This window comes from Aneurinibacillus sp. XH2 (genome assembly GCF_001439585.2).
Taxonomy (GTDB): domain Bacteria; phylum Bacillota; class Bacilli; order Aneurinibacillales; family Aneurinibacillaceae; genus Aneurinibacillus; species Aneurinibacillus thermoaerophilus.
In genome coordinates this window covers 3240515-3298185 of the sequence record NZ_CP014140.1, presented here as the reverse complement: position 1 = coordinate 3298185, position 57671 = coordinate 3240515, and the positions used below count along the sequence as shown (strand labels likewise).

The window sequence follows — 57671 nt, the reverse complement described above, 5'->3', positions numbered from 1 at the left end:
GCATCTGTCCATTGTTCCGGCGCGTATTACGGAAAATGTGACGGCACGCGCGGAGGAATTGGCTAAAACAATTGCAGAGAAGCTAGGAGTGGTCGGGCTAATCGCGGTGGAGATGTTCGTCACGGCGAACGATAAAGTGCTGGTTAATGAACTGGCGCCGCGCCCGCATAATTCAGGGCATTATACGATGGATGCTTGCGTGACTTCGCAGTTTGAGCAGCATATCCGCGCGATTTGTGATCTGCCGCTTGGAGATCCGAAGCTTTTAACCCCGGTTGTCATGGTCAATATTCTCGGCGAGCATCTTGAACATGTTCTTGATAAAATAGAGACGCTTCCTCGCTCCGCAAAACTGCACCTATATGGCAAAAAAGACAGCAAGCCGAAGCGGAAGATGGGACATATGAATGTCTTGGCGGAGTCGGTTGAGGTTGCGTTACAGCAAATAGAAGAATTACAAATCTGGGAGTAAATCAAGGGAGGATACGTAACATGATTCCACGCTATACCCGCCCGGAGATGGCGGCGATTTGGACGGAAGAAAACAAATTCAACGCATGGCTGAAAGTCGAAATTTTGGCCTGCGAAGCCTGGGCTGAACTGGGCGTTATTCCGAAAGAAGATGTTGAGAAGCTGTGGAAAAACGCCCGCTTTGATATCCACCGCATTTATGAGATTGAACAGGAAACGCGCCATGATGTGGTGGCATTCACCCGGGCGGTATCGGAAACGATCGAAGGCGATGAGAAAAAATGGATTCATTACGGCTTGACGTCTACCGATGTAGTGGACACCGCGCTTTCATACTTGCTTTTGCAGGCGAATGAAATTATCGAACGAGATCTTGTCCGCTTTATTGAAATTTTGAAGGAAAAAGCGCAAGAACACAAATATACCGTAATGATGGGACGTACGCACGGCGTACACGCAGAGCCGACTACGTTCGGTTTGAAAATGGCGCTCTGGTATGAGGAAATGAAGCGCAATCTTGAGCGGTTCCGCCGCGCGAAAGAAAACATTGCGGTTGGCAAAATTTCCGGCGCGGTCGGCACGTATGCCAACATCGACCCTTTTGTGGAAGCGTACGTGTGCAAAAAGCTCGGCTTGAAACCGGCACCGATTTCTACGCAAACGCTGCAGCGCGACCGTCACGCCGAATACATGGCAGCGCTGGCGCTTATTGCGACATCGCTTGACAAGTTCGCAGTAGAAATTCGCGGTTTGCAGAAGAGCGAGACGCGGGAAGTGGAAGAAGCGTTCGCCAAGGGACAAAAAGGCTCTTCCGCGATGCCGCACAAGCGCAACCCGATTGGCAGCGAAAACATTTCCGGTCTGGCGCGTGTGATTCGCGGACATATGCTGTCAGCTTACGAAAACGTTCCGCTCTGGCATGAGCGCGACATTTCCCATTCTTCTGTAGAACGCGTGATTTTACCGGACGCGACGCAGTTGATCAACTACATGCTGAATCGCTTCGGCAACATCGTGAAAAACCTGACAGTATTCCCGGAAAATATGAAACGCAACATGGATCGTACCTTTGGCCTCATTTATTCGCAACGTGTTTTGCTCAAGTTGATTGATAAGGGCTTAAGCCGTGAGGAAGCGTACGATACGGTACAACCGCGCGCAATGCAAGCGTGGGAAGAACAACGTCCGTTTCGCGAGCTGATTGAAGCTGATGAGAAAGTAAAATCGTTGTTATCGAAAGAAGAAATCGACGATTGTTTTGATTATAGCTGGCATCTGAAGCATGTAGACACGATTTTTGAGCGTCTCGGGTTATAAAGTAAGGCTGACTGACATCTCTTCCTTTTCTTGGCCGGGTTTTTTTAGCGTGCCTAAGCGAATGTATGCGCTCCGTTCTTCTTCAAGCGATCCCGCAAAATATGCAGGTATCTCGAATAGGAGAACAATTGTAATATCGTTTCATTTTGTGAAACACAGGGCTGAAGCTCGTCAGAAAAAAGTCTGTGAAAAGGAAGAATGTCAGTCCTTTCAAATTTATAAAAGTTAATAAATGAATTATATTTTCAATATTGGCAATAGATTGTAAAAACAAAGGGAATGATCGGGCCAGAAGCCTAGAAGGAGAAAAACGATGGAAAAACTCGAAATGCTGTATGAAGGAAAAGCGAAACGGATTTATCGCACAGATAAGCCAGGAGTTTTCTGGGTGCAATACAAGGACGATGCCACCGCTTTTAACGGAGAAAAGCGGGCTCAGATTATGGGAAAAGGCGAACTGAACAACCGTATAACTTCAATTTTTTTCCGTATGTTAAAAAAGAAAGGCATTGATAATCACTTCATTGAAGAGCTATCGTCGACCGAACAACTGGTAAAGCAAGTAGACATTATCCCGTTGGAAGTTGTCGTACGAAATATTGCAGCGGGTTCTCTCGCCAAGCGTCTTGGTATGGAGGAAGGGACAGAACTTTCTCAACCGGTCGTTGAATTTTATTACAAGGATGACGAGCTTGGCGATCCGCTCGTTAATGATTCACATATTGATGTGCTCGGCATTGCAACGGAGGAAGAACGCCGATATTTGCGCGAGATGGGGCTCAGAATCAATGAAATACTCACCGCATATATGAGGGAGCGCAACATTATTTTGGTTGATTTCAAGTTGGAATTCGGTCGTACTGAAGATGGAAACATTCTGTTAGCGGATGAAATTTCGCCGGATACGTGCCGTTTCTGGGATGTAGATACGAAAGAAAAGCTGGACAAGGATCGTTTTCGCCGCGATCTGGGCAACGTGGAAGACGCTTATAAGGAAATTTTAAAACGTATTGGAGGAGAAGCACATGTTTAAAGCCGTTGTATATGTAACATTGAAAGAGTCCGTACTTGATCCGCAGGGAAATGCCGTAAAAGGCTCCTTGCATTCCTTGGGATTCGATGAAGTAAACGATGTTCGTATCGGTAAATACATGGAAGTTGAACTGAATGTAAACGATCGCGTAGCAGCGGAAGAACGCCTGAAAGAAATGTGCGAAAAACTGCTCGCGAACACGGTAATTGAAGACTATCGTTTCGAATTGGTGGAGGCGTAAGCGATGAAGAGTGCAGTCCTCGTATTTCCCGGTTCGAACTGTGATATTGACATGTACAAGGCTGTGGAAGATTGTCTTGGGGAGCCGGTTGAATATGTATGGTATACCCGGAACAATCTCGATGAATTCGATTGCATTCTCCTCCCAGGCGGATTTTCTTATGGGGATTACTTACGCCCCGGAGCGATGGCCGGCATGGCACCTGTGTTGAACGCGGTGCGCGAAGCGGCGGAGAAAGGCAAACTGATCATGGGCGTATGCAATGGGTTCCAGATACTGACGGAAGCACGCCTGCTACCAGGTGCGTTACGTCGCAATAAAAGTCTGAAATTCCGCTGCGAGATTGTGAACTTGCGCGTAGAGAACAACAAAACACCATTTACTTCACAGTATGAAGAGGGTGAGATTATCCGTATTCCGATCGCGCATGGTGACGGTAATTATTACTGCGATGAAGAGACATTGCGAGAAATGAAAGCGAATCATCAAGTCGTATTCCGTTATAACGGCGACAATCCGAACGGTTCCATTGAGAACATTGCCGGGGTTATCAATAAAGCGGGCAATGTGCTGGGCATGATGCCGCATCCGGAGCGGGCTGTGCACGAATGGCTCGGTTCAGCGGACGGAAAGCGCATGTTTACTTCGATTTTACAGAGCTGGAGGGAGAAGAACGGTGTCACATATAGAGCCTAATCCGCAACAGATCGCCGATAGAAAAATTTACCGTGAAATGGGTTTGACTGACGAAGAGTATGCTAAAGTCGTTGAAATTCTTGGCCGAAAACCGAATTACACGGAGACAGGCTTGTTCAGCGTCATGTGGTCCGAGCATTGCAGCTACAAGAATTCCAAACCGGTGCTCCGCCGCTTTCCGACATCCGGTTCGCGCGTATTGCAGGGACCGGGCGAAGGTGCAGGCATTGTTGACATCGGCGACGGTCAGGCGGTTGTATTTAAAGTGGAAAGTCATAACCATCCGTCTGCGATTGAACCGTATCAAGGAGCTGCGACCGGCGTGGGCGGTATTATTCGCGATGTGTTCTCAATGGGAGCACGTCCGGTTGCCCTGTTGAATTCCCTTCGATTCGGTGAACTGAATAAGCCGCGCACGAAATATCTGTTTGAAAACGTGGTGGCAGGAATCGCGGGTTACGGCAATTGCATGGGCATTCCGACAGTAGGTGGCGAAGTTGCTTTTGACCCGTGCTATGAAGGAAATCCGCTCGTAAATGCGATGTGCGTAGGTCTCATTGACCACGATAAAATCCAAAAAGGCGTGGCGGAAGGAATTGGCAACCCAGTTATGTATGTAGGTGCTGCAACCGGACGCGACGGCATTCACGGCGCGACATTCGCTTCGGAGGAATTAAATGAAGAATCAGAAGCGAAACGGCCGGCGGTGCAGGTTGGTGACCCGTTCATGGAAAAGTTGTTGCTTGAGGCCTGCCTCGAACTGCTGGAGACGGATGCGGTTGTCGGCATTCAGGATATGGGAGCCGCAGGTCTGACATGCTCAAGCGCAGAGATGGCTAGCAAAGCCGGAAACGGCATGGAACTAAACCTTGATCTGGTACCGCAGCGCGAAAAAGGCATGACACCGTACGAAATGATGCTATCCGAATCACAGGAGCGCATGCTTCTTGTCGTGAAAAAAGGCCGTGAATCCGAAGTGGAGAAAATCTTCAAGAAATGGGGATTAAACTCTGCGGTTGTGGGCCGGGTGACGGACGATGGCATGCTGCGGCTTACGCACAAAGGGGAAGTCGTTGCTGAAGTTCCGGTGAAAAGTCTTGCTGATGACGCTCCGGTATACTGCAAGCCTTCACAGGAGCCGGTTTACTATAACGAATATCGGAACGTGGACACATTAAACTTGCCGGAGCCTGCCGATTATACGGAAGCGTTGAAAAAAGTGCTGTCCGCGCCAACGGTGGCAAGCAAAGAATGGGTGTATAATCAGTACGATTATATGGTGCGCACCAGCACTGCTGTTGTACCAGGATCTGATGCGGCCGTCATTACCATCCGCGGCACGCGCAAAGCGCTGGCGATGAGCATTGATTGTAACGGGCGTTACGTATACCTTGATCCGGAAACAGGCGGCGCGATTGCGGTCGCAGAAGCGGCGCGCAATGTTGTCTGCTCCGGTGCAGAGCCGATTGGCCTGACCGATTGTCTGAACTTCGGCAATCCAGAAAAGCCGGAGATTTTCTGGCAATTTGAAAAAGCGGTCGACGGTATGAGTGAAGCGTGTCGCGTACTTGAAACTCCGGTTATCGGGGGTAACGTGAGCTTGTACAATGAAACGAACGGTGAAGCCGTCTATCCAACACCGGTTGTTGGTATGGTTGGTTTGATTCACGACGTGGATCATATCACGACACAGGCGTTTAAAAATGAAGGGGACGTCCTGCTTTTGCTCGGCGAGACAAAAGCGGAAATCGGTGGTACAGAATATCAGAAACAGATGAATGGTTCGATTATTGGACGGCCGCCGTCCATTGATCTGGAAACGGAGAAAAGATTGCAAAAAACCGTTCTTATGGCGATTCAGCAGGGACTGATCGCTTCCGCCCATGATCTAGCAGAAGGCGGGCTTGCTATTGCTTTGGTGGAATCGGCGCAGCCTGGTCTCGGGGCGAGCGTTGATTGGAATATTGACCTTCGCCCGGATTTTGCGTTGTTTAGCGAATCACAATCCCGCGTACTGCTGAGCGTGAAACCGGAACACGTGGAAAAAGTGCGGGAATTGGCGGCGGCAAACGGCATACTGTGTACGCGGATCGGTACGGTAGGCACGGATGCAATTAAAGTAACGGTAAACGGACGCGAATTGATCAACACGCCGCTGGAAGAACTGAAAGCGGCTTGGAAGGGTGCGATTGCATGTCTGATGCATTCATGATGGAACATGATGAATTGTGGGATAAATTGAACGAAGAATGTGGCGTATTCGGGGTGTTTAACCACCCCGATGCGCCGCAATTGACATATTACGGACTTCATGCACTGCAGCACCGGGGTCAGGAAAGCGCCGGGATTTGCGCGTCCGATGGGGAGAAATTTACTTCTCACCGCGGCATGGGCCTGGTAACAGAGGCGTTCAGCGGCGGGGAGTTAGGCAGAATCCGCGGACGGATGGCAATTGGGCACGTGCGTTATACAACGGCGGGCGAAAGTAAGCTTGAAAACGCCCAGCCGCTTGTCTTCAAATACACAGGGGGCAATCTGGCGCTCGCGCACAACGGCAATCTGGTAAACGCCACGCAGGTGCGCCATCAGTTGGAACGTCAGGGCTCCATCTTCCAGACAACAAGCGACACGGAAGTGATTGCCCATCTGATCGCGCGTTCCGGTTATGAGATTGAACAGGCGGTAAAAGAATCGCTGCGCATGATTAAAGGCGCGTACGCCCTGCTTGTTATGACGGAAAACAAAATGATTGTTGCGCTTGATCCGAACGGTCTGCGCCCGCTTGCGCTCGGAAAAATTGATGACGCATACGTTGTCGCTTCTGAGACCTGTGCGTTTGAAACGGTAGGAGCCGAGTATATTCGCGACGTAGAGCCGGGAGAGATGATCATTATGGACGAAGAGGGCCTTCGTTCCGAACGGTTTGCCGGCCAGTCCCAACGCGCGATTTGTTCATTCGAGTACATTTATTTTGCACGCCCGGACAGCGATATCGGCGGTATTAACGTACATCTGGCCCGTAAAGAGCTGGGACGCCAGCTGTACAAAGAAGCCCCGGTGGAAGCTGACGTTGTCACCGGGGTACCGGATTCCAGCATTTCCGCGGCGATCGGATACGCGGAAGCGGCAGGCATTTCGTACGAGCTTGGCCTGATTAAAAACCGTTATGTTGGGCGGACGTTTATCCAGCCGACACAGGAAATGCGAGCTCGCGGCGTGCGGATGAAGCTGAGCGCGGTGCGTAAAGTCGTGGAAGGCAAGCGCGTCGTCATGATTGACGATTCCATTGTGCGCGGCACGACAAGCAGCCGAATTGTAAGAATGCTGCGCGAAGCGGGAGCAAAAGAAGTGCATGTACGTATCAGCTCCCCGCCGGTTACCAATCCGTGTTTTTATGGAATTGATACCTCCAGCCGGGAAGAGCTCATTGCAGCGAAGAAATCAATTGAAGAAATCCGGGAGTTTATCGGAGCTGACTCGCTGTATTTTTTGTCTGAAGAGGGTATGGTAAAAGCGATTGGGCGCAACGATACGGCTCCGAACCGCGGGCATTGTCTGGCCTGCTTCACAGGTTATTACCCGACAGAAATTTACGAAGAAACGAAAAATTGCGTGGAAAAATAGGGGGAGAAAGCATGAGTGAAGCTTACAAGCAGGCGGGAGTGGACATTGACGCCGGCAACGAAGCGGTTGAACGGATGAAAAAACATGTCAAGCGCACATTCCGCCCGGAGGTTTTGACTGACTTGGGTGGTTTTGGCGCGCTTTTCGGCCTTGATACAAGCAAATATAAAAAGCCGGTGCTCGTATCGGGCACGGATGGGGTAGGAACGAAATTGAAAATCGCATTTGCGATGGATAAGCATGATACGATTGGAATTGACGCGGTCGCCATGTGTGTCAACGACATTGTGGTACAGGGCGCTGAGCCGCTGTTTTTCCTTGATTACCTTGCCTGCGGCAAAGTTGTCCCGGAACGCATCGAAGCGATTGTCAAAGGAATTGCCGACGGATGCGAGCAATCCCGGTGCGCGCTTATCGGCGGCGAAACCGCGGAAATGCCAGGGATGTATGACGAATCGGAGTATGATATTGCGGGCTTTAGCGTAGGTGTAGTGGATGCTGATGAGATCATCGACGGCAAAAACATCAAGCCTGGCGATGTGATCATCGGTATGGCTTCCAGCGGGGTTCATAGCAACGGATTTTCGCTTGTGCGCAAGGTTCTGCTGGACAACGTTGGAATGTCACTGACGGATAACGTGGCGGAACTTGGCGGTACGCTGGGGGAGACGCTCTTGACGCCGACGCGCATTTACGTGAAATCGTGCCTTGCTTTGCTGGAAAAAGTGCGGGTGAACGGCTTTGTGCACATTACCGGCGGTGGATTTTACGACAATATTCCGCGCATCTTGCCGGAAGGAACAGCGGCTCAAATCGAGTACGGCTCCTGGGATATTCCGCCGGTGTTTACGCTTGTGGAAGAGAAAGGGCGTATATCGAAAAAAGACATGTTTCGTACGTTTAATATGGGGATTGGCATGATTGCCATCGTTCGGGAAAATGAGGCGGCCGAAGCGCTCCGCGTATTGCAGGAAGCGGGAGAGAAGGCGCAGATAATTGGCCGGATTGTACAGGGAGAGCAAGATGTACGCTTTGGCGGGGGGAATTGGTAATGAAAATCGCCGTCTTTGCTTCTGGAAGCGGCTCAAATTTCGCTGCTATTATGGAAGCTATTAGGAACAGGACGCTAACCGATGTGGAAGTAGCACTGCTTGTCTGTGACAGGCCTGGCGCATATGTGCTTACGAGGGCGGATTCTTACCAAGTGCCGACGTTTGTGTTCTCCGCCAGAGATTATCCGGACAAGCCAAGCTTTGAAAGGGAAATTCTCAAACAGCTTGAAGAGTTTGGTATAGAGCTTATCGTACTTGCGGGTTACATGCGCTTGATCGGTGACACGCTTTTAAAAGTGTACGGTGGGCACATTATCAATTTGCATCCGTCTCTCCTGCCTTCTTTTCCTGGAAAAGATGCTATTGGTCAGGCTTTACGCTATGGTGTGAAAGTTACAGGAATTACTGTCCATTTTGTGGATGAAGGCATGGATACGGGGCCGATTATCGCGCAGCGTTCTATTCCAGTGTACGGCAGCGATACGGAAGAAACGCTGGCGGCGCGCATTCATCGGGAAGAGCACCATTTGCTTCCTCAGGTGATTCAGCTTCTGGTAGACGGCAAGGTTCATCTTGATGGACGACATGTACGTGTTGATGCGGAAGATTTTGAATACGGTAGAGGAGTGGAAAAACTGTGAGTGCAGTACAGGTAAAACGCGCATTGATTAGCGTATCGGATAAAACAGGCATCATAGAGTTCGCCAAAGAACTGGAGAAACTGGGTGTAGAAATTATCTCCACTGGCGGTACAGCTGCTCTGCTACAAAAAGAAGGAGTAAAGGTGATCGGCATTTCTGACGTAACCGGCTTTCCTGAAATTCTTGATGGGCGCTTAAAAACGTTGGATCCACATATTCATGGCGGATTGCTTGCTGTACGTGACAATGAAAAACATGTTCAGCAAATCGCCGAGCATAACATTACGCCGATTGATCTTGTGGTTGTTAACCTGTATCCGTTCAAACAAACGATCAGCAAGCCAAACGTAGCATTCGCCGAAGCGATTGAAAACATTGATATCGGTGGGCCGACGATGCTCCGTTCCGCGGCGAAAAACCATAAATATGTAACGGTGATTGTAGATGCGGACGATTATAGCAAAGTGCTTGAAGAAATCCAGACGAACGGAAGCGTATCGGATGAAACGAAGCGTAAATTAGCGGCCAAAGTATTCCGCCATACAGCCGCTTATGACGCACTTATTTCTCAATACTTAACTGAACAGGTTGGGGAGCAACTGCCGGAAAGCTATACGGTAACATATGAGAAAGTGCAGGATCTTCGTTACGGTGAGAATCCGCATCAGACCGCAGCCTTTTATCGTGAACCGCTCGCAGGACAAGGCAATATTGCTACCGCCAAGCAATTGCACGGCAAAGAACTGTCTTACAATAATATCAATGACGGCAACGCCGCACTTGCGATCGTCAAGGAATTTAGCGAACCGGCTATTGTCGCAGTGAAACATACGAATCCCTGCGGTGTGGGCATAGGAGCAACGATTCTGGAAGCGTACCAGAAGGCGTACGAATCTGATCCGGTTTCAATTTTTGGAGGGATCATCGCAGCGAACCGTCCGATCGATAAAGAAACGGCCTTGCAAATGAAGGAAATCTTTCTTGAAATCATCATGGCACCTTCCTTTACCGAAGAAGCGCTCGAAATTTTGCAGGAGAAGAAAAATCTACGCTTGCTGGAACTCGGAGATCTGACGGCAAAAGACAAAGCTGCGTGGAAGTTGACCAGCGTCGAAGGTGGCGCGCTGGTGCAGAGCGAAGATGCGAAACAAATTACAGAAGCTGACCTTGAAGTCGTGACGGATCGCAAGCCGACGAAGAAGGAAATCGAACAATTGCTGTTTGCGTGGAAAGTCGTAAAACACGTGAAATCGAATGCCATCGTTCTCGCCAAAGATAATATGACAATCGGCGTGGGCGCGGGACAAATGAACCGTGTGGGTGCAGCGCGTATCGCGATCGAGCAGGCGGGCGATAAAGCGTTTCGCAGCGTACTGGCGTCTGATGCGTTCTTCCCGATGCCGGATACGGTAGAAGAAGCCGCGAAAGCGGGTATTACCGCAGTGATTCAGCCGGGTGGTTCCATTCGCGATGAAGACTCCATCAAAGTGGCGAATGAGCACGGCATTGCGATGGTATTTACGAAGATCCGCCATTTCAAACACTAAAGTAAAGAGAGGGAGTAAATTCAATGAAAGTACTCGTTGTCGGCGGTGGCGGTCGCGAACACGCCCTTGTATGGAAGCTGGCGCAAAGCCCGAAGGTATCTCGCGTTTACTGCGCGCCGGGGAACGCTGGTATCGCGCAGGTGGCCGAGTGCGTGCCGATTGGTGTCAATGACTTTGCGGCTCTTGCGGAGTTTGCGAAAAAAGAAAGCATCGAGCTGACGGTAGTCGGTCCGGAAGACCCGCTGCTCGGCGGCATTGTGGATTATTTTGAGGAACAGGGGCTAAAAATTTTTGGACCCAAAAAAGAGGCGGCGCTGATTGAAGGCAGTAAAGCGTTCGCTAAAGAGCTAATGAAGAAGTATAACATTCCGACCGGCGCGTACTGTGCTTTTACTGATTATGAAGCGGCCCTTGCTTACGTACGTGAGCAGGGCGCGCCGATCGTTATTAAAGCGGATGGTTTGGCAGCAGGTAAAGGCGTAACCGTGGCGTTTACGCTTGAGGAGGCGGAAGAAGCGTTGCGGGCGATGATGGTGGATGATGTGTTCTCAGGCGCTGGCGCCCGCGTTGTCATTGAAGAATATCTGGCCGGTGAGGAAATGACGCTGCTGTCGTTTGTAGATGGCGAAACGGTTATTCCGATGGTGCCGTCGCAGGATCACAAGCCGGTGTTTAACGATGACAGAGGCCCGAACACAGGTGGTATGGGAACGTATTCTCCGGTACCGCATATGGACGAGTTGGTTGTTCGTCGGGCCATTGATGAAATCGTCATTCCGACGGCTAAAGCGATGGTGGCTGAAGGGCGTCCGTTCCGTGGCATTTTGTATGCAGGATTGATGATTACGGACAAAGGACCAAAAGTCATTGAATTTAATGCGCGTTTTGGTGATCCGGAAACACAGGTTGTACTCCCGCGTCTCGCGAGCGATTTGGCCGATATTTTTCTCGCGACAGTGAATGGAAGGTTAGATGAGTGCCGTGTAGAATGGAAAAAAGACGCAACAGTTTGCGTCATTATGGCGTCTGAAGGTTATCCTGGTTCTTATTTGAAAGGCCGCGAAATTACCGGACTGCCGGAAAATACGGATGACGTGATCGTGTTTCACGCCGGAACGGCTGAGAAGGACGGTCGCATTGTGACAAGCGGCGGTCGCGTGCTTGGCGTGACCGCGATCGGAGAAGATTTGTCTGAAGCCCAGCGTAAAGCGTATGAAACAGTAAAGCGAATTTCGTTTGTAGGTGCGCATTACCGCACCGATATCGGGGCGAAAGCGTTGCGCCGAGCGGAAGAAAAAACAAAATAATCGGCAAAGGCGAAGCCACGCGGTTGCTATGATTTATAGCGACCGCGCGACTTCCCATTTTTAGCCCACATTATAGCTACGACAATAACAGAAGCGACAATGGTTAGAATGACGTATAAATTGTCGCTTACAACCTCCCACATAAGTCGATCCATATGTGCTTCCTCCTTTGTGCGTGTTTATTCGCTTATCGCCGGCAGCGTGGATAACTGCGGATGCGATATGGACGTTTATTTTCGCCGTTTATTGTGCTGATGTCAAGCAGCGCGAGCAGCGGGCAGAAGCGGGTAATACCTTCAGCTACTTTCAGGGCGCTGAGCATAATCAACACACATGTAGAAGTCCGGTAAGGATAGCGGGCAAGACGGGCTATGCCGTAAGAAAGGCCCATGAGTCCGAATGTAATCCGGATGAGTGCGTCACATATACCTACATTTTGTTTCATTTTGCAGTCCCCCTATATCTGAAAACTGTACATTCTTTTCTTAGCATGTGGAAAGAAAAAGGGAATATGCATAGGCTGTATGGCTTTTCCTTGGAAAAAGCGTAAGATTTTAATAGTACTATTAGAAGTATAGTAACAATAAAAAAATACTTATGCGAAAAGTTATACTTTTTTTAGATACAAAATACTATATTACTAGACGAAGACACAATAATGATGTACAATATTTTCAGAATAATAGGTTTTTTATTAATAAAAATAAATTTTATTTTCTGATTCAAAAATACAATATAGAGGGAGGGGATTTGTTTAGAAATAAGATATTTTTGCTTTTTTGAAAAAGGAGATTTTATTTGAAAAATAGGGGGCACATGATGAAGAAAAGAAAAGTCACAGGTATTCTTTTATCTCTCATGCTATCTGCCGGAATAGCAGTTGGTTGCAGCGGCGGGACGAAAGATGCGAATACATCCGCTTCAGGCGGACAGGGCGCAGCTGGGGATACGATTAAAATCGGAGCGAACCTTGAGCTTTCTGGGGGAACTGCATCGTATGGCCAATCTTCTGGTCAGGGGATCGAACTGGCTGTGGAGGAAATTAACAAGAATGGCGGGATCAACGGCAAAAAGCTGGAAGTGGTAAAAGTTGACAATAAGTCCGACCCGGCTGAGTCGACCAATGCCGCAATTAAGCTGATCAGTCAGGAGAAAGTAGCGGCGATTATCGGGCCGGCTACAAGCGGGGCTGTTTTGGCTGAGGTTGAGGTGGCTACCAAGAATAAAACGCCAGTGATTACAACTGCCGGTACAAGCACAAAAATTACGGTAAATGATGACGGGTCAGTGAATGATTTTATGTTCCGCACCTGCTTTATTGATCCGTTTCAGGGAAAAGTGGCAGCAAATTTTGCAACGAAAGAGTTGAAAGTGAAGACAGCCGCTATTTTTTCCGATAGCTCCAGTGATTATGCGAAAGGTTTAGCGGACGCATTTGAGAAAAAGTTTACAGAAAATGGCGGGAAAGTGGTAGCGAAAGAAGCGTATGTGGCAAAGGATACTGACTTTCGTGCTACGCTCACGCGCATTAAATCCGCAAACCCTGAGTTCATCTTTATTCCTGGATACTACGAAGAAGTAGGTCTAATTGTGAAACAGGCGCGTGAACTGGGAATTAAAGCAGTATTGATGGGTGGAGATGGTTGGGATTCTCCGACGTTGGTTGAACTGGCTGGAAAAGATGCGCTGAACAATGCGTACACGATCGTCCACTACTCATCCGATGATCCGGATCCGAAAATTCAAAACTTCGTCAAAGCTTTTAAGGAAAAGTACAACGGAAAATCTCCTAATGGATTTAACGCTTTAGGGTATGATTCCGTTTATTTTCTAGCTGACGCGCTTAAGCGGGCTGGTGATTTAGACCCGATTAAGATTAAAGACGCTCTGGCGCAAACAAAAGATTTGCAGCTTGTATCAGGAAAATTCAGCGTGGATGAGCAGCATAACCCGATTAAGTCAGCTACAATCTTAGAGTACAAAGATGGGAAGCAAGTATTTAAAACAAAAATTAATCCGTAAGTATACGAATGGGGGGCTTGCCCCCCATTCGAAATGTAAGGGGCACATTGTCGCGTTGTCGCGCGAAAGCATTGCCTGGAAGGAGTGGGAACATGGAACTGGTACAGCAGCTTATAAACGGTATTTCACTAGGAAGTATTTATGCTTTAATTGCACTTGGTTATACGATGGTTTATGGAATTATTAAGCTCATTAATTTTGCACATGGCGATGTTTTCATGGTGGGTGCTTTTGTTGGATTTTATGCGGTTACCGTCATGGGGCTGAGTTTTTTTCCTGCACTGTTGTTCGCGATGGTCGTCTGCGCGATTTTCGGCGTGTTGATTGAGCGGATCGCATATAAGCCGCTGCGCAATGCGACAAGAATCGCCGCTCTGATTACAGCTATTGGCGTCTCGTTGTTCATTGAATATAGCACGGTTTATATAAGGGGAGCACAACCGGAAGCGTATCCGGCTGATGTGATTCCGAATAAAAGCTTTGAAATTTTTGGAGTGACCGTTAATAGTCAGTCGTTATTCATTCTCGGCGTTTCGCTTGCGTTGATGGTTATTCTGCAATTTATTGTGCACAAAACAAAAATAGGAAAAGCAATGAGAGCGGTTTCATACGATGCAGAAGCTGCTCGTTTGATGGGAATTAATGTCGACAATACCATCTCGGCAACGTTTGCGATCGGATCGGCGTTGGCCGGCGCGGCTGGCGTTATTTTCGGAATTTATTATGTCAAAATTGACCCGCTAATGGGGATTATTCCAGGCCTTAAAGCGTTTGTTGCAGCGGTGCTGGGCGGTATCGGAATTATTCCAGGCGCGATGGTGGGCGGCTTGGTCCTTGGCGTGGTGGAATCTTTGGTCAGCGCTGTCGGATATTCGCTGTGGAGAGATGGGGTTGCTTTTGTCGTTTTGATTCTAATTCTGATTTTTAAGCCGTACGGATTGTTTGGCAAAAACGTCAGGGAGAAAGTGTAGAGGGGGGGAGAAAAATGCAACGGAAGAGAGCGAAAGGTTTCTGGTTATCCATTCTCCTTGCCATTGCTTTTTATGCAGTTATTCAATATCTTATATCTTTTTCTATGCTTAATACGTTTTATGAGAATACGCTGTACTTTATATGTATCAATATTATCCTCGCTGTTAGTCTTCACTTGGTTATCGGTATCACGGGCCAGTTCTCCATCGGGCATGCTGGCTTTTTGGCTGTTGGTGCTTATATTTCGGCCATTTGTACAATGAAATTAGAGCTGCCATTTAGCGTAGCGTTAATTGCCGGGGGGATTGTAGCGGCTATAGCCGGATTGGTTGTCGGCATCCCCAGCTTACGGCTTAAAGGGGATTATTTGGCAATTGCAACATTAGGCTTTGGTGAAATTATTCGAATTACTTTTTTGAACATTGATTATGTAGGCGGAGCCAGTGGGATGCAAGTATCCCATATGACAGATTGGACCACGCTATTCGTTTGCCTGTTGATTACGATTATCGTAATTATCAACTTTACGAATTCTACGCATGGGAGGGCGTGCATTTCGGTTAGAGAGGATGAAATTGCGGCCGATGCTATGGGAGTGAATACGACATACTACAAGGTCATTGCCTTCGTCCTGGGTTCTTTCTTTGCGGGAATTGCCGGTGGATTGTATGCACATAACTTCTATATCATTCAGCCCACAAACTTTGGCTTTTTAAAATCGTTTGATATTTTGATTTTTGTTGTGTTAGGTGGCTTGGGAAGCATGTCGGGCGCGGTGATTTCCGCTATTTTATTAACGATTGTGTCTACCTTCTTGCAGGATTACCCAGAAACGCGGATGATTATTTACAGTTTGGTTTTAATTATTGTGATGATTTATCGCCCGCAGGGATTGATGGGTACGAAGGAAATTACGGAACTCTTTAAGAAGAAACGCACAGGCATCGAAGGAGGAGAACCAGGTGGCAAACACACCGCTGCTTAAAGTAGACAGCGTCGGCATTCAATTTGGCGGGCTAAAGGCCGTCTCTGGTGTAAATGTGGAACTGTATCACGGGGAGCTTGTTGGACTTATCGGTCCGAATGGAGCTGGAAAAACAACATTTTTTAACCTTTTAACAGGCGTATATGTACCGACGGAAGGGCACATTTTTCTAAATGACGAAAAGTTGAACGGACTTGTACCATATCAAATCACCCGTAAGGGAATTAGCCGGACATTTCAGAATATTCGTCTGTTTGGTGATCTGTCGGTGCTTGACAACGTCAAGGTCGCTTACCACTCGCTTGCGAAACATTCGATTGTCAGTTCGATTCTCCGTTTGCCTTCCCATTTTTCCGGGGAGCGGGAGATGGAGAAGAAAGCGATTGAGTTTCTCAAAATTTTTAAGCTTGATAAACTGAAAGACGAGATGGCGAAAAATTTGCCGTACGGACAGCAACGTCGTCTGGAAATTGCCCGCGCGCTTGCGGCTCATCCGAAACTGCTTTTGCTTGATGAACCGGCGGCGGGGATGAATCCACAAGAAACGAAAGAGCTGATGGAGCTGATTGCGTTTATTCGCAAAGAGTTTAATCTTACCATCTTGTTGATTGAACACGACATGCCGCTTGTGATGGGCGTGTGCGAACGGATTTATGTTCTCGATCATGGACAATTAATTGCGCATGGCTCGCCGGAGGAGATCCGAAATAACCCGAAGGTGATTGAAGCGTATCTCGGCGAGGAGGTTTTGTAATGTTAAAGGTAGACAATATTGACGTATATTATGGAAATATTCAAGCATTGAAAAGTGTGTCATTGGAAGTGAATCAGGGGGAAATTGTGACGCTTATCGGGGCGAACGGAGCGGGAAAAAGTACGTTGCTTAAAACGATTTCCGGACTTCTAAAGCCAAGGCAGGGCAATATTGTATATCTTGACCAATTCATTGCGGGCAAACAGGCGCAGGCGATTGTAAAGCAAGGAATATCCCACGTACCGGAAGGGCGCCGTGTGTTTGCCAATATGACAGTGGAAGAAAACTTGGAACTGGGCGCGTTTTTGCGCCGCGACAAAGATGGTATGCGCAAGGATTTTGAGAAAGTATACGATTTGTTTCCGCGTCTGCTGGAACGCCGCAAACAATTGGCGGGCACGCTTTCCGGCGGAGAACAGCAAATGTTGGCGATGGGCAGGGCGCTGATGGCGCGTCCGAAGCTGCTCTTGCTTGATGAGCCATCTATGGGACTTGCGCCTCTGCTTGTAAAAACCATTTTTCGTATTATTCAGGAAATTAATGAAGCAGGCACAACCATTCTTCTGGTAGAGCAGAATGCGCATATGGCCCTTTCCGTAGCCAATCGGGCATACGTTCTCGAAACGGGCCGTGTTGTTCTTTCAGGCACAGCAGCCGAACTGAATGCCAGCGATGAGGTGAAGATGGCGTATTTAGGCGGACATTAATACAACATGCGGATTCTTCCTTTATGATGAAAGTTGCACGAATTTTTAAATAGAGGAAGAAATCCGCATATTTTCTTTCTATATATTTTTGTAATTCTACGTACTTGGGCATAAATTTTAGAGGAAAGCTATACTAAAGAAGTATGGTAAGATATAGGAAAATGATAAAAAGAAGAGGGATTATTATGAGAAAAAAAGTATGGGCGGCATCGTTGCTTGCTTTGAGCCTGTCTTTTACCAGCGCTTGCGGACTGCTTGATAAGCTGGAAAACAAGAGGCAGCAAAATATGCCGAACATCGAAACGGCTACCGGAGCGGTTCCTGAATTGGTGTCCAAGTACGTAGCTCCCTTAACCGGTCTTCCCGTCGAGAGTGAAAACAAGGATCGCGTTGTGATGGTCATGGTGAATAACCATTCCAAGGCGCGGCCGCAGTCCGGATTAGATCAGGCTGATATGGTGTATGAGATGTTGGAAGAAGGGCTTATCACCCGGTTTATGGCGTTTTACCAAAGCAAGTCACCGAAAGTAGTTGGGCCTGTGCGCAGTATCCGTCCGTATAATATTGAAATCGGACAAGGGTTTGACGCCATTATGTCGCATGCCGGAGGCAGCGTCGCCGCACTCAGCGTGCTTCGCAGTGGCGATTATGCTGATATGGATGAAATTTACACATATCCAAAAGCTTACTGGCGTGATAAATCACGCAAAGCGCCGCACAATTTATATACAAACATTGAAAAGCTGCGTAAAGGAGCAGAAGAAAAAGGCTACAACCTCGGGGGAGATATTCCAGTTTTCTTATTTAAAAAGGAAGATGAATCGGTAGAGGGAGAGCCAGGAACGAAAATCAGCATTCGCTATTCCAAAAGGAATACAGCGGGGTACGAATACGATCCGGCCACAAAACAGTACAAGCGGTTTACCGCAGGCAAACCTCATCTGGATAAAGAGACAGGCAAGCAATTGCTTGCGACCAATGTGCTGGTCATTGCGGCGCACCATCGTGTATTGGACGGCGAAGGTCGCCTGGAAATTGATACGGAAGGGCCAGGAGAAGGTTATCTGTTTCAGCGCGGCAAGGCGATAAAAATTACCTGGGAGCGGAAAGATGGGGCGATTCGCGCCTATCAAAATGGTGTAGAAGTACCGCTGTATCCCGGTACGACCTGGGTCAATGTTGTACCAACAACCCCGTCCTTCTCTGAACATATGACGTTTGAATAAGAAAGTGAATAGATCCACCCGTTTGGTTAACGTGGTGGATCTATTCATGACCAGAGGATTTCTATTGTTTACTTTTTCGTTATGATAAATTTGCTCATCTCTTTCTCCAGTGTTTCAGACATATGAGCTAACGAAGAAGAATTTGCCGCCACTTCTTCAACGGTCGCCGACTGCTCTTCCGCTGAAGAAGCTACTTCTTGAGCGGCTGCTGCTGACGCTTGAGCAATGGTGGCGATTTCTTGCAACGATTGCAAAATCTCTTGTGTATTGCTTTCTAATCTGTGAAAGATCTGCTCGATTTTTTTAATATTGTTTTCTGTCGCTCCAACTTTGGAGACAATGATGTCCAATGATTTTCCACCATATTTGATGATATCAACTTGCTTTTCTATAGCACTGAAATTACTTTCCATTGTACGAATGGTAATGGCTGTTTCCGCCTGAATATCGCGAATCATTTCGGTTATTTTTTTGGCAGCTATATTTGATTCCTCGGCAAGTTTATGTACTTCATCCGCTACTACCGCGAATCCTTTGCCATGTTCACCTGCCCGTGCTGCTTCAACCGCCGCATTTAACGCCAAAAGATTGGTTTGGCTGGAGATGTCGGTAATCGTTGTAATAATTCCTCCGATTTCTTCCGAACGACGTTCTAACTTTTGAATGGATTCAGTCGCTGAAGAAATCGTATCGCATACAACGTTAAGATGATGAATCGCTTCATGAATAGAACGGTTTCCTTCGTGGGCGGCGTTTGTTGCTTCTAAGGCATGTTCCATCGTCTTTTTCACTTGCTCATGTCCTTCTTTTGTTTCCTCCATTGCCTGTTCCATTTTCTCAAGAATGATGGAAGTCGCGTCGGCTTGACGGTTTGTTCCATCCGCCACTTCGTTAATGATAGTGGCAATCCGTTGGGAAGCTTCACCGCTTTGATTTGCGGAAGCTGATAATTCATGGCTGCTTGCGTTTAAATCAGATGATAGGGTTTGCATATCCTTGACGAGTGCCAACAGCTTTAGCCTCATTTGTTCAAAAGCGGCTCCAAGTTGCCCGATTTCATCTTTAGTATGCACAATGACTTTATCGGTCAGGTTTCCGTGTGCAATTTGCTGTGTTCCCGTCAAAAGCTGGGATAGAGGCAAAGTAATGGCACGGCTTATTTTCAAAGCGATTACGATGGAAAGAAGGAGCACGATTGATGAAGAGATAAGCAAGACCGTTTTCAAAAATGAAATCTCATCATCCAGTTGTTTAACGACAGCGCGAATGTTTTGCAGGGCTTCCGCACGAAACTTGTCTACCTTTTCGTTAATGCTTTCGGCATATGCGTCAAACTCGCCCATTGTTTCGTTTCCTTTTGCTGTGCCACCTTGAATGTAGTCATGCGCCATTTTTTTTCCCATATTGTAATATTCGTTGAACGACATCTGAATTTCTTGTAATCTTTGCTCCTGTTCCGGATAAAAGGAGCGCATTTCTCCGAGCGTTTTTTCAAATTGTTTAGCATATTCTTCGGCTTTATCGAAACCGTCATCCAAACCTTTTGCGGCTTTCGTAACGCTAATATCGGTGAGCCATTGCTGAACTTGCACAACGGATAATTTCATGTCATCGGCTTTTAAAGCTATCGGCAATGTTTTGGTTTCCATGTGCTGAATATTTTTCGTATTTTGGCTGATTTGCAGCAGAACAAAGGCTAAAACGGTTGCAAATAACAAAAAAATCATCGTAAAAGAAAGTAGCAATTTTCCTTTAATACTTTTCAAACATATCTCTCCTCTTTCAATAATGAACCTCTCCCACTTACCATAGGTTGAAGTGGGGGTTTCTGAACGATCCACCTCGGCAGAACAGGCGATCAACGGGTTGTCGCTGATCTCACAGACACGTGCCGTCTGCGAGGGGAATCATTCAGCAACACACCCTTACGGGCGTGGGTCGGAACAAACCATCTACTACTTCTCGCTTAGGCGATCCGTAGATACGTGGGTTTCTGAATTTCAAACGGCAAGGACTGAATCCGGTTTTCATACAACACTTTGGACAGTAGATTCGCCGCACCGTGAATGTCCCGATGTTGGGTATAGCCGCACGAACAGCGATACATACGCCCACGCACGTTCTTTTTCGCCCCGCAAACCGGACAGGTTTGCGATGTATAGCGTTCCTTGCGCTTATGGAGCATGATGCCTTCCGCCTTCAGTTTGTACGTTGGGTACTTCTTTACTTTCCCAACCTGCCACTGGCTCATTCGCTGATTGTGGCAGCGAGAACGTTTCTTTTTCTTCTTTCGCTGGACGCCTTCGACGTCTCCAAGGTAGACTTCGTTCACTTGCTGGGCGACCACCCATTCGACAAACTGTTTCGTCGTTTTGTGCAAGGCATCCTGTAACTGGCGTTTACTTTTAGAAAGAAGATATTGTTTGGCTCGATTGTATCGCTTCCACTGAAGGCTGTATTTCTGGCACTTGCTCATTTTTCGCTGAAGCTCTGCAAGCTTCTTGTTACGCAGGCGGTGAATGCTTCGGATTTTTCGTCCGGTCACAATGAGACTGTCTCCAGTTGTTGCGACGGCCGCAAGCGTATGAATTTCACCCGGGTCAATGGCGCATGTATGCGAACCCGGCGGGTTCGGTGCTTGACGCTTGCCTTCCCAGATGCCGCGACTCAACGAAATGCGTACGTTGGGATGAATGGTAAAACCGTCCGCCGCCCACTTTGTGTTGAAATACTTCTTTTGCTTATATGGATAGCGGACGTTCGTGTGCCCTTCCTTTCGGGCCTGATGTGCGCTATCTCGCGCCCAAAGATATTTGTGGCACACAGCTTGTATACTCTGGCTGTGCATCGGGAAACGACGCTTCAAGCGTTTTTGTAGTTCGGTTTTACCGATCCACTGCCCGGTTTGCTGGTGGTAGACTTTCGCTTCAGCCAAGCACGTATTCCACACTTCTGCCGAGAAGCGATGTAAGGCAAACAGGGCATCTATGGTAGAGCGGGATGCGGTAAAAGCGACTTTTGCGGTTCGAATCATTCGAATCACCTTCTTTTTCACTACGAACGTACATTCCTAGTACGCAACGAATGGAAGAGAAAAAGAAGCGCGATTCATTCCCCACCTACGCCGGAGGCGTGGAGGAAGGGGACTTCTCGCGTGTTATGTTAAATTGAATGTCGAAATGGTAAAAGTGCTATATATTTAATATATCGTCATATTTTGGTAGGTAAAGATAGGAAGAATTTTTGAAATTTTTAAGGCTGTGCTATATATTTGAATGTGACCGTTTTTTCTTGTCAAAGCGTAGAGAATTACATATTATAAAAATAGCGTTTGCTTTACTTCTTGAAAAAAGTAAAGTGGTACTTATGTAAAGAGTACATGTGCCGGAAACGGAGGGAAAGTCGGTGCAGTTAGATAAAATCAAGGGAAAAGAGCTTGAACAATTATTTGAAGCAATTCTCTCGCTGGAGACGATGGAAGATTGCTTTTTGTTTTTCGATGATTTGTGTACGGTAAACGAAATGAAATCGATGGCGCAGCGCCTTGAAGTGGCACGAATGTTGCGCGAAAAACAAACATACAGCCAGATTGAAGAAGAGACAGGCGCAAGCACGGCGACCATTTCCCGTGTAAAACGTTGCCTGAATTATGGTAATGGCGGATATATGGCCGTGCTGGATCGATTAAGCAAAAAGAAGAACAAAAAAGAGAAATAAGCCTTCTGAATTTTAGTTCAGGAGGCTTTTCTTTTTTCTTTCGTCTTATTTGAATTATAATAACAAGCATGAAAGCATGGAGGAGGATACATATCTTGAATATCCAAACATGGAAACACGTGTTTAAACTTGATCCCGATAAACTTATTGGTGATGAAGAATTAGAGATGGTCTGCGAATCAGGAACAGACGCGATTATTGTTGGTGGAACAACCAATGTGACGTTCGATAATACGATTGACTTGCTTAGCCGTATTCGGCGGTACGCAGTACCCTGCGCGCTTGAAGTATCGAATGTAGAAGCGATTGTCCCGGGGTTTGACGCGTACTTTGTGCCGCTTGTATTAAACGCGCAGAACCCGGAGTGGATTTTTAACGCTTATATTGAGGGACTGAAAGAGCATGGGCCGTTTATTAAATGGGATGAAGTGTTTGTCGAGGGGTATATTGTTTGTAATCCGGATTCAGCGGTCGCACGGCTGACAGAAAGTCGGACGAATATTGCTCAAGAAGAGATGAAAGCGTATGCGCGTCTTGCGGATCAGATGCTAAAGCTCCCGATTTTTTATATTGAATACAGCGGAATATATGGTGACGTGGAGCAAGTGCGAGCGGCGCAGAAGGTGGTACAGAACAGCCGCATTTTTTACGGCGGCGGTATCCGAAGCGCGGAACAAGCAGCGGAAATGGCACAGTGGGCGGATACGATTATTGTCGGCAATATTATTTACGAGAATCTTGAACAGGCGCTTCTGACCGTACAGGCGGTGAAGAAGCAGAAGTAGGCGAGCGCAGCATATTTGAGCACAAAGCCGTTCTTCAAGCAGAATAGACCAAACTCTGAACCGTTCCATGATGGAGAGAGTCCATTGCTTGTTTCCGCTTTTTGAACGGCTTTGCTGAAGGTAAAATGGGCCGGGAAGAAGGTGAGAGTTTTCTTATACAGGTATGATTGTTTTCACCCTGTATGCTACTTAATCCGTCCATACGGCGTGATCAATCTTGTTAAGAACATGTTTTGGATGCTGGGCATGAACAGTAAATGATGTTGCTTAGTTTCAACCGTGCCATGTATAATCTGGATTTAATGATTTCTTCTTTTATGTTTAATAGCGAAGCAATCTCTTGGGCACTTAACTCTTGGTAGTAGAACAGCATGATTATGATTCGCAGCCCCGTGTCCAGGGACATAACCGAATACAGAAACTGTTGCTTTGATTCTCCTTGAGGCAGTGTATCAATTGGCAAAATGCCGTCAGCACTGATTGTAGACGGAGCGACATGCTCACACCTTTTCCATTCCGCTTGTTGTTGCGAAATACCCAGTATACAACGGGCGAGTACATGATGAAACCACCCTTTAAAGTTGTCGATCCTTTCTTCGTTCCTAATGCGTGTATATGTCTCGATCAGCGCATTTCGCACGACTTCTTCTGCCAGCTGTTGTCTGCCTAAAATAACGAGTGATGTTGTATATGCTCGCTGTAAGTAAGGCCCGACCAGTAAGCGAAATCTCTCTTTATCACCGCTACGACATTGTTTTAGTAACATTCTCTCATAGCCCATTTTTAGCACCTTACTTTTTTAGTAGTCAATAAATATAACGTTTTCTCTTCTTCTTTTCAATGAACATAACGAATTCATCATCGTTTACTTAATTTGAACCCTCCGGAAGAAAAATACAGCCAGTGCAAGCATGATGATCGTAATGAGACCGTAATACAAAATAAACCACCAGTAAGGGTCGCTCATTTGCGAGGCTCCGTTGCCAAAGATTGATTTCTCATTCATAAAGACCATCACCACAATATTCGCCGGATTGATGCAGCTTAGTGCATGTAGCCAGCCGTACAACGGATGAGAGTTAAGAGGCGGAAATGAGTCATCAGGAATCATCTTTTCAGCTAAATCTATGTTGATGATGTCATAAAGCATCGCATTGATAAAAAACAGCAAAGCGGTATATGCGAACACGATGGCGTATGTTGTCACAGATGCAGCGCCGGTGCGTTTTACGAGTGTGGATACGCATACGCCCACAGAACCGATAGCCAATATCGTGATCATGTATACACCGAATATTTTCAGCCATTGTTGTGGATCAATTCCCCCGAACAAAAACACAATACTGTATAACGGAAGCGAAGCGAAAATAAGTAAAAGGATAAAGCTAAGCGCCGAAAGCCATTTGCCAATAATGATTTGCAAAGGCGATAAATTAGTTGTCAGTAGAAGCGACAATGTTTGGCGCTCACGTTCTCCACTGATCACACCCGCCGTTAATCCGGGTGTAACGAAAATAATCAGCCCGTATTGTAATATGGATAAGCACATAAAAATTTCGAAGTAATTAGTAGAAGAGTAAGCTTCTTTTTCTTTAAAATACATAATACTGAACACGACAAGCGCAAGCGCCGCCAAATAAAGGCTGATGATCCATGGTGTTTTGCCAGAACGCATACGTATGCGGAACTCTTTACCTAGTACGGGATTAGTGAAGAGTTGTAGAAGGTTCATGAGCCCACCCCTTTCGTAATTTCCAGGAATATGTCTTCTAAATTTCCTTCCATTTCGCTAAATGCAATGATTGGATATTTCTCTATAAGCAAGGTTTGCAACAGGGCTGCTTGCTCGGAATCAGAGCCGTTAAAGCTTATAATAATATGGTCATCTTCCCGCACCGCATTAGAGACTTCAGGGGCGGAGCGCAAACGGGCCAAGAGCGGTTCCCATTTATCCAGCACCCGAATTTTTAATAATCTTTGTGCTCGCATTTTCCGATAAATTTCTTCCACCTTACCTGTAGCAACCAGTTTGCCGGATTCGATAATGCCGATGGTGTCACACATCTCCGCCAGTTCGGGCAGAATATGCGAACTAATTAAAATCGTTTTTCCGGTTTCCCGCAGCACTTTTAAAATTTCCCGCATTTCAATCCGGGAGCGTGGATCAAGCCCGGAAGCAGGCTCGTCAAGAATGATGACTTCCGGATCATGGATCAGGCATCTGGCGAGTCCCAGACGTTGTTTCATCCCGCGAGACAACATATCGACATATTCATCCGTTTTATGTGTTAGTTGCACAAGCTCCAGCATTTGCGGAATTGCCTGTTGTCTTTCTTTGGGCGATAAACCGTAACTCGCCCCGTAAAAGTCCAGATACTCATAAGCCGTTAAATTGTCGTATACACCGAAAAAGTCAGGCATATAGCCGATGAGACGGCGAACTTCCCGCGGATGTTTTACGCAATCGTAGCCGCCGACTTTTGCCGTACCGCTCGTCGGGGTAAGCAGCGTGGCCAGAATGGACATGACCGTTGTTTTTCCGGCTCCGTTCGGCCCTACAAAACCGTAAATTTGTCCTTTTTTAATCTCAAGGGTGATTCCCTGTAAAGCAACGGTACGGCCGAATTTTTTGTATAAATCTTTTACTTCGATCATTTTACGCCTCCCGTTTCTTTTAGCTCTCCTATTTTCGCTTTTACAACCGATAATTGCGAAAGCTGATAAGATTCATTGATGACTTCGTTTTTTAATGGATGCTGGTCGGTCCAGCCGATGAGATAAATCCCTTGTTCTCCAATATCATGATAAATGGATTCGATCAGGCGTGCTTCCGGTGAACGTGTATAATTTCTCTTCTCTACATCGAGAGAAGCAGGTAGCAGCGCTTTGGCAAAATCTGATTTGAGAAAGCTTCTTGGCGTATCAACGCTGCGAATCGGGACATTGACCTGAATGGAATCGCCGGGCGCAAGCGCAGGGATTGTCTGCACGCCATCTTTATAAACGATGCAGACATTGCGTAATGCGTAGTTTGTATGATTGCGAATCGTACCGGTAATCCGGTTATTTTGCGTTGTTAGCGTTGCTGCGAATGTTCCGATCCCTTCTTGATGTTGTTCGGAAAATGCTTGGCGCAGCGACCAAAATGCCGTATTTGTGAATTGTGCTTCCGTATGGTCTGTTTGCAGGAGAATGCGGGTGTTGCTTCTTGGATTTCCTCTTTCCCTATCTTTTAATGGAAACACGGTTATACCTTTTGGGAAGCGCAGGCTGTAGTCCCCGCTATGCGGTGCAAAAAATGCGCTGCCACTCCTAATATCGGCGCTTCCGTCGTTGTTTACTTCAATCAAACTGACATTTTGCAGGTGTACTTTGTTGCCGTATTGCCACTTGCCGTATCCATAGGTTGCCAATGCCGCAATGATTGAAAGCGCCGGAATGAAGAGCCAATTCCATTCCCGGGCGTTTCGTCTTTTCATGATATAAAATAGGACAGGACCAATGATGATGATGTAGGCAGCGAACAGTAAAGCGGCAAGCGAAACGTCCGGCAATTTAAATTCGGGCATGTAGGTTGCGGCATCGCTCAGTTGGGAGGCCATGTATGTGCCATTCCATGAACTTGTATCGTTTTCCGCTTTTTTGCCGATTGTTTCCCAAAGTCCTTTCCCGCTTGTTTGATCAACAGTAAACAATTGTCCACCTTGTGCTGCCCAATCTTTTACGGTTTTCTTTTGCTGTTCATTTAGACGCGCCATTTCTTCTTTGTCGATCAGCAGGGCATTCAGGCCGCTGTTCCGCAGCGTATCTGCTGGAATGTCCTCCAGAGTAAGCGGCTGTACATGAATGGATGGTGCATTTGCTTTTTCCGGTGGTTGGGTACGAAGCAGATGCGTGGTCACCGCTTCATTCGCCAGTATACCGACAAAAATACTATCATTTGGGATGTTGTTCGGGGCCATCGGGTGTTTGACAAGTGTTTTGCCGTTTTGTACCCATTTAACATATGACGGGTTATTTTTAAAATAGCTGAATTGTGCATGTACCCGAAACGTCACATGTTTGCTTTCCCCTTTTTTCAAGGATAAAGGCTTTGAGTATGTACCCACAAATGTATGATTGGTACGCATATCTAATTCAATATTTCCATTGATAGGGGCATCGGTCTGGTTGGTGACGGTAACCCGGACAGGCACGATGGTATCCCATTTGTACGTATTGTTAAAACCAACATTCACTTTTATGCTGACTACCGGTGCGGCAGTCGAGTCGGCGCGTACTGAAACGGGGAACAGACCGCTGCTAAAAAAGCAGATAATAATGACGGTGAAAAGAAGCCACGTGGCCCACCCTCGTTTTCGTTTTTTCATAAGTCTAACACCTTCTCTCCCATAATTACTCTTTGCTTGTTGTGCTTTCTAATTCATAGAATTTTGTTTTCGCTTCGTCTAGATTCATACTGTAATAATGCAGTACATCTGCGCGATCGATAATACGAAGATGTCCGGTTAAGATGTGAGATTGAAGCAAATACGTTTCTCCAACTTTTTCATCTTTCCACCAGACACGTTTCCCCATCGTCTTATAACGGGCTTTTGTCTTGGCACGTTGAATCCACTCTAGCTTGGCATCCGACGGTTCTTGTTCGATGCCTTGAAAAGCAACGAGTTCTATAATCTCGACCACAGATTCACCGAACATTGCCTGAACGATTTCGCTATTGCGAAATAAAATGCCGACGAGCGAAGCGGCGGTGAAGCCTAATGTTTTTCGCTCTTTTTCCACCTGTACAAGCGTTTTTTTGGAAAGGCCGATAATATCGGCCATTTGTTCTTGCGTGAGGCGGGCTTCCGTGCGAATGAGACGCAGCTTCTCGGAAATCATTCTGTCAAACGTTTCGCGAGAAAAATGAGGGGGATGTTGCTCATTCATAGAAAACTCCTTTCAAAATGAGATGAAAAATAATCCTTATAGTGTAAATTTACACTTTTTAAGCAAAAAGTCAACATTTTTGGCTAATCTTTTTGTTTTCTTTTCTATCCTCTCACCATAAAACAAAAGGTAAAATATTAAGGTAGTAAAGAGCATCTGTATAGGTGATTGCATGGAGGACTGTTTGTTATAATGACAGGGAAACGTTTGCTTGGGAAAGGAGTCATTCGCCTTGTTTATAAATCGTGAAGATGTGTTGCAGGGGTTAAACCCGCAGCAGAAAGAAGCGGTGCTGGCGACGGAAGGCCCGCTTTTGCTTTTGGCTGGCGCAGGCAGCGGCAAGACGCGCGTACTGACTCAGCGCATTGCGTATTTGTTAAAGGAAAAAAACGTAGCACCTTGGAGTATCTTGGCGATTACATTTACGAATAAAGCGGCACGTGAAATGAAAGAGCGGATTTCGGCGATTGCCGGATCGGATGCGGAAGATATTTGGATTTCAACATTTCACTCGATGTGTGTACGAATGCTGCGCCGTGATATTGACCGGATCGGTTACAACCGTAATTTTACGATTCTGGATACCAGTGATCAGGTATCGGTTGTTAAGCAGTGTCAGAAAGAGCTTAATATTGATCCGAAAAAGTACGATCCGCGCGCGGTGCTTGGTTTTATCAGCAATGCGAAAAATGAACTGAAAACACCCGAGCAGTATGCCGGGATGGTCATGGGACCTGTTGAACAGGTGGCCCAGCAAGTATATAGCCTGTATCAAAAAAAGTTGAAAAGCAATAATTCGCTTGATTTTGACGATCTGATCATGAAAACCATTCAGCTTTTTGAAGAAGTGCCGGAAGTACTTGCGTTTTACCAGAAAAAATTCAGATATATCCATGTAGATGAGTATCAAGATACGAACCGGGCGCAGTATATTCTGGTGAAAATGCTGGCGGAGGGATACAAGAATATTTGCGTTGTTGGCGATTCCGACCAATCAATTTACCGCTGGCGCGGTGCCGATATTACCAACATCCTGAATTTTGAAAAAGACTACCCGAACGCGCGTACCATCCTGTTGGAGCAAAATTATCGTTCTACCAAGAAAATTCTAGAGGCCGCCAACAAAGTCATCAGTAACAATATAGGACGGAAACCGAAAAACCTGTGGACCGAGAATCCGGAAGGCGCTCCCATCCGCTACTATACGGCAGATAGCGAGCATTCAGAAGCTTATTATATTGTTGAAGAAATCCAAAAAGCAGTCCGCCGCGGCCGTCAGTACCGTAATATCGCAATTTTATATCGAACGAATGCCCAGTCCCGCGTGATTGAGGAAGTGTTCGTAAAGTCAGGCATTCCGTACAATATTGTCGGCGGCACAAAGTTCTATGATCGCAAAGAAATCAAGGATATGCTTGCTTACTTGCGCGTTATTTCCAATCCGGATGATGATTTAAGCCTTACTCGTATTATCAATGTACCTAAACGTGGCATTGGTGCGGGAACGGTTGAGAAAATCGCGGCATATGCGGCGCAACAGGGAATTTCGATGTACAGGGCGATTCAGGAAGTGGAACAAGTCGGATTAAGTGCGCGTTTGGCTGACGCAGTGACGAAATTCTCCCGTCTGATTGCTGAATTGGAAAGCATGCAGGAGTTTTTAAGCGTAACCGAGCTTGTGGAAGAAGTGCTCAAACGTACGGAGTATCGCGAAGAGCTTATCCGGGAAGGTACGCTTGAAGCGCGCAGCCGGCTCGAAAACATTGACGAATTCTTGTCTGTTACCATGGAATTCGAGCGGACAAACGACGATAAATCACTTGTCGCATTTCTTACCGATTTGGCTCTGGTAGCGGATATTGACAGGCTGGACGAAACGGAAGAAGACCGCGGCAATGCCGTTGTCATGATGACATTACATAGCGCGAAAGGATTGGAATTTCCAATTGTGTTCCTCGTTGGCATGGAAGAAGGGATTTTTCCGCATTCGCGTGCGCTGTTGGAAGAAGCAGAAATGGAAGAAGAACGTCGTCTCGCGTACGTAGGTATTACGCGTGCGGAGGAAGAATTGTTTTTGACGCGGGCGCTTATGCGTACATTATATGGTCAAACGAAAATGAATGCGCCCTCCCGTTTTATTGAAGAAATTCCGGAACATTTGTTGCAGATGGAGGGCATGGTGCAGGAACGGATAGCTTCCCGCTATGGCCGGACGGATCATCGGTCGGCACAGCCGCAGCGGCATGGCGTTGTCCCAATGCGTGTGCAGTCACAGAACGGAACAGTGCAAGCGGAGCGCAGCGTCAATGTGACGCTTGACTGGAAAGCTGGAGATAAAGTCCAACACAGCAAATGGGGGATCGGCACAGTGGTATCTACGAAAGGAAGCGGCCAGGATCTGGAATTGACCATCGCGTTTCCAAATCCGATCGGTTTGAAAAAGTTGCTGGCTAAGTTTGCGCCGATTGAGAAGGTGTGAGGAAAATTTATTATTTTTAAGAGAGGGAAAGTGTATGGATCGAAATGAAGCGATTCAACGAGTAAAAGAGCTGCGCAAAATCATCGAACAGCATAATTATTATTATTATGTGAAAGATAACCCGGAAATCTCTGACTATGAGTACGATCAGTTGATGCAGGAGTTAATTCATATTGAAACAGAATTTCCCGAGCTTTTAACACCTGACTCTCCAACACAGCGGGTGGGCGGTGCTCCGCTCGAATCCTTCGAAAAAGTGGAACATAGCATTCCTATGCTTAGTCTCAGCAATGCGTTTGATGAACAGGACTTGCGCGATTTTGATCGCCGTGTCCGCCAAGGGCTGGGCGTAGAGGGGCCGATTGGCTATATATGCGAGTTGAAAATCGACGGGTTGGCCGTGTCGCTCCGCTATGAAAACGGACGTTTCGTGCGCGGCGCAACGCGCGGCGACGGGCGGACAGGCGAAGACATTACACAGAATCTGCGCACCATTCGCTCGCTGCCGCTTGTGTTAAAAAAGCCGCTTACTATCGAAGTTCGCGGTGAGGCGTTCATGCCGCGTCGCGCATTTGAACGTTTGAACAAAGAACGCGCCATGCGTGAAGAGCTATTGTTCGCCAACCCGCGCAACGCGGCAGCAGGTTCTTTGCGCCAGTTGGATCCGAAGATTGCTGCATCCCGTTCGCTCGATATTTTCCTCTACTCGGTGGTAGGAGAAGACACATTGCCGGTAGATACTCACAGCGGCTCGCTTTCCATGCTGGAGGAACTTGGATTTAAAGTGAATCCTGAGCGCCGTGTTTGTGAAGGGATTGAGGAGGTCATTTCTTTTATCGAAGGCTGGACTGAGAAGCGAGGCGAACTTCCATATGACATTGATGGAATGGTTGTTAAAGTGGATCGCCTCGCCTATCAAGAGGAGCTGGGCTATACGGCGAAAAGTCCGCGCTGGGCGATCGCGTACAAGTTTCCGGCAGAAGAAGCGATTACGATTCTGCGTGACATCGAAGTCACTGTCGGGCGTACGGGTGCGATAACGCCGACGGCCATTCTTGATCCGGTGCAGCTTGCTGGAACAACAGTACAGCGAGCTTCCCTTCATAATGAAGATATTATTCGCGAGAAAGGCATTATGATTGGCGATCATGTTGTCGTAAAAAAAGCGGGCGATATTATTCCTGAAATTGTGGAGGTTAAAGTCGATAAGCGGACTGGAGATGAGCAGCCGTACCATATGCCGACGCATTGCCCGGCATGTGATAGCGAACTGGTGCGCCTTGATGAAGAAGTGGCACTTCGCTGTATTAACCCGCAGTGTCCGGCGCAAATCCGCGAGGGGATTATCCATTTTGTATCTCGTAATGCGATGAATATTGACGGTGTCGGTGAGAAAGTCGTGACCCAGCTTTATGAAAAAGGATTGGTGCGAAGCGTGGCCGATCTTTATTATCTGGATCGTGAAGAGTTGCTGAAGCTAGAGCGGATGGGTGAAAAATCGGTCGATAATATGTTAAATGCTATCGAAGCGAGCAAAAATAATTCTTTGGAGCGTTTGTTATTTGGCTTAGGTATTCGTTTCGTCGGTGAAAAAGCCGCCCGCTTGCTGGCACAGCACTTTGGCACAATGGAAGCGTTGCAGAATGCGACCGAAGAAGAGATTGTCACCGTTCATGAAATCGGGACAAAAATGGCGGAAAGCATTGTAAAGTATTTTGCCAAGCCGGAAGTGGTAGAGACAATTGAACGCCTGCGTGAGGCGGGAGTGAATATGGAATATAAGGGCCTGCGTCCGGAAGAAGTGGACGCTGATTCGCCGTTTGCGGGCAAAACGGTCGTGCTGACGGGCACGCTTGCCAGCGTGACGCGTAAAGAGGCACAGCATATGATCGAGGCGCGCGGTGGAAAAGTATCCGGCAGTGTCAGCAAGAGGACGGACCTTGTTGTCGCCGGGGAGGCGGCCGGTTCCAAACTGGGGAAAGCGAATGAGCTAGGGATTCAAGTGATTGATGAAAAGACATTCCTTGAGTGGATAAAATAGAGGAAATGATGAAAGGGCTCTGTTCCTTTAGGAAATAGAGCCCTTTTGTATTTGCTTCATTTACTTTGGCTTGTTTTAATTCATTTTTGAATAAAAATGATTGATAGTAATTCATGATTAAATCAATTCGTCGGAATGTGTAAATATAATATAATAAAGGCACAATGTTTTATGAGTGTTTTGAGGAAGTGATGGATAGATGCGAGAGAACAAAGAGAAGCTGGATGATGTTTTGATGGAACTAAAAGCCATTATCGAGACATCGACAGATAATATTGTCATTGCGGACGGAGAAGGAAATATATTACGAGTTAGCGATAATTGTCGTGAAATATACGGCATTGCACCGGAAGAGTTGTATGGAAAGAGCACGGAACAATTGGAGAAGGTAGGAATTTTCAGTCCTTCTGTTACCCGGCGTGTACTGGAAACAAAACAAAAACAGCAGCTTATTCAGCATACGAAAACAGGTAAAGTTGTTATGGCTACTGGTTATCCGGTGTTTGATAAACAAAAACAGCTTGTGCGTGTTGTCAGCTATTCTCACGATATGACTGAAATTATGGCGCTAAAGGAAAGCTTTGAGAAGTTGACGGAGCAAGTTAAGCGTTATGAAAGCGAACTTGAAGAATTGCGCGAAAAGGAAACACGCATCCCCGGCGTCATTGCTGAAAGTCCACAGATGAAACGCGTCATTACACTTGTGCAACGTGTTGCTAAGGTGGATACGACTGTATTGCTGCTTGGGGAATCTGGAGTTGGCAAAAACGTGATTGCTAAAGCGATTCACAGAAAAAGCGAGCGTAAAGCACAGCCTTTTATCGAAATAAATTGTGGTGCGATTCCAGAAGGGCTTTTGGAATCAGAATTGTTCGGTTATGCTTCCGGCTCATTTACCGGCGCCAGCAAGAGCGGAAAGCCTGGTATTATTGAATTGGCTGACAAAGGCACGTTGTTTCTGGATGAAATAGGAGAGATGCCGCTCGCGTTGCAGGCGAAGTTGCTCAAGGTCATCCAGGAGAAAAAAATTACACCTGTAGGCGACACACGCTCAAAGCAAGTTGACTTTCGTCTGATTGCTGCCACGAATCGGGACTTAGCGGAGATGGTACGCGAAGGGAAATTCCGGCAAGATTTGTACTTTCGGCTGAATGTTATACCGATTGAAATTGCGCCACTGCGTCAACGGCCGGAAGACATTCTCCCGCTTATTCGTATTTTTCTTGCGAAGTTTTCTAAAAAATACGGATTGGAAAAAAGGGTGGATGAATCGGCTGTTCAAGCGTTGCTGAATTATGGCTGGCCCGGCAATGTACGCGAAGTGGAAAACGTGATAGAACGGTTGGTGGTGACAACAGAGGAGCCCGTGATTTCAATTGAGCATCTTCCGGAGGCATTGCGTAAGGAAGCGGAGGCGGCAGAAATCCCAGTATCTTTTCCTGCTCGTAAGCTGAAAGATATTCTCGAAGAAGTGGAAGAGAAGATAATTATGCAGGCGTACAAAGAATGTCGGACTACGCATGAAATGGCGAAGCGGTTGGGAATCAGTCAGCCATCCGTCGTACGTCGGTTGCAGAAGTATAGAAAAATAAGGGATAAGGGCACGTCTATTCAAAAATGAATCAAACGCAAGGAAGATTGGGAGAGGAATTTGACGTATCCCCGGTTTTTACAAGGAAATATATAGTTGGTATGAGATTTGCTTATGAGAATAAAGCGAAGATGTGAACATATGCATAAGAAAGCTGGAGGGGATACGTCATGACAAAAAAATATGAACCGGCAAATTCATTCGAATCTCCACGTTTTTGCGGCGTGCGTACGTTTATGCGTCTGCCTTATGTTCAAACGACAGAAGACGTGGATTTCGTTGTGCTTGGCGCGCCGTTTGACACGGGTGCTTCATTCCGGGCTGGAGCACGTTTTGGCCCTGGGGCTGTGCGTGACTTTTCTATTTTATTACGTCCATATAATCCAGTGAGGAAAATCAATGTATTCGATTATTTATCTGGCGTCGACTATGGAGATCTGCCGGTCGTACCAGGATACATCGAGGAATCTTATAAAAAGATTGAAGAAGGCTTGTTGCCGATTCTTGAAAAAGGCGTCGTGCCGATTACAATTGGCGGGGATCATTCTATTACGCTTGCTGAATTGCGCGCGGTTGCTAAAGCGTATGGACCTGTCGGCCTGGTGCATTTTGATGCGCATAGCGACACATGGGATTCTTATTTCGGAAAGAAATACAATCATGGCACACCATTCCGGCGCGCATATGAGGAAGGTTTGCTTGATATGAATCGCTGTATTCAGGTCGGTATGCGTGGTGGGCTTTATGCGCCGGAAGATTTGGACGATGCGCGCAACATGGGCTTCGATGTTGTAGAAATGCATGAAGTGCAAGAGATGGGCATTCCAGCAGTCATCGAACGCATCCGCAAACGTGCGGGACACGGCCCGCTTTTCTTATCGTTTGACATTGATTTCATTGACCCGGCATACGCGCCGGGAACAGGAACGCCGGAAGTAGCCGGAGCAACAACGACGGAGGCGCTTCAATTGGTACGGGGGTTGGAAGGATTGAATTTTGTCGCGTTTGATCTGGTAGAAGTGCTTCCATCGTTTGATCATGGACAGATTACGGCCAACGCGGCTTCGAATGTCATCTTTGAATTTATTACGCATCTTGCGCTGCAGAAAAAAGTGGAACAAGAGGCGGTTGCACATGGTGAAAGTACGCAAAATCGTTGATTTATCTCGAGGGATTGAAGAAAAGAAAAGGGCAGGGAAAAAATCCCTGCCTGCTTTATTATACCTTGAATTTGCTCATTAAATCATGCAGTTCCTCTGCCATTTTCGTAAGCGTATGGGAGGCTGAAGCGATCTCTTCCATGGAAGCATTTTGCTCTTCCGCGGCCGCCGCCACGCTTTGGGTAAGCTCGGCTGTTTGTTCAGAAATGAGAGCAATTTTGCTTACTGCCTCCGTCATGTTCTCTTTTTCGGTATTGATTTGTTCTACGATCGTATTTACTTCCTTTGCATGTGCAAATACGTCTTCAGCAGCCTTCAGGATATCTTCAAATGACTGCGAAGCGCTGTCCACCATTACCATTCCCTGTTCAACTTCCGCGTTTGCTTCGTTCATCATTTCAATCGCCTGGTGGGTTTCATGCTGGATTTCGGCAATCAAATGTCCGATTTGGCCGGCTGATTGAGCGGATTGTTCAGCAAGCTTGCGCACTTCGTCCGCTACGATAGAGAATCCTCTTCCGTGCTCTCCAGCCCGCGCTGCTTCGATCGCCGCGTTTAAAGCCAGAAGATTCGTTTGCTCGGAAATAGAGGTAATCAAGGATACGATATGAGTAATTTCCTTAGATTTCTCTCCGAGCGCGCGTATGGCCTGTGCCAGTTTTTCTACACGCTGATGAATGTTATTGATTTGTTCCGTAATTTCTTTTGCGTTGTGATTGCCGTTCTCTGCTTTTTCCGCCGCTATCCTTGCACGCTCGTTTACCTGTTGAATTTCGCGCATGATACTGGTCATACTTTCTGAGATTTCAGATACTACTTTTTTTGCATCTTCTACTATCGATACTTGCTGGTCAGTGCCGCTGGCTACTTCCATCATGGACTCCGTAATTTGTTCTGTCGCTTTGCTTGTCTGTTCGGAGCCGGCCGTCAATTGTTCAGAAGTAGAGGCCACTTGATGAGTATGGGAAGCAATTTGTCCCATCATGTCTTTGAGCGTCCGCGTCATAATGTTGAAATTGCGGAACATTTGCCCGAATTCGTCCTCTGTTTTGACCTCGATGTTCTGCGTAAAATCGCCGTCGGACATCGCTGCGGACAATTGATTGACCCGCTCAATATTGTTGGTAATATAGCGACTGTATAAAAGGATAATCGCGATGGTGATAGCGATCGCAATAACAGTTGTCAAGATCAGCGCATTTACAAGAGAATGGACAGGGGCAAGTAGCTCTTCTTCTGGGATAATCAGAGCAAGTACCCAATTGTTCTCCGGAATCCTCTTGTAGTAGATTCGGTTAACACCTTGTTTATCGTTATATGTAACCATTCCGTCGTTCCCGCTTAATAAATGAGATGACGTCTGAGCAAGTGAGGAGTTCGGATCGTTTTTAATGTTGACTTTCATCATTTTATTTTTGTCGGCATCCGCCAGATACGTTCCTTTGCTGTCAAGCAGAAACGCGCGTCCTGTATCCCCGACTTTGGTTGAGTTTATCATTTTCTGCAAGCTGGCTAAGTCGATGTCGCATGTGATAATACCCAAAAACTCACGTTGTTGGCTGTAAAAGGGTACACTGACGGTTACCATGGAAGTATTGGTTACAGTATCAAAATATGGATCGGTATAGACCGCTGGTTGCTTGCTGTTTTTTCCAGTCTGATACCAATCAGTGTTTGGATAATCATATTCTGGATTGTTAAATTCCTCCGTAATCTCGATGTTATCGCCTTTACGGTGAGCATATAAAGAAAAGTATTTAACGTCAGGTTTGTATTTATAAGGTTCAAAGAAGATTCCCATTCCAAGGGTCTCCTTGTTAGTGCCTAGCGCATTTTTTAACATGGCGCTGTATTGTTCCTTCGTATAGGATAAAGCGGAAAATTCAGCGGTACGGGCTACTAATTCAGGCATTTTTTTGTGCGTGATTAAGTCTTTCTCGATTTTGTTTGTAATGCTTTGTAACTGCTGATGCATATTGGTTTCGATTTGCCCATTGATTAATGATTTGCTATAAAAATAGGTAAATAATGTGATGAATAACAATACGATGATAAAAGTGGGAAGAAGTGAAACCAGTATTCGTGTTTTGATGCTCCGAAACCTCATTTTTTGCGCCTACTCCTTTCTTAAGAAGTGTTTTTACAGTATATTTATCGGATTATTTATTACAATCTAACTATATTTTTTCTTGTGAAAGAATGATTTTCATAAATAGGATTGAAACTGGAAATATGAGGGGTTCAACGGTTTTGTAAAGCGCTCATGTGGACGGTTGGTTGCGGCTCTATAGTTTCTCTGGTATGATTTTATCTAGGTTTGCCTACCTTAGATGAGCACATAAGGCGGGAGAGAGCCAGCAGAATTAGGAGGTGGAAACATGAGCGCGATTTCGCGGAACGAAGTGGAATATGTAGCGAAACTGGCCCGCTTAAATCTTACGGAAGAGGAAGCGGTGAAATATACAGAACAATTAAACAGTATTCTTGAATTTGCAGGTAAACTGAACGAACTAGATACGACAAACGTGCCTCCGACAAGCCATGTACTTGATGTCTATAATGTGATGCGCGACGATGAAGTACGCCCGTCCCTTGAGCGCGAGGAAGCTTTGCGCAATGCGCCGGACGAAGAAGATGGACAGTTCAAAGTGCCGGCTGTTATTGAATAAGAAAGGAGGACATCCACGTGTCTTTATTTGATAAAAAGCTAACAGAAATACATAGTGAAATAGATAAAGGGGAGCTTACAGTTTCAGATTTGGTGAATGCATCATTTGAGCGCATTGGCCAGACGGAAGATAAAGTGAGAGCTTTTATCTTACTTGATGAAGAAAATGCGCGTGCCCGCGCCAAGGAGTTGGACGAGCAGCAATCCCGCGGCGAGGAGAAGGGATTGCTTTTTGGTCTGCCTGCGGGGATTAAAGACAATATTGTAACGAAGAACGTAACAACAACATGCGCCAGTAAGCTTTTGGCTAACTATAGCCCGATTTACAATGCCAGTGTGATGGATCGTTTGCATGCGGCGCAGTCTGTGATGATCGGAAAGTTGAACATGGATGAGTTTGCGATGGGTGGTTCTACGGAAAACTCTGGTTTTCACAACACATATAATCCGTGGAATCTGGAATATGTACCGGGTGGCTCCAGCGGTGGTTCAGCAGCTTCTGTTGCGGCTGGACAGGTATACTTCTCGCTGGGGTCCGACACGGGAGGATCGATTCGCCAGCCTGCGGCTTACTGTGGCGTAGTAGGATTGAAGCCGACATATGGTCTCGTATCCCGTTTCGGTCTCGTGGCATTTGCGTCTTCGCTTGATCAAATCGGACCGATCACAAAAAATGTTGAAGACGCTGCGTATGTTTTGCAGGCGATTGCAGCGCACGATCCGTTTGATTCTACGTCCGCTGATGTGGAAATTCCGGACTATATTTCGGCGTTGACAGGTGAAATTCAAGGCTTGCGCGTTGGCGTGCCGAAAGAATTGATGGGGGAAGGAATTGATCCAGAAGTAAAACAAAAAGTTACGGAAGCGTTGAAAGTGCTGGAACGACTCGGCGCCATTGTCGAAGAAGTTATGCTACCGCATACTGAGTATGCTGTACCGACATATTATATTATTGCGCCTTCCGAAGCATCCTCCAACCTTGCTCGTTATGATGGTGTACGTTACGGCGTGCGTGCGGACAATGCGGAGAATCTGATTGAGATGTATCGCGAAACGCGCAGTCGGGGATTAGGGCCGGAAGTAAAGCGTCGTATTATGCTCGGCACCTATGCGCTCAGCTCCGGTTACTATGATGCATATTACAAAAAGGCGCAACAGGTGCGCACGCTTATTAAGCAGGATTTCGACAGTGTATTTGAAAAATATGATGTGATCATCGGGCCAACTGCGCCGACAACCGCGTTCAAAATCGGCGAGAAAGTGGGCGACCCACTCACAATGTACCTGGAGGATATTTGTACCATTCCTGTAAATCTGGCCGGAATCCCGGCAATTAGTGTGCCCTGCGGTTTTGCGAGCAACGGCCTGCCTGTTGGGTTGCAGATTATCGGCAAAGCGTTCGATGAGGCGACGATTTTACGCGTCGCGCATGCCTACGAGCAAAATACGGAACATCATAAGGCTCGTCCTGAGCTGTAAAGGGGGTACATAAGGAATGGCGAAAGAATTTGAAACGGTCATCGGGCTTGAAGTTCATGTTGAGTTATCAACCAAGTCGAAAATTTTCTGCGGCTGTTCCACTGAATTTGGAGCGCCGCCGAACACGCATACATGTCCGATTTGTCTCGGTCATCCGGGTGTTCTCCCGGTTCTGAACAAAAAAGCGGTAGAATTCGCGATGAAAGCGGCGCTTGCGCTGAACTGTGAAATCTCCGAAGAAAGCAAATTCGATCGTAAAAACTACTTCTATCCGGATTTGCCGAAAGCGTATCAAATTTCACAATATGACCAGCCGATCGGCAAGAATGGCTGGATTGATATTGAAGTAAACGGACAAACGAAACGTATTGGTATTACTCGTCTGCATTTGGAAGAGGACGCGGGCAAACTTGTACACGCAGAAAGCGGCTATGCCTCTCTCGTGGATTATAATCGTGTGGGTACGCCGCTTGTCGAGATCGTATCCGAGCCGGACTTGCGTTCACCGGAAGAAGCGCGTGCATACTTGGAGAAATTGAAGGCGATCATGCAGTATTGCGAGGTTTCCGACGTAAAAATGGAAGAAGGCTCGCTGCGCTGTGATGCCAATATCAGCCTTCGTCCGGTTGGACAAAAAGAGTTTGGCACCCGCACTGAACTAAAGAATGTTAACTCATTCCGCAATGTGCAGCGCGGCTTGGAATATGAAGAAATGCGTCAGACCGAAATTTTGCGCGATGGCGGCGAAGTTGTACAAGAGACGCGCCGCTGGGACGAGGCAAAAGGCCGTACCGTTTCCATGCGCGGTAAGGAAGAAGCGCACGACTATCGTTATTTTCCGGATCCGGATTTAATTAAATTAAAAATTAGCCGCGAATGGGTAGAACAAATTCGCGCTACCATTCCGGAATTGCCGGATGCGCGCAAAGCCCGTTATATTTCCGAATATAGCTTGCCGGAATACGATGCTGGCGTTATTACAATGTCTAAAGACATTTCCGATTTCTTTGACGCTGCCGTGAAAACGGGGGTAGACGCCAAAGCTGTATCCAACTGGATAATGGGCGAAGTCATCGGTTATTTGAATGCCAATGAAGCCGAAATGAAAGACATTAAAATGACTCCAGAGCAACTGGGGCAAATGATTAAGCTGATTGACAAAGGCACGATTAGCACGAAAATCGCGAAGAAAGTGTTCAGAGAAATGATGGAAACCGGTAAAGATCCGGAGAAAATCGTCGAAGAACAAGGTCTTGTGCAAATTAGTGACGAAGGCGCGATTAAGCAGATGGTGGATGAAGTGATCGCCAACAACCCACAGGCGGTGGCAGACTTCAAAGCCGGCAAAGAAAAAGCTATCGGTGCGCTGGTTGGTCAGGTAATGAAGGCATCGAAAGGCAAAGCGAACCCTGGACTTGTCAACCAGTTGCTGCGCGATGCGCTGGCAAAAATGTAATCGAGTAGAAAAACACGGCCAAGCTTATTGAGAGCTTGGCCGTGTTTTTTCTTAGAATGTTAGGGAAGTCCATCATTTTTATCATAAGAGAATGTTATAAAATGGAAGGTTTATCTAATAAATATCCCTGGACTATTGGTACATGCAGTACCTTAGCGATGGCCAAGTCCTCCGCTTTTTCGATCCCTTCTAATATTAAGACGATTTCCTCGTTACAGTAATCAATTAAAGATTTAATAAGGTTTTGTTTCTTTTCACAATTCGACAGGTTATGGGAGAAGTATTTGTCTAATTTAATAAAATCCGGTTCTAGTTCTATAAGGTGCCGCAGAGAATAAAATCCTTTTCCTACATCGTCAAGAGCGATTTGAAAGCCCTGTTCTTTTAACGAATAAATCGCTTTTTTTATAAGGCTAAAATCCGTTATTTCTTCTTGTTCATTAATTTCAAATACGATATTTTTTGTTTTAAATGTGAAAATGGACGTTACTTCGTTTAGAAATCTGGTGAATTCAGGATGGATTATGGTTGATGGAAATATATTTATAAATAACTTTGACTCAAATCCTTTGCGTTTTCTCCAATATGTTGCTATTGCATGGAAAATAGATAATATATCTAGTTCATATAATTTTTGATATTTTTTAGCCAAAAGAAAAAAAAGTTCAGGGTTATTTACTTGTTCAGTCCGAAAAAAAGCTTCATAACCGTATATTTTCCAATTGGAAAGATTATAAAGAGGTTGGTATAGATGATAAAACATTTTTTTTGAAAGAATCGTATCTAAATCTTTTTCTGAAAATTTGATATTATCCATAAGTTCCCCGCTTCTTTTTTACTAAAAATAGTATTTGATTCGTAGCAAAATATAAAACAAATTAGTCTTTTTGTTAGATTTTTTGACAAAATTATCTATTACCTTTTATTATAAAATGTTATTTTATAAAATCCATACCTTATTAAAAAAAAATGAAATTAATGGTTACAAAGAGAATTCTTCCAAGGCTTTACTTACCATTTCATCATTAATTCCAATGTATCGCAACGTAATCGAAGGACTGGAATGACCAAAAATATATTGTAACATTGCAACATCTTTCGTTTTTTGGTAAAAGTGGTAGCCAAATGTTTTTCTTAATGTATGAGTTCCGATGGGCCCTTCTACTCCGCAAGCTTTTGCTGCAGTATGTATAATTTGCCACGCTTGAATCCTGCTAATAGGGCGCTCCCCTTTTTGCGAAGGAAAAAGATACTCTGAATCTGCCATTTTTCGCGTATATCTATCAATCTCCCTTCTCAACGTCTCATTTATAATCGTTTTTCTTATGTTTTTTGTTTTCTTCTCTTTGATAATTAAATAGTTGGTATATTTAACATCCATAACCCTAAGAGGTAGGATATCACTAATTCTTAAGCCTGAATTAATCCCAAAAGTGAATAGTAGATAATTCCTGTATGAGCGGTGTAAAAGATACTTTTTTATCTCCTTGATTTTTTCAATATCACGGATCGGTTCTACTGTATTTGCTCCTTTTTTTACTGCCATAAAAATCACTCCAGAATGTAAGATTTAATTTAATTTTTTATTCAATATGTTAAATTGTTCTTTTGGCTTTTATTATCTAAAAAACGAACAAACCCTTTAAAATCAATCATTTAGCTTATCTCATTTTAAAGAATATAAAATCTAACAAAAAGACTATTTTGTTTTAAACTTGATTCATTCATCAACTTAATATTCTTTCAATTAAATAATAAAGTGTGTAAATTAAACAGTTCATTTATGAACAGCTCCAAAAGTCCTGTTGCGCCAACTGTTTTCTAAAGTTGGCGTTTTTTATAGAATGACTCAGTCCTATAAAAATCAGATGACTACCATGCAAACGTCGAAATATCAAGTCAGATGTATATAAAAGCAGAATGATAAAGGAGGAATTTTGATTTGAAGCAATATACTGGAAGATTACTTTTGTCTTTTTTATTTTTGGCTCATTCACTTATATGGATCTATTACCTTTATATAGGTAATCATAGTAAAAAGATGGATATATTTGTGATGTTTGTCACTTATTTTTCACTTGTTATTTTTTGGTATATGGGTAAAAAGTATGATGAGTACAAATTTTTTTCTGAAAAGGATTATCTAACAAACTCGTACAATAGAAGATTTCTTTATAAAATCTTTCCTAAAATGGTAAAGAAGTCAAGGCGGAGTCAGGAGAAGATAAACCTGTTTCTTTTAGACGTTGATAATTTTAAAGATATTAATGATACAAAAGGACATAAATATGGTGATTTAACTTTAAAAAGTATTTGTGCTTCATTAGTTAGCAAAAAAGGGAAAGGAGAAGTCGTAGTTAGGTGGGGAGGCGATGAGTTTGTTCTTCTCATTCCCTGTACAGAAAAAATCGAATCCCACAAGGTGATAAAGCGAATTAGTAATCATATTCATCCGCTTTCTAAAAAATGGGGGATTGATCTTTCTGTTTCTGTCGGTTCCGCAGTTTATCCTGATGACGGGAAAAGTCTTGATGAATTAATTCAAAAGGCGGATCAGAATATGTATCATTATAAATTTCAACTCAAATACGGCAAAAGTCCCCTGCCTCTATAGGCGGGGGAGAAATGCCGCTTCTCTGACTCTGGAGGCTAATCGGCAAGCCTTGAACGATGTCACTCAGGTGGCTTTTGAGAAGAGGAGAGAAGAAATTTGAATAAAGAGAGCACCCTGCGCGTTTCATCTTGAAAATTTTATAATATCGTAGTAATATACCCATTAAACCAATTAATTAAATCGGAGTTTGATGAAAAATGAAGCAGGGTGTACTTGTGATTAGCCATGGTTCCCGTAATAGAACATGGGTGGCAAAAGTAGAAGAATTGCTACAACAGGTTCATGCTGCGTGTCCATTGGAGGTTACGTTCCTCGACATGGTAGAAGGTCGCACCATTGGAGAAGGAATGAAAAGGCTAGAAGCGCAGGGAGTAGAAGAAATTATCGTGGTTCCGTTGTTTGTTTCAAGCGGCAGTACACATTTGCAGGAAATTCGCTATGCACTGGGCTTCACTTCTCATCTGGATATTAAGACATGGCGACATCCCCTGTCAATCGGAGCACGAGTGATTTGGACAGAGCCAATGAATGACCACCCAAAAATCCGGGAGTTGCTCCATGATCGTGTCCGCGAGTTTTCCGTCCGTCCATCCGAGGAAATGCTTATGCTGGTTGCGCACGGTAGCGATGTGCCTGGTTTTAAAGAACGCTGGCAACAGATGCTCGAAGGCCTCGGTTCCACCTTGTGTTGCGAACTTGGTTTGAAGGGAGCTGTATATGCGACCATTCATCCCGATACGATCGCAAGCCGTGCCAGGACAGCATCCGGTGAAGGCCGTCTTATCGTGGTGCCTGTGTTTCTCAGTCCTGGCTATTATACAGAAAAAGCGATTCCAAAAAGGCTGGCCGGAATCCCGCACCGCTACAGCGGCAGAGCATACCTTCCGGATCAACGCGTCGTGCTCTGGCTTGAAGAAACAATTGCCGCCCATCTTAGAAGATAGGCGGCTCTTTTTTGGCTACAGCAAGCCTGCTTCTAGCGCTTTTTCGACGCGGGCCAAATGTTTTTCAGTCATACGGCGCGCTTTTTTGGGGTCTCGGCTGCGTATGGCTTCAAAGATTTCCGAATGCTCCTGGTACAGTCGGGTGGAAGAACCGTCTTTGCTGTAAAGCCAAAGGTTCCGGTAGTCACGGATGGTCTGGTTCATCGCTTCTGAGATGCTTTCCATTATATTTCTGAGAAACGGATTTTTGGTGGCGTGTGCGATCGCCATATGGAATTGGATATCGTAAATGCGGCCCATTTCTTCGTTGTCTCTTGAAATCATCATATTATCCAGAATTTCACGTAACGTTTTTTCATCATGTTCGTCATGGTGTAGTGCCGCGAGTTCGGCGCAGCCGGATTCAATAATTTTACGGACTTGGAGAAGATGTGTAAGCTCTTCCCGGTTACTGATGAGAAGCGCGGGGAGCGCTTTAAGCGCGTCAGTCGCGTCCTGCTTCACGAATGTTCCTTCTCCTTGCCGCGATTCGATCAACCCGCGCGCTTTTAACTGGCTGAGCGCTTCGCGGATGGTTGATTTTCCGACTCCATATTGTTCGGCCAATTTATCAATTGTTTTAAGACGGGCGCCTGGTTGCAGAATTCCTTCTTCGATCATTTTCTGCAAATCGTCCGCCACAACCTGATAGCTTTTTTTGATTAAACTCATGCCTTTTCGTTTCTCCTTAGAAAAAATTCTTGTCACTAAAAGTATGTACCTTCTTTTATACTCTACAAAACTTTTAAAAAGTATGGTAGACTAAACATCAAATTCATCTGATGACCTGCTGATTAGAGAGGGGAAACAATATGGATCAACAGATAAAAAGCGAGTTGCGAAGTATCGTCGGTCAGAATTATTTTTTGGATTCACCAAATGAACTATACGTGTACTCGTATGATGCTACGCCGCTCTACCAGGCGATGCCGGATGTGGTGTTGATTCCAGCCTGTGTGGAAGAAGTATCAGCGATTATGAAAGTGGCGAACAAGCACCGGATTCCGATCGTATCGCGCGGATCGGGCACGAACCTGTGTGGCGGTACGGTTCCTGTTGAAGGTGGCATCGTATTGAATATGAACCGTTTAAACGAATTTAAAGAAATCGATCAAGAAAATCTTACCGCCACATTTGGGCCAGGCGTGATCACGGCCGATGTCCACAAAGCGGTGGAAGCGGTTGGACTTTTCTATCCGCCAGATCCAGGCAGTATGCGCATTTCCACTATGGGCGGGAATGTAGCTGAGTGCGCGGGCGGTATGCGCGGTTTGAAATACGGAGTAACGAAAGACTATGTGATGGGGCTTGAAGCGGTATTGCCGAGCGGAGACGTGTTACGTGTCGGCGGAAAGAACGCAAAAGACGTGGCCGGATACGATGTAACGAAGCTGCTCGTTGGCTCGGAAGGAACGCTGGCTGTCATTACGGAAATCACCGTAAAATTATTGCCACTTCCGGCCGCAAAACAAACGATGGTGGCCTATTACAACGACCTGGCGGCGGCTGCGCGAACCGTGCAGCGCATTATTGCCTCCAAAATTATTCCGGCGACCATGGAATTTCTGGATCAGGCGACCATGACGGTGGTCGAGGATTTTGCGAGAATTGGTCTACCGCTTGACATGAAAGCGATGCTTATCATCGAGCAGGACGGTTCCGAGTGGCAAGTTGAACACGATATGAAGCGAATCGCGGACATTTGCCGGGCTGAAGGCGCCACAGAAGTCCGTACCGCTCAGACGGTGGAGGAAGGAGCGAGTTTAATGGCGGCCCGCCGCTCGGCGTTATCCGCGTTGGCGCGCGTGAAGCCGACCACCATTCTGGAAGACGCGACCGTACCACGCGCGAATCTGGCGGCCATGGTCGAGCAGATAGAAAATATCGCACAGAAATACGGCGTACAGATTTGTACATTTGGTCATGCGGGAGATGGCAATTTGCACCCGACATGTCTTACGGATGAGCGGGATAAAGAGGAGATTCACCGCGTTGAGCAGGCGTTTGAAGAAATTTTTCATACCGCCATTCAGCTGGGCGGAACGATCACGGGTGAGCACGGCGTAGGCATGGCGAAAGCCGGTTACCTTGATTTGAAATTCGGTCCGGTTGGTATGGAAGTGATGAAACGGATTAAAGAAGCGTTTGACCCGAACGGCATTATGAACCCAGGAAAAATCTTTGCAAAAAGCACGAGAAGAAGGGTGGTTGTAAAAGGCGATGGCTGCGGATACAAACAATGCGAGCACACTCATAGCTGATACATTAAGCACAGCGCCAGCTTGTGAAAAACAGGATATGTCCCTGTTAAGCAAGTTTAACATGGATGAGATTATGAACTGTATGCAGTGCGGTTTTTGCCTGCCATCCTGTCCAACATACCGTCAGACAGGCAAAGAAGTGGCGAGCCCGCGCGGTCGCATTGCGCTTATGAAAGGTGTGGCGCAGAAGGCGCTTGCCGTGGATGAAGAGTTTGAGCACAATATGTATCTTTGCCTTGGTTGTCGCGCGTGTGAGACAGCTTGCCCTGCAGGTGTTCCGTACGGCAGTTTGGTGGAAACGGCGCGGGAAGTCGTAGAAACACGTAAGAAAGAAGAAAAGACACTCCCATTTATCCGCAATTTGGTGTTCAATCAATTGTTCCCGTATCCGGAGCGTATAGAAAAGCTGGGAACCGCGCTCTGGGCAGCCCAGGCGGCCGGACTGCATACGCTGGCCCGGAAAACCGGATTGATTAACGTTCTGCCACGCCCGCTGGCAGAAATGCAGCAGTCCGTCCACAAAGTTGCTTCTCCGACCGAGAGAAAAAAGCGTCAGAAAGTGATGAAACCGGAAGGCAAGCCAGCTCAATTAAGGGTCGGTATGTTTAAGGGCTGCATCATGGATGTCATGTTCTACGAAACAAACCAGGCGACTGCCCGCGTGCTGACCAAGGCGGGCTGTGAAGTTGTATTCGTTGATGATCAGGCCTGTTGCGGTGCGCTACACGCTCACGCTGGAGAAAAAGACGGTGCCATTGCGCTTGCGAAACGGAATATCGAAGCATTTGAAAAAGCGGGTGTCGATCTTATTGTGAACAATGCTGGCGGTTGTGGGGCAGCTTTAAAGGAGTATCATCACTGGTTCCATGGCGATCCGGATTGGAAAGAGCGCGCCATGAATTTTGTGTCCAAAATGCGTGATGCGAACGAGTTACTTGCGGAATTGCCAGAACTGGAATTCAAAAAGGAACTTAACCTGCGCGTCACCTATCAGGATTCTTGCCATCTTGCGCACGGTCAGGGGATCCGTAACCAGCCGCGCCATCTTCTCCGTAGCATTCCTGGTGTTGAATACATTGAAATGATCAACGCGGACAGCTGCTGCGGCTCAGCTGGTATTTACAATATCACTAACTTTGACATGTCCATGCGGATTCTGGACGACAAGATGGAGAATGTGAAGATGACAAAAGCGCACGTTATTGTTACATCCAATCCTGGCTGCCTGCTGCAGATGAAACAGGGGATTATCCGCGCGGGCATGCAGGACAAAATGGAAGCGATTCATATTATGGATTTGCTCGATCGTGCACTTTAGCTTTTCGTTTTGATTATATATAAGGGAAAACTCGCGGAGTACCTGCGAGTTTTTTTATTTTTGAGAATTTACGTTTTTCATCCCATAGCTAAAGCCAGCGGGCTTTCAAATGTCATTTTTTATAAAGGAAAGCGGCGGGAGACTTCCGCCTGCTTTGTATTTTATGTCACTGTTTGTTATCCTGTTTTAATTTTTTTAGCATTTTAATTGTATTGCGGACTTGTTCTTTCACGATTTCCTGCTCTTGCGGGGAAAGTTCTTCATATCCTTCATAGGAGGAAATATCGATAGAAGGATCACGGAGAATGTACGGGGGAGAAACAGGATCATCAATACGTCCGAGAAGATAGTCTGTTGAAACGTTGAAAAAATCGGCGAATTTCTGAAGCGTAGCAAAATCGGGCTGGCGTTTGTTTATCTCATAATGCGCGTAAGTGCCGCGGGAAATGTTTAAGTGTTTTGCGATTTCCTCTTGGGTCAAATTTTTTTGTTGGCGAAGTTTTTTTAACCTATCACCAAGCATAACAATCCCACCTTTTTGCTTTCCCGATACATTATACTGTAGCCGTTGGTACCGCTAAAATGATTGTAGCGATAAGTTGCAAAGCGATTGAAAATAACTAATTTTTAAAGTAAAATCAAGGGATGGAGTAGCGTATAGCTACACGGTTAGTTTTTGAAGACAAGGCATAAAAATAACGGGAAATAAATGGAGAAGGATGAATATGCAAGCTTTGATAAGCTGGCTTAAGAACTTTTCATTGCCTCTGAGTGAAACGCAGGTGGTAGGAGTGTTCATACAATAATTATGGTAAGGAGAATGCAGATGGATAAGGCTGTGTGTCCGAACGAGGAGGAAAGGGCGAATTATTCCCTCATCGGCGATATAGCTGTTAAAATGGCTCATGAAGTACGGAATCCTTTGATGACGGTGCGCGGGTATTTGCAATATCTTTCGCGAAGTGTCGGGGAAGAGAATGCGGTGATATTTTTAGATCTTTTAATCCCCGAACTCGATCAAATAAATAAAACGATCGAAGATTTTTTGCTATTATCCCAGCCGGTTGTTCCGAAGAAACGACAGGTTTGTATCAACACGCTCATAAAACAATTCAGCTATTTGGTTTCAAAAGACACGGCGAATCAGGACATCAACTTTCAAATTCATCTTGCCCGGGAACTGGACGCTTATCCGCTTTTTATTGACCCTGATCAAATGCTGCAAGTTTTTTTCTCTCTTTTTTCTAATTCCATCGAAGCAAAAGACAAGCCGACGATGTCTATCTGCATCAAGACAAAGCTGCATAAAAACAAGGCATGTGTATATTTTGCGGACAACGGAAGAGGAATGGATAAGGAAACACGACGACAAATTTTTAATCCATTTTTCTCCACGAAGAAGGTCGGTATGGGCCTGGGGCTACCGATCGTGAAAAAAATCGTTACAGCAAACGGTGGTAGGATTAAGGTAAAGAGTTGTGGCAAAACAGGAACAATTGTCACACTGTTTTTTGCCATGCCTATGAATGTTTAACAGATTTTCAGCGGAGCACAGGAGCGAATACCGCTCTATCTTTTAAAACGAAAGAAAAGAAGGTATGATAAACTATAGAAAATTTATGGATGGGATGGATACGGATTGAAACGAGCTCGGCTTATTTATAATCCGTCTGCTGGCCGGGAAGAGGTGCGCAAACGGATTCCTGATATATTAAATACGCTGGAAGAAGCAGGCTACGAGACATCGTGCCATGCGACTAAAGGGGAAGGGGACGCGACGCTGGCGGCCCGCAGAGCGGTGGAGAATCGGTTTGATTTGGTTATCGCTGCGGGAGGAGACGGAACCGTCTATGAGGTGATTAATGGAATCGCGGAACAGCGCTACCGTCCTGCGCTTGGCATTATTCCCGCGGGCACGACAAACGATTTTGCCCGCGCTATCGGACTTCCTCGTTCGATTCCTAAAGCGGTTGGTGTTATCGCTAAAGGAAAGCCTTCTCCCATTGACATCGGTAAAATTAATGACAAATACTTCATTAACATCGCCGGTGGCGGTTCGCTCACCACGCTTACATACGAAGTGCCAAGCAAAGTTAAGACGATGCTTGGTCAGCTCGCTTATTATATTAAAGGGATCGAGAAGCTTCCGTTTCTTTCGCCGATGCGTGTACGAATTGAGGCAGACAATAATATCGTAATCGATGAAGAAATCATGCTTTTCCTTATCGCCAATAGTAACTCCGTGGGTGGATTTGAAAAGCTTATGCCAAAGGCAAAATTGGATGATGGCTTGTTTGATTGTATTGTGTTGAAGAAAACATCGCTGCCGGAGTTTATTCGCATCGCTACGATGGCGTTAAAAGGCGAACATTTCAAACATCCAAACGTGATTCATTTTCAGACGAAACAATTAAAAGCGACTGCAAACAAACGAGTTGACCTGAACCTGGACGGTGAGCTGGGAAGCTCTCTGCCATGTAAGTTTACGGCGCTGCCGCGCCATATTCAGTTGATTCGTTGAAATTTATAGAAATGCCGTCTGAACGTCCATGGTTTCAATCGTGGGATGAAAGATGGCATTGTTTGGTATCCTCTTTAAGAGAATGCCTAAAACAACAATTTTTTATTAATTATTCTTTGGTTTTTTGTCCTAGATATGGTCGAAAGGTATTAGTAAACAAAGTGGAAGAACGATTTAAAGAAACGGTGTTTTGGCATGATTCGTAAATATACAAGCCAAACCTATAGGCGTGTGGAATGTCAAATTTTACGAAAAATCAGGTGAAGCAGATTGGGAAATACATCACGCAAGAAAAAACAGGCTGCCACGGCTATTGCTGGACTTCCGCTGAAAAAAAACCAGACGGTAGAGCTTGTCATTGAAGATCTTTCGCATGAAGGCAATGGTGTGGGGCGTTATCAGGGATATACACTGTTTGTGCCGGGCGCATTGCCTGGTGAAACAATTATAGCAAAGGCAACTAAGTTGAAGAAGCAATTCGGCTACGCGCGCCTGATGGAAATCCGCGAGCCAGCTGCAAGCCGCGCGGAACCGCCATGCCCGATATACAAGCGTTGCGGCGGTTGTATGTTGCAGCATATGGATTATGATGCACAGCTCGCATTTAAGCGCAAGCTGGTGGAAGAGAATCTGCGCCGCATTGGCAAGATTGAAGGTGCTCTTATTCATCCGACGATCGGCATGGAAGATCCGTGGCGCTATCGGAACAAGGCCCAGGTGCCAATCGGAGAAGAAGAAGGCGGCTTGATTGGGGGCTTTTATGCCCAGCGTTCGCATGAGATTATCGATATGAAGGAGTGCCTGATTCAGCACGAGAAAAGCGATGAAGTCGTCGCCCGTGTGAAAGAAATTGCCGGAAAATACGGCATTCGTGCGTATGATGAGGAGGCGCACAGCGGTTTGTTGCGGCACGTGGTGACGAAAGTAGGCTTTGCGACAGGCGAAGTGATGATTGTGCTCGTAACGAACGGCGAGAGGATTCCGCATGCGGAAGCGCTTGTGCAGGAGCTTGTGGAAGCGATACCGGGTGTGAAAAGTATCGTGCAGAATATCAATACGAAGCGGACAAACGTCATTTTCGGCGATGTGACGCGGGTGCTGTGGGGCGAAGAGTATATTTATGATACGATTGGCGACGTGAAGTTTGCGATTTCGGCCCGTTCGTTCTATCAGGTGAATCCGGTTCAGACGGAGCGGTTGTATAAGAAAGCGCTGGAGTACGCGGCGTTGACGGGCGAGGAGAATGTGATCGACGCATACTGCGGGATCGGAACGATTTCACTGTTTTTGGCACAGAAGGCGAAGCACGTGTTTGGCGTAGAGATTGTGCCGGAGGCCATTGAGGACGCGAAGCGCAATGCTCGCCTGAACGAAATGGATAATGTGACGTTCGCGGTGGGGGAAGCGGAGACGGTGATTCCGCGCTGGTATGAGGAAGGGAATGTTGCCGATGTGATTGTGGTGGACCCGCCGCGCAAAGGTTGCGATGAAAAGCTGCTCCAGACGATTATCGCCATGAAGCCGAAGCGCGTTGTGTATGTGTCATGCAATCCGGCCACGCTGGCCCGCGATCTCCGCATCCTCGAAGACGGCGGCTATAAGACGGCGGAAGTACAGCCGGTGGATATGTTTCCACATACGGCGCATGTGGAGTGTTGCGCGTTGCTCATAAAAAAATAACTATTTGGAAAAGCGCGTTTCTGAATATCAATGAAACGGGCTTTTCCAATATCCTTTATTCATATGAACCTCCCCCACTTACCATAGGTTGAAGTGAGGGTTTCTGAACTGTCCACCTCGATAGAACAGGCGATCAGCGGGTTGTCGCTGATATCACAGACACGTGCCGTCTGCGATGAAGGAAGGGGACTTCTCGCGTGTTATGTTAAAATTTCCCGCAATTGATATGCCAACGGTACGTTACGAGCAAGCCGGGATAATTCTTTTGCTAAAATTAGATTAAATTTACCTTAATTTTGTTTTTAAATCATTGGATGAAGAACAAAATAGTTTTCAGGAAATTAAGTGTCTGATAAAACCATTTGATCAGACACTTTTTATTTTGTCTTGAAAAAAATTTATGTTTTTAAAGTATATATAAAAAATAATGTAAAGGCATGGACACGTACTAAATAATGCATACCCAATACAATACGTTTTTAAATCCCGTCAATTCTCTAATGAAAAATCGTGATTATTATAAAAACTTTATATTGAAAAGTTAGTATGAAATTGTGGATGAATGATGAATCAAAAAATGCATTAATTTCTTCAATGTATTTGTTATATCCAACGGAGATTAAGGATAATCGCTTAACTGTATAAAGTCCCGGTACTGCGCCGTTTATGTAGCCACTTGCGGATACGATGGAATGTAAAGGAACAAAACATAAAATCTTTAAAGCTTTTTAACTTTGAAAGGAGAATAGAAATGGAAGAGTATTTTTTGGAAACCAATAATTTAAGCAAATCTTTTGGTAAACAGCTTGCGGTTGACAATGTTTCTTTAAGAGTGAAGGAAAACACGATTTATGGATTGCTTGGACCGAATGGTGCCGGAAAATCAACCATCTTAAAATTGTTAACAGGGCTTTTGCGTCCTACAAACGGAGAAATTATCTTTAATGGTCATTCATGGAGCAGAAAAGACCTTAAAGATATCGGCGCGCTTATCGAATCACCGGCTCTTTATGGAAATTTAACGGCGTATGAGAATTTACTCGTTCATGCAAAATTATTAAATTTGCCGAATTCAAGAATAAAAGAGGTACTGGAAATTGTCGGTTTGGAGAATACAGGCAAAAAGAAAGTATCGCAGTTTTCCTTTGGTATGAAGCAAAGATTGGGTATTGCTAAAGCACTTTTAAATGATCCAAAACTTCTTATTCTCGATGAACCGACAAACGGACTTGATCCGCTGGGTATACAAGAGTTGCGGAAACTTATAAGATCTTTCCCGAAGCAAGGAATGACTGTCATCTTATCAAGCCACATTTTACCAGAGGTAAAACAATTGGCGGATTATATTGGCATTATTCAAAACGGAAAACTCAAATATCAAGGTGAAATAGAGCAAAACAAAGATTTAGAAAAATTCTTTATAGATGTAGTCAGCGGATAATGAAGGAGGATGTGAATAATGCTGAATATGATACAATCAGAACGTTTAAAATATAAGCGGACATTTGCAAAAAAACTTGTATATATTGCCCCTTTTTTCTTTGTACTATATGCCATGATTACCATGCCTACTATTAATTCAAAATATAATTATTTCGAATACACGGTATTTAATTGGTGGCCATTAATATTTATTCCGTTAGGGACAGCATTGATCGCGTCACTTTCCGCAATGAGAGAAAAAAAGTCGGGAAACTACAGAGCTTTACGATGCCATGATATCAGCATTACACGTATGTGGTTCAGTAAAATCATTGTAATTGCCTATTATACGTTGTTCTCATCAATTGAACTTATCATTTTGCTGTTAATATTAAAATTATTACTGCCCAACAGCATTACATCAGCTGTTGTAGTCATACTGGCCAGTCTTACAATTTGGATCACATCTTTGGCATACATCCCTATAGGTTTGTTTTTGGCAGAGCGATTTGGAACGGTGATTTCTGTTATTGTCAGCGTGATAGGGATCATAATAGGAGTAGTAATGGCTCCGGAATCTTACTGGATGTATATTCCTTGGAGCTGGGGAATGAGACTGATGTCTCCTATTGTAGGAGTTCATCCAAAAGGAGTTCCATTGGAGAAAGGAAGTCCTTTGTTGGATCCTTCCGTTATTCCAATAGGAATTGCTGTCTCCATTGTATTTTTTGTTTTATTGTCATTTGTAACAGCGTTCTGGTTTTCAAAAAAAGAGGTGAACTGAAATGTATCTTCTGAAAATTCTGTCTTCGGAATGGATAAAGACAAAACGTACAACAATCAGGCTTATCGTGTTTGTAACACCGATCATTTATCCAATCTTTATGTTATGGTATTTTTCCAGGTACAATGATCCTTCATCATGGCAAATTAAGATATATGGGGGTTTTTTTGAGGTACTGACCGTCTCTTTACCTATTATTATCTCTTTATTTACTGGTCTTATTTCATATCAGGAAGAAAAATCAGGAAATTTTATTAACTTGTTGGCCGGTCCCGTTTCAAGAGCAAAATTTTACTTTGGCAAACTTTTTCTGCTGATTTTATCAGCAATTGTGGATATATTCTTAGCAACTTTCCTTATGCTGTTGGGAATGAGATATATATTGCACGTAGATAATATTCATTATGATCTATTTTTGCAAGGAGTACTGTTGTCTGTGATTGGCTCACTTATACTTTTTTCCATGCATATGCTCATCAGCTTTGCATTAGGGATGGGAGCATCTATAGCGATCGGAGGCGGAGGCTTCCTTATTTCAGCTATAATTGGGGCAACTGTCGTAGGAGATAACATATGGCAGTTTATTCCTTGGGCTTGGACTGTTCGCCTTTCACAAGTTCCCATGTTATTAATGCCTGAGGCAAAACATGCCTTTGGAATGCAGTTGTCGAATCTTTATTTCCAAGAACTACTTAAAGGTATTGTACCTGCAATTATATGTTTTATATTAGTAACAATAATCGGCTTAATCTGGTTTAATCGCTGGGAAGGAGATAAGTCATATGAATAATAAAAGTAAAAAGCATGGAAAGGAGGAGAATATAGTGGAAATGAAAAATTCCATACTATTGCTTTTATTAATTGGTGCAATCCTCTTGGGAGGCTGTTCGCTTTTAAGTGACTTAAAACAAACAGCATCCCAAAATATGGCTATTGATAAAAAATTGCCGAAATATAAATTGAACAAAGAAAATTTCAAGGAAATAAGCTATGAGGGCAAAACTTATGTTATCCAAGAATCAGAAGTAGATCCCGACGAGTTAAATGAACCTATCGGAAAAGTTTCGGAAAATATTACGATTAATGAAAAGAATGAGATATTAAGCAAAAAAGAGCTTAGAAAAGTTGAAATTGTTCCAAATGAAGAAGACGAAAAAAGAATTCATTTAAATTTTGGTTGGGTATACAGCATAAAAGATGTAAGTCCGGACAAAGAAGTTGCGGTAGTAATTAATAATAAATATCATCTCGCAAAAATAAAATAATTATGAGTCCATGTCTTCAGGCATAAACTTAACTGAATTTTGGGAGCATGAAAAACAGATTGCGAATCTATATCAGATGCAAGTTATGTAATGGAAGAAGCAATACTTGGAATCTTAAATAGACATTTTGCAAAAGAGTACTTTCCTGTTGGTGAAAGTACTTTTTTTATTCCTTCAAAATTACAATGTAATTGGCGAGAACAACATGGGAAAATAGAATGGTAATGACTTTTCAATTAAAAATAACCAAAAAATAATAATATTCCATTTGATAAAAATTTTATAGTTGCATTCGCGAGCTTCAGGAAAGAATCGGGAGGTTTTTTGGCTGTTATCCCAAGTGAATTCTAGAGATGCCGGGAAAGGGACACCGGTTTGAATTTTTAATAGAAAATCTGAAGATAAATCTTTTAAAAAGAAGTTAATATTTTTTTAAAAAATATACAAAAATATAAAAAAATATAAAAAATGTATACAAAAACATTAGAAAAATATTAGAATTTCTATTTATGTTATATATCGTAAAGAAGTTTTTTAGTTTTGGAATTAACTACGTGGTGAGAAAGGATTGAAGAATTTATTGGATTGGCAATCCTTTCAACATCAGTAGTTAATGATAAATATTAAAAAACGAAAGGAGGAGTAAAGAATGGCTAAGTTTGATGATTTTGATTTGGACATCGTGGTGAAAAAACAGGACAACACTGTACAACCTAATGTTACTAGTAAATCTCTTTGCACTCCGGGTTGTATCACAGGTGTTTTGATGTGCTTAACACAAAACTCTTGTGTATCATGTAATTCTTGCATCAAATGCTAATCTCTTGTATTCATATGCTGATATATCAAGATTTGATCGCCAGCTTTTATGCTGGCGGTGGTTTTAAAAGATAGCAAAAAATTTATAAATTTTTTGCTATCTTTTTTTCAATCAAAATCAAAATAACCGTAGATCATATTTTCCTTTATGTTAAGTGAAAAAGTATTATTTATTATATACATATGTTTAGCCATTAAAATTATGCATTAATTAGTACAAATTTATCCGTTTTTAAGCTTGTGTTTGCCTTGAAAGTCCTGTGGTTTGTTCCTTTGCAATTCATCGTGTTTGTTCTTCATGTCAAGCGGGACAGTTAAGCGAGTACCCTTAAAATCGCCAAAGAATTAAGGATGAATACACGATTTTTCTTGAAACAAGCATTATGCTGTAACCATGTCTCGCAAAGGGATCTGGAAATTAGAAGCAAATCGCAAAAATCGAATAATTTTTCTTGGAGTATGTTGTTTTATTATCAGAAGAAGGTACTCCATATGCAAATGTATACAACTTAAGGGAGATCGTGAAGTATTGATTGGGAGGCTGTGTTTTATGAAAGATCTTATATTCAAAGACATCGATACGTTTATGATTAGAACGCCGGTACTATCAGTGAATAATTACTTGAAATTTTTTGATAAGAAACTTACCGATAAAGAAATTAAAGATCATCTATTGGAGATTTGTAATAATCCTGTATTCAGAGAAAGTATATTAGTCGCAAGTAAAAGTTTATATAATAAATTGATTGATTTTTGTAACGGAAAGGAAATAAAAAAGTATGATTATTTTCTTAAAGCAATTTATAAGTATCTAATAAGAATGAGTACGAGACCTACGCCATTCGGTCTGTTTGCAGGAATAGATTTTGGTGAATATACAGAAGAAAATACCTCTATAAAATATGGCGCAAATAATTTTAAGAAATTTGCCAGACCGGATTTAGAATGGTTAATGAAGATCGTGAAGAATTTAGAAAAAGAACAATATGATAAATTATGGTTTAAGATTAACGACAGTATATTTTTTAAAGGAGAACGCGCATTTTTATTACATTCGACTTTAAAAGACAGCGACAAAAAAGTCAATGAAATTAGTGTCAG

The 57671-nt window shown here is 44.9% G+C and carries 54 protein-coding genes (2 of these 54 running past the window's edge); 40 read left to right on the top strand and 14 right to left on the bottom strand.

All coding sequences use genetic code 11. From position 1 onward, the window contains the following. The 11 genes from purK to purD all read left to right on the top strand — a co-directional run. On the top strand, window positions 1–472 hold the final stretch of the coding sequence (gene purK, locus ACH33_RS16320; RefSeq protein WP_057899957.1) for a 5-(carboxyamino)imidazole ribonucleotide synthase. The gene continues 665 nt to the left of window position 1, outside the view; the window shows 472 of its 1137 coding nt (coding positions 666–1137); its start codon lies beyond the left edge, outside the window; its stop codon occupies window positions 470–472. 20 nt (window positions 473–492) lie between these two features. After that, on the top strand, window positions 493–1788 hold the full coding sequence (gene purB, locus ACH33_RS16315; RefSeq protein ID WP_057899956.1) for an adenylosuccinate lyase: 1296 nt from the start codon (window positions 493–495) through the stop codon (window positions 1786–1788). Between the two features lie 313 nt (window positions 1789–2101). After that, window positions 2102–2821, top strand: a complete 720-nt coding sequence (purC, locus tag ACH33_RS16310) for a phosphoribosylaminoimidazolesuccinocarboxamide synthase (protein WP_057899955.1) — start codon at window positions 2102–2104, stop codon at window positions 2819–2821. Further along, window positions 2814–3062: a phosphoribosylformylglycinamidine synthase subunit PurS gene (purS, locus tag ACH33_RS16305; RefSeq protein WP_057899954.1), complete on the top strand. Its 249-nt coding sequence runs from the start codon at window positions 2814–2816 to the stop codon at window positions 3060–3062. Before purC ends, purS begins: the two co-directional genes overlap by 8 nt. A 3-nt stretch (window positions 3063–3065) precedes the next feature. After that, on the top strand, window positions 3066–3758 hold the full coding sequence (gene purQ / locus ACH33_RS16300; RefSeq protein WP_057899953.1) for a phosphoribosylformylglycinamidine synthase subunit PurQ: 693 nt from the start codon (window positions 3066–3068) through the stop codon (window positions 3756–3758). Next, window positions 3739–5970, top strand: a complete 2232-nt coding sequence (gene purL, locus ACH33_RS16295) for a phosphoribosylformylglycinamidine synthase subunit PurL (protein WP_057899952.1) — start codon at window positions 3739–3741, stop codon at window positions 5968–5970. Before purQ ends, purL begins: the two co-directional genes overlap by 20 nt. Next, window positions 5952–7382, top strand: coding sequence for an amidophosphoribosyltransferase (gene purF, locus ACH33_RS16290; protein ID WP_408863278.1), 1431 nt, complete (start codon window positions 5952–5954; stop codon window positions 7380–7382). Before purL ends, purF begins: the two co-directional genes overlap by 19 nt. A gap of 11 nt (window positions 7383–7393) precedes the next feature. Then, window positions 7394–8434, top strand: coding sequence for a phosphoribosylformylglycinamidine cyclo-ligase (purM, locus tag ACH33_RS16285; protein ID WP_057899951.1), 1041 nt, complete (start codon window positions 7394–7396; stop codon window positions 8432–8434). Further along, window positions 8434–9075 (top strand): phosphoribosylglycinamide formyltransferase, encoded by a 642-nt coding sequence (gene purN / locus ACH33_RS16280; RefSeq protein WP_175493595.1) that lies wholly within the window; start codon window positions 8434–8436, stop codon window positions 9073–9075. Before purM ends, purN begins: the two co-directional genes overlap by 1 nt. Then, window positions 9072–10622 (top strand): bifunctional phosphoribosylaminoimidazolecarboxamide formyltransferase/IMP cyclohydrolase, encoded by a 1551-nt coding sequence (purH, locus tag ACH33_RS16275; protein WP_057899949.1) that lies wholly within the window; start codon window positions 9072–9074, stop codon window positions 10620–10622. Before purN ends, purH begins: the two co-directional genes overlap by 4 nt. 23 nt (window positions 10623–10645) lie before the next feature. After that, a complete protein-coding gene (gene purD, locus ACH33_RS16270; RefSeq protein ID WP_057899948.1) occupies window positions 10646–11929 on the top strand; it encodes a phosphoribosylamine--glycine ligase in 1284 nt (427 codons plus the stop codon). Between the two features lie 26 nt (window positions 11930–11955). On the opposite strand, the gene ACH33_RS20405 is transcribed toward purD, so the two are convergent. Beyond that, on the bottom strand, window positions 11956–12084 hold the full coding sequence (locus ACH33_RS20405) for an EYxxD motif small membrane protein (protein WP_257721577.1): 129 nt from the start codon (window positions 12082–12084) through the stop codon (window positions 11956–11958). A gap of 32 nt (window positions 12085–12116) precedes the next feature. Beyond that, window positions 12117–12374: a YgaP family membrane protein gene (locus tag ACH33_RS16265; protein ID WP_057899947.1), complete on the bottom strand. Its 258-nt coding sequence runs from the start codon at window positions 12372–12374 to the stop codon at window positions 12117–12119. A gap of 374 nt (window positions 12375–12748) precedes the next feature. Between ACH33_RS16265 and ACH33_RS16260 the strand changes: the two genes are divergently transcribed. From ACH33_RS16260 to ACH33_RS16235, 6 genes are all read left to right on the top strand, one after another. Then, the gene (locus tag ACH33_RS16260) at window positions 12749–13951 is read left to right on the top strand and encodes an ABC transporter substrate-binding protein (RefSeq protein ID WP_057899946.1); all 1203 of its coding nucleotides are present in this window, start codon (window positions 12749–12751) and stop codon (window positions 13949–13951) included. A gap of 92 nt (window positions 13952–14043) precedes the next feature. After that, window positions 14044–14922 carry a branched-chain amino acid ABC transporter permease gene (locus ACH33_RS16255; RefSeq protein ID WP_057899945.1) on the top strand — a complete coding sequence of 293 codons (879 nt, stop codon included), beginning with the start codon at window positions 14044–14046 and terminating at the stop codon, window positions 14920–14922. A gap of 14 nt (window positions 14923–14936) precedes the next feature. Next, complete coding sequence (locus tag ACH33_RS16250) at window positions 14937–15908, top strand: branched-chain amino acid ABC transporter permease (RefSeq protein ID WP_057899944.1); 972 nt, start codon at window positions 14937–14939, stop codon at window positions 15906–15908. Further along, window positions 15886–16662: an ABC transporter ATP-binding protein gene (locus tag ACH33_RS16245; protein ID WP_057899943.1), complete on the top strand. Its 777-nt coding sequence runs from the start codon at window positions 15886–15888 to the stop codon at window positions 16660–16662. The genes ACH33_RS16250 and ACH33_RS16245 overlap by 23 nt, the downstream gene beginning before the upstream one ends. Next, window positions 16662–17369 carry an ABC transporter ATP-binding protein gene (locus tag ACH33_RS16240; RefSeq protein ID WP_057899942.1) on the top strand — a complete coding sequence of 236 codons (708 nt, stop codon included), beginning with the start codon at window positions 16662–16664 and terminating at the stop codon, window positions 17367–17369. Before ACH33_RS16245 ends, ACH33_RS16240 begins: the two co-directional genes overlap by 1 nt. A 185-nt stretch (window positions 17370–17554) precedes the next feature. Further along, window positions 17555–18595, top strand: a complete 1041-nt coding sequence (locus ACH33_RS16235; protein ID WP_057899941.1) for a DUF3048 domain-containing protein — start codon at window positions 17555–17557, stop codon at window positions 18593–18595. Window positions 18596–18663: 68 nt separating this feature from the next. Here the strand turns inward: ACH33_RS16235 and ACH33_RS16230 are convergent, their stop codons facing one another. Both ACH33_RS16230 and ACH33_RS16225 read right to left on the bottom strand, forming a co-directional pair. Continuing rightward, the gene (locus tag ACH33_RS16230; RefSeq protein WP_057899940.1) at window positions 18664–20361 is read right to left on the bottom strand and encodes a methyl-accepting chemotaxis protein; all 1698 of its coding nucleotides are present in this window, start codon (window positions 20359–20361) and stop codon (window positions 18664–18666) included. Window positions 20362–20561: 200 nt separating this feature from the next. Beyond that, window positions 20562–21629 carry an RNA-guided endonuclease InsQ/TnpB family protein gene (locus ACH33_RS16225; protein ID WP_057899939.1) on the bottom strand — a complete coding sequence of 356 codons (1068 nt, stop codon included), beginning with the start codon at window positions 21627–21629 and terminating at the stop codon, window positions 20562–20564. A gap of 371 nt (window positions 21630–22000) precedes the next feature. Between ACH33_RS16225 and ACH33_RS16220 the strand changes: the two genes are divergently transcribed. Continuing rightward, complete coding sequence (locus tag ACH33_RS16220) at window positions 22001–22312, top strand: YerC/YecD family TrpR-related protein (RefSeq protein ID WP_057899938.1); 312 nt, start codon at window positions 22001–22003, stop codon at window positions 22310–22312. 92 nt (window positions 22313–22404) lie between these two features. Continuing rightward, window positions 22405–23097 carry a heptaprenylglyceryl phosphate synthase gene (locus tag ACH33_RS16215; RefSeq protein WP_091261127.1) on the top strand — a complete coding sequence of 231 codons (693 nt, stop codon included), beginning with the start codon at window positions 22405–22407 and terminating at the stop codon, window positions 23095–23097. Between the two features lie 220 nt (window positions 23098–23317). Here the strand turns inward: ACH33_RS16215 and ACH33_RS16210 are convergent, their stop codons facing one another. From ACH33_RS16210 to ACH33_RS16190, 5 genes are all read right to left on the bottom strand, one after another. Next, the gene (locus ACH33_RS16210; RefSeq protein WP_162265052.1) at window positions 23318–23863 is read right to left on the bottom strand and encodes an RNA polymerase sigma factor; all 546 of its coding nucleotides are present in this window, start codon (window positions 23861–23863) and stop codon (window positions 23318–23320) included. 99 nt (window positions 23864–23962) lie between these two features. Then, entirely contained in the window at window positions 23963–24829 is an 867-nt protein-coding gene (locus ACH33_RS16205) for an ABC transporter permease (RefSeq protein ID WP_057899935.1), read from the bottom strand. Continuing rightward, the gene (locus ACH33_RS16200) at window positions 24826–25752 is read right to left on the bottom strand and encodes an ABC transporter ATP-binding protein (RefSeq protein ID WP_057899934.1); all 927 of its coding nucleotides are present in this window, start codon (window positions 25750–25752) and stop codon (window positions 24826–24828) included. Before ACH33_RS16200 ends, ACH33_RS16205 begins: the two co-directional genes overlap by 4 nt. Continuing rightward, window positions 25749–27467 carry a DUF8725 domain-containing protein gene (locus tag ACH33_RS16195; RefSeq protein ID WP_057899933.1) on the bottom strand — a complete coding sequence of 573 codons (1719 nt, stop codon included), beginning with the start codon at window positions 27465–27467 and terminating at the stop codon, window positions 25749–25751. The genes ACH33_RS16200 and ACH33_RS16195 overlap by 4 nt, the downstream gene beginning before the upstream one ends. A gap of 25 nt (window positions 27468–27492) precedes the next feature. Continuing rightward, on the bottom strand, window positions 27493–28029 hold the full coding sequence (locus tag ACH33_RS16190; RefSeq protein ID WP_057899932.1) for a helix-turn-helix transcriptional regulator: 537 nt from the start codon (window positions 28027–28029) through the stop codon (window positions 27493–27495). A gap of 232 nt (window positions 28030–28261) precedes the next feature. Between ACH33_RS16190 and pcrA the strand changes: the two genes are divergently transcribed. The 4 genes from pcrA to speB all read left to right on the top strand — a co-directional run bounded on the left by pcrA (window position 28262) and on the right by speB (window position 35300). Then, entirely contained in the window at window positions 28262–30508 is a 2247-nt protein-coding gene (gene pcrA, locus ACH33_RS16185; RefSeq protein WP_057899931.1) for a DNA helicase PcrA, read from the top strand. 34 nt (window positions 30509–30542) lie between these two features. Beyond that, window positions 30543–32549, top strand: coding sequence for an NAD-dependent DNA ligase LigA (gene ligA / locus ACH33_RS16180; protein ID WP_057899930.1), 2007 nt, complete (start codon window positions 30543–30545; stop codon window positions 32547–32549). Window positions 32550–32748: 199 nt separating this feature from the next. Further along, entirely contained in the window at window positions 32749–34170 is a 1422-nt protein-coding gene (locus ACH33_RS16175) for a sigma-54 interaction domain-containing protein (RefSeq protein WP_057899929.1), read from the top strand. Between the two features lie 140 nt (window positions 34171–34310). Beyond that, window positions 34311–35300 (top strand): agmatinase, encoded by a 990-nt coding sequence (gene speB, locus ACH33_RS16170; protein WP_057899928.1) that lies wholly within the window; start codon window positions 34311–34313, stop codon window positions 35298–35300. A gap of 58 nt (window positions 35301–35358) precedes the next feature. Here speB and ACH33_RS16165 read toward each other — a convergent pair whose 3' ends face one another. Beyond that, window positions 35359–37407, bottom strand: a complete 2049-nt coding sequence (locus tag ACH33_RS16165; protein WP_057899927.1) for a methyl-accepting chemotaxis protein — start codon at window positions 37405–37407, stop codon at window positions 35359–35361. Between the two features lie 271 nt (window positions 37408–37678). On the opposite strand from ACH33_RS16165, the gene gatC reads away from it, so the two are divergent. Genes gatC through gatB form a run of 3 tightly spaced genes read left to right on the top strand, consistent with a single transcriptional unit; the run spans window position 37679 to window position 40903 of the window. Then, on the top strand, window positions 37679–37969 hold the full coding sequence (gene gatC / locus ACH33_RS16160) for an Asp-tRNA(Asn)/Glu-tRNA(Gln) amidotransferase subunit GatC (RefSeq protein WP_057899926.1): 291 nt from the start codon (window positions 37679–37681) through the stop codon (window positions 37967–37969). A 17-nt stretch (window positions 37970–37986) separates the two neighbouring features. Further along, complete coding sequence (gene gatA, locus ACH33_RS16155) at window positions 37987–39447, top strand: Asp-tRNA(Asn)/Glu-tRNA(Gln) amidotransferase subunit GatA (RefSeq protein ID WP_057899925.1); 1461 nt, start codon at window positions 37987–37989, stop codon at window positions 39445–39447. Window positions 39448–39463: 16 nt separating this feature from the next. After that, window positions 39464–40903, top strand: a complete 1440-nt coding sequence (gatB, locus tag ACH33_RS16150; RefSeq protein WP_057899924.1) for an Asp-tRNA(Asn)/Glu-tRNA(Gln) amidotransferase subunit GatB — start codon at window positions 39464–39466, stop codon at window positions 40901–40903. 94 nt (window positions 40904–40997) lie between these two features. On the opposite strand, the gene ACH33_RS16145 is transcribed toward gatB, so the two are convergent. Together ACH33_RS16145 and ACH33_RS16140 are read right to left on the bottom strand one after the other, a co-directional pair. After that, a complete protein-coding gene (locus ACH33_RS16145; protein ID WP_057899923.1) occupies window positions 40998–41720 on the bottom strand; it encodes an EAL domain-containing protein in 723 nt (240 codons plus the stop codon). Window positions 41721–41885: 165 nt separating this feature from the next. Then, on the bottom strand, window positions 41886–42449 hold the full coding sequence (locus ACH33_RS16140; protein WP_057899922.1) for a site-specific integrase: 564 nt from the start codon (window positions 42447–42449) through the stop codon (window positions 41886–41888). A gap of 396 nt (window positions 42450–42845) precedes the next feature. Between ACH33_RS16140 and ACH33_RS16135 the strand changes: the two genes are divergently transcribed. Then, window positions 42846–43517, top strand: coding sequence for a GGDEF domain-containing protein (locus ACH33_RS16135; protein WP_057899921.1), 672 nt, complete (start codon window positions 42846–42848; stop codon window positions 43515–43517). Between the two features lie 197 nt (window positions 43518–43714). Then, window positions 43715–44461: a sirohydrochlorin chelatase gene (locus tag ACH33_RS16130; protein WP_057899920.1), complete on the top strand. Its 747-nt coding sequence runs from the start codon at window positions 43715–43717 to the stop codon at window positions 44459–44461. Between the two features lie 15 nt (window positions 44462–44476). Here ACH33_RS16130 and ACH33_RS16125 read toward each other — a convergent pair whose 3' ends face one another. Then, on the bottom strand, window positions 44477–45172 hold the full coding sequence (locus ACH33_RS16125) for a FadR/GntR family transcriptional regulator (RefSeq protein WP_057899919.1): 696 nt from the start codon (window positions 45170–45172) through the stop codon (window positions 44477–44479). Between the two features lie 140 nt (window positions 45173–45312). On the opposite strand from ACH33_RS16125, the gene ACH33_RS16120 reads away from it, so the two are divergent. Together ACH33_RS16120 and ACH33_RS16115 are read left to right on the top strand one after the other, a co-directional pair. Further along, window positions 45313–46761 carry an FAD-binding oxidoreductase gene (locus ACH33_RS16120; protein ID WP_057899918.1) on the top strand — a complete coding sequence of 483 codons (1449 nt, stop codon included), beginning with the start codon at window positions 45313–45315 and terminating at the stop codon, window positions 46759–46761. A 37-nt stretch (window positions 46762–46798) separates the two neighbouring features. Then, entirely contained in the window at window positions 46799–48079 is a 1281-nt protein-coding gene (locus ACH33_RS16115; RefSeq protein WP_057900434.1) for a (Fe-S)-binding protein, read from the top strand. Window positions 48080–48245: 166 nt separating this feature from the next. Here ACH33_RS16115 and ACH33_RS16110 read toward each other — a convergent pair whose 3' ends face one another. Then, the gene (locus ACH33_RS16110; protein ID WP_057899917.1) at window positions 48246–48602 is read right to left on the bottom strand and encodes a helix-turn-helix domain-containing protein; all 357 of its coding nucleotides are present in this window, start codon (window positions 48600–48602) and stop codon (window positions 48246–48248) included. Window positions 48603–48905: 303 nt separating this feature from the next. Here ACH33_RS16110 and ACH33_RS16105 point away from each other — a divergent pair, with 303 nt between their 5' ends. From ACH33_RS16105 to ACH33_RS16070, 10 genes are all read left to right on the top strand, one after another. Further along, on the top strand, window positions 48906–49613 hold the full coding sequence (locus tag ACH33_RS16105) for a two-component system sensor histidine kinase NtrB (protein ID WP_057899916.1): 708 nt from the start codon (window positions 48906–48908) through the stop codon (window positions 49611–49613). A gap of 105 nt (window positions 49614–49718) precedes the next feature. Beyond that, entirely contained in the window at window positions 49719–50600 is an 882-nt protein-coding gene (locus ACH33_RS16100) for a diacylglycerol kinase (RefSeq protein WP_057899915.1), read from the top strand. A 270-nt stretch (window positions 50601–50870) separates the two neighbouring features. After that, complete coding sequence (gene rlmD / locus ACH33_RS16095; protein WP_236781915.1) at window positions 50871–52280, top strand: 23S rRNA (uracil(1939)-C(5))-methyltransferase RlmD; 1410 nt, start codon at window positions 50871–50873, stop codon at window positions 52278–52280. Between the two features lie 751 nt (window positions 52281–53031). Continuing rightward, window positions 53032–53721, top strand: a complete 690-nt coding sequence (locus tag ACH33_RS16090) for a lantibiotic protection ABC transporter ATP-binding protein (RefSeq protein WP_057899914.1) — start codon at window positions 53032–53034, stop codon at window positions 53719–53721. Window positions 53722–53739: 18 nt separating this feature from the next. Beyond that, window positions 53740–54486 carry a lantibiotic immunity ABC transporter MutE/EpiE family permease subunit gene (locus ACH33_RS16085; RefSeq protein ID WP_057899913.1) on the top strand — a complete coding sequence of 249 codons (747 nt, stop codon included), beginning with the start codon at window positions 53740–53742 and terminating at the stop codon, window positions 54484–54486. Between the two features lies 1 nt (window position 54487). Then, on the top strand, window positions 54488–55276 hold the full coding sequence (locus tag ACH33_RS16080) for a lantibiotic immunity ABC transporter MutG family permease subunit (protein ID WP_057899912.1): 789 nt from the start codon (window positions 54488–54490) through the stop codon (window positions 55274–55276). Continuing rightward, window positions 55269–55751 carry a NisI/SpaI family lantibiotic immunity lipoprotein gene (locus ACH33_RS16075; protein WP_236781914.1) on the top strand — a complete coding sequence of 161 codons (483 nt, stop codon included), beginning with the start codon at window positions 55269–55271 and terminating at the stop codon, window positions 55749–55751. Before ACH33_RS16080 ends, ACH33_RS16075 begins: the two co-directional genes overlap by 8 nt. 90 nt (window positions 55752–55841) lie before the next feature. Then, the gene (locus tag ACH33_RS20400; RefSeq protein ID WP_257721576.1) at window positions 55842–55976 is read left to right on the top strand and encodes a hypothetical protein; all 135 of its coding nucleotides are present in this window, start codon (window positions 55842–55844) and stop codon (window positions 55974–55976) included. 424 nt (window positions 55977–56400) lie between these two features. Then, window positions 56401–56571, top strand: coding sequence for a gallidermin/nisin family lantibiotic (locus tag ACH33_RS18880; protein WP_082706110.1), 171 nt, complete (start codon window positions 56401–56403; stop codon window positions 56569–56571). A gap of 549 nt (window positions 56572–57120) precedes the next feature. Continuing rightward, window positions 57121–57671: the 5' end (the start) of a lantibiotic dehydratase gene (locus tag ACH33_RS16070; protein ID WP_057899911.1), read on the top strand. 2590 nt of this gene lie beyond the right edge of the window; only the first 551 of its 3141 coding nucleotides appear in the window; the start codon lies at window positions 57121–57123; the stop codon falls past the right edge of the window.

Excerpts from the sequence above, each read along its gene's own strand:
- speB (WP_057899928.1), top strand. The coding sequence starts at position 34,311 with ATGACAAAAAAATATGAACCGGCAAATTCATTCGAATCTCCACGTTTT.
- ACH33_RS16145 (WP_057899923.1), bottom strand. The coding sequence starts at position 41,720 with ATGGATAATATCAAATTTTCAGAAAAAGATTTAGATACGATTCTTTCA.
- purF (WP_408863278.1), top strand. The coding sequence starts at position 5,952 with ATGTCTGATGCATTCATGATGGAACATGATGAATTGTGGGATAAATTG.
- ACH33_RS16130 (WP_057899920.1), top strand. The coding sequence starts at position 43,715 with ATGAAGCAGGGTGTACTTGTGATTAGCCATGGTTCCCGTAATAGAACA.
- ACH33_RS16190 (WP_057899932.1), bottom strand. The coding sequence starts at position 28,029 with ATGAATGAGCAACATCCCCCTCATTTTTCTCGCGAAACGTTTGACAGA.
- ACH33_RS16235 (WP_057899941.1), top strand. The coding sequence starts at position 17,555 with ATGAGAAAAAAAGTATGGGCGGCATCGTTGCTTGCTTTGAGCCTGTCT.
- ACH33_RS16080 (WP_057899912.1), top strand. The coding sequence starts at position 54,488 with ATGTATCTTCTGAAAATTCTGTCTTCGGAATGGATAAAGACAAAACGT.
- purD (WP_057899948.1), top strand. The coding sequence starts at position 10,646 with ATGAAAGTACTCGTTGTCGGCGGTGGCGGTCGCGAACACGCCCTTGTA.
- purN (WP_175493595.1), top strand. The coding sequence starts at position 8,434 with ATGAAAATCGCCGTCTTTGCTTCTGGAAGCGGCTCAAATTTCGCTGCT.
- ACH33_RS16165 (WP_057899927.1), bottom strand. The coding sequence starts at position 37,407 with ATGAGGTTTCGGAGCATCAAAACACGAATACTGGTTTCACTTCTTCCC.
- purB (WP_057899956.1), top strand. The coding sequence starts at position 493 with ATGATTCCACGCTATACCCGCCCGGAGATGGCGGCGATTTGGACGGAA.
- purM (WP_057899951.1), top strand. The coding sequence starts at position 7,394 with ATGAGTGAAGCTTACAAGCAGGCGGGAGTGGACATTGACGCCGGCAAC.
- ACH33_RS20400 (WP_257721576.1), top strand. The coding sequence starts at position 55,842 with ATGGAAGAAGCAATACTTGGAATCTTAAATAGACATTTTGCAAAAGAG.
- ACH33_RS16250 (WP_057899944.1), top strand. The coding sequence starts at position 14,937 with ATGCAACGGAAGAGAGCGAAAGGTTTCTGGTTATCCATTCTCCTTGCC.
- ACH33_RS18880 (WP_082706110.1), top strand. The coding sequence starts at position 56,401 with ATGGCTAAGTTTGATGATTTTGATTTGGACATCGTGGTGAAAAAACAG.
- ACH33_RS16260 (WP_057899946.1), top strand. The coding sequence starts at position 12,749 with ATGAAGAAAAGAAAAGTCACAGGTATTCTTTTATCTCTCATGCTATCT.
- ACH33_RS16085 (WP_057899913.1), top strand. The coding sequence starts at position 53,740 with ATGCTGAATATGATACAATCAGAACGTTTAAAATATAAGCGGACATTT.
- gatB (WP_057899924.1), top strand. The coding sequence starts at position 39,464 with ATGGCGAAAGAATTTGAAACGGTCATCGGGCTTGAAGTTCATGTTGAG.
- ACH33_RS16175 (WP_057899929.1), top strand. The coding sequence starts at position 32,749 with ATGCGAGAGAACAAAGAGAAGCTGGATGATGTTTTGATGGAACTAAAA.
- ACH33_RS16200 (WP_057899934.1), bottom strand. The coding sequence starts at position 25,752 with ATGATCGAAGTAAAAGATTTATACAAAAAATTCGGCCGTACCGTTGCT.
- gatC (WP_057899926.1), top strand. The coding sequence starts at position 37,679 with ATGAGCGCGATTTCGCGGAACGAAGTGGAATATGTAGCGAAACTGGCC.
- purC (WP_057899955.1), top strand. The coding sequence starts at position 2,102 with ATGGAAAAACTCGAAATGCTGTATGAAGGAAAAGCGAAACGGATTTAT.
- ACH33_RS16110 (WP_057899917.1), bottom strand. The coding sequence starts at position 48,602 with ATGCTTGGTGATAGGTTAAAAAAACTTCGCCAACAAAAAAATTTGACC.
- ACH33_RS16255 (WP_057899945.1), top strand. The coding sequence starts at position 14,044 with ATGGAACTGGTACAGCAGCTTATAAACGGTATTTCACTAGGAAGTATT.
- ACH33_RS16115 (WP_057900434.1), top strand. The coding sequence starts at position 46,799 with ATGTCCCTGTTAAGCAAGTTTAACATGGATGAGATTATGAACTGTATG.
- ACH33_RS16075 (WP_236781914.1), top strand. The coding sequence starts at position 55,269 with ATGAATAATAAAAGTAAAAAGCATGGAAAGGAGGAGAATATAGTGGAA.
- ACH33_RS20405 (WP_257721577.1), bottom strand. The coding sequence starts at position 12,084 with ATGGATCGACTTATGTGGGAGGTTGTAAGCGACAATTTATACGTCATT.
- ACH33_RS16265 (WP_057899947.1), bottom strand. The coding sequence starts at position 12,374 with ATGAAACAAAATGTAGGTATATGTGACGCACTCATCCGGATTACATTC.
- ACH33_RS16090 (WP_057899914.1), top strand. The coding sequence starts at position 53,032 with ATGGAAGAGTATTTTTTGGAAACCAATAATTTAAGCAAATCTTTTGGT.
- ACH33_RS16120 (WP_057899918.1), top strand. The coding sequence starts at position 45,313 with ATGGATCAACAGATAAAAAGCGAGTTGCGAAGTATCGTCGGTCAGAAT.
- purQ (WP_057899953.1), top strand. The coding sequence starts at position 3,066 with ATGAAGAGTGCAGTCCTCGTATTTCCCGGTTCGAACTGTGATATTGAC.
- ACH33_RS16105 (WP_057899916.1), top strand. The coding sequence starts at position 48,906 with ATGGATAAGGCTGTGTGTCCGAACGAGGAGGAAAGGGCGAATTATTCC.
- ACH33_RS16195 (WP_057899933.1), bottom strand. The coding sequence starts at position 27,467 with ATGAAAAAACGAAAACGAGGGTGGGCCACGTGGCTTCTTTTCACCGTC.
- ACH33_RS16205 (WP_057899935.1), bottom strand. The coding sequence starts at position 24,829 with ATGAACCTTCTACAACTCTTCACTAATCCCGTACTAGGTAAAGAGTTC.
- ACH33_RS16140 (WP_057899922.1), bottom strand. The coding sequence starts at position 42,449 with ATGGCAGTAAAAAAAGGAGCAAATACAGTAGAACCGATCCGTGATATT.
- ACH33_RS16225 (WP_057899939.1), bottom strand. The coding sequence starts at position 21,629 with ATGATTCGAACCGCAAAAGTCGCTTTTACCGCATCCCGCTCTACCATA.
- ACH33_RS16240 (WP_057899942.1), top strand. The coding sequence starts at position 16,662 with ATGTTAAAGGTAGACAATATTGACGTATATTATGGAAATATTCAAGCA.
- ACH33_RS16210 (WP_162265052.1), bottom strand. The coding sequence starts at position 23,863 with ATGTTACTAAAACAATGTCGTAGCGGTGATAAAGAGAGATTTCGCTTA.
- purS (WP_057899954.1), top strand. The coding sequence starts at position 2,814 with ATGTTTAAAGCCGTTGTATATGTAACATTGAAAGAGTCCGTACTTGAT.
- ligA (WP_057899930.1), top strand. The coding sequence starts at position 30,543 with ATGGATCGAAATGAAGCGATTCAACGAGTAAAAGAGCTGCGCAAAATC.
- ACH33_RS16125 (WP_057899919.1), bottom strand. The coding sequence starts at position 45,172 with ATGAGTTTAATCAAAAAAAGCTATCAGGTTGTGGCGGACGATTTGCAG.